The sequence below is a fragment of the Paenibacillus thermotolerans genome (assembly GCF_028745515.1).
Lineage (GTDB): Bacteria > Bacillota > Bacilli > Paenibacillales > YIM-B00363 > Paenibacillus_AE > Paenibacillus_AE thermotolerans.
The window spans coordinates 1-57,671 of sequence record NZ_JAQZSG010000002.1 but is presented as its reverse complement, the minus strand read 5'-3'; the positions used below and the strand labels follow the sequence as shown (position 1 = coordinate 57,671).

The following is a 57,671-nucleotide window of genomic DNA, read 5'->3' as shown; positions in this document are numbered from 1 at the left end:
GCGTCCGTTAGCGCCGCAGGGGTTCCACCTCAACGATTGCGCACGGACCGCCCGCCAAAAAATATGGCTGCCGGTTCGGCAGCCTCATAATATGTTTACCGTTTCGGAGCCTCTTTTAAACCAACCGTCCGTCCCCGTGTCAAAATCGTTGGCGACTACCGTAACCCCGACAGCGGCGGCTTGAGCGGTTGGAGCGACTCCGGCCTGCGGAATGAGCAACGCCGCCGTTAAAAGCAGGGATACGTAAACCTTGCACTTCTTCCCCATTCGATACTTTTCCCCCTTAAAGATTAGAGTAAAAAAGCATAAACCGCATGAAGCATAAGCAGTATTCAAGCAGGGATATGTAAACCCTTTCATGTCTATTCGCTGTCTTTTCATAACCGAATGAACTATAGATGTTATTTCAACAAATTAATGCCCGAACAATGAAATACGGCACGAACCGGTGAGGCCCGTGCCGCAGTTTGTCTATTTCGCTTTGTCCTTCGAATCGGATTTTTTCGGCGGCTTCGCTTTCTCCGCTTGTTTGAAGTAATAAGCCGCACCGGCTTTAAAGCCGTCTTTGAACGTTATGAAATTGCCTCCGACCGTTTTGCCCGTCTTCACGTCTTCGAAAATTTGAGCCCAGTTGTCGAAGTTGGCTTCCTTCAGCTTTAGTTTAAAAGCGCCTAACTCGACCTCTCCTTTACCGTACAAATCTTTATCGTTCATCATCCCGTCCAATACCATGCCCAGTCCGTAGGTGAACTTTTTCGCCGCCTCTATGATCTTATCGTAATCGCTAAGCATCAGCGAGAAAGAACTTACGCTCCAGACCGACGTGCTGACTCCGATAAAGGAACCCGCCATAAACGTCTGGTAATCTTCGCCGATCGGCGTCAGAGGCTCGAGTGCCATGAGATACTCCGCAAAACCGCCTCGTTCGCCCGTGTCCATGACGGCTATCGTCTCATAAGTCGCAGGATCGATCTCCAGCCATGCCCACCGCTCTTCCCCGCCCATCGTTGTCGGTTTCGTCGGGATAATAATTGCTTTGGAAGACCCTCGCACCCGCTCCGTCACGAACGCCGGAATCCCTTGCTCCTCCATATATTTGAGGTCGTCCTTTCGGCTGCTCGGAAGGGTTAAGAACACGTTCGTATTGTCCGGGCTCTCCATCCACAAATCCACGATATCCGCCTTATCTCCCGGAAGAACGGCCCCTTCCAGCCGGGAGGCGAACAGCCCGCTCATAATCCGGAAGGCATGCGTTGCCTCCTCCGCCCCCCGGTGCAGTTCATTGGCGGTTTGAGCCAGATCGATGCTCGTACGCAGCGGGGAATAGGCGTCTTTCTTGCGCACCGTAACCGCAATAACCCGTTCTTTATCGGTTCGTCCGGCGGTCACGCCAAGCTCATCCGCAAGCTGACTCTCATACAACGATTGATTCGCAATGAACCGGTACAGGATGCTGCGCGTGTACCAGACAAGCGCGGAGTGATCGTTCGGCTTCGAGATCGAACGATACTCCCGGTCTGCGGCCTTCTGCAGCGCCTCGGTCGCTTCGGGAGTCAGATCCGGAAGATTGATCGCGAGCGTATGGAACACATCGGCGATCTCCTCCCCTTCGTTCAGCGCGGTTTCGTGAACGGCCTTGCTTCCGGGCAGCTGAACCTCCACTCGGATCCCGACAATCTTGTACTTGCCGGAATCCACGCTGCTATTGCCGGGGATTTGTATCGTTTGGTTTTCCAGGACGGCAGTATATAACCCGCCTGCTCCGGCAGCGCGGACGTCAACCGCAGCCGTACCCAACTGATCCAGTGTAAGCTTTGTATCCAATACGCGGATATTTTCCGGAGCGGGCTCGCCGCCGCCGCCGCCGCCGCCCAAAGCATCCGTAATATCGCTGGTTACTTCGGTCACATTGCGATTAACAAGCGGCACCGCCTTGAAATAAACGCTGATCCGGCTTTCGACCGGGGTCATCGCTCGGCCTTCCTGCCCTGCAGGGAAATAAACGAGTCCGCTAAGCTCCGACAAATCTTTCATGAACGGCACAACGAACAGCTTGGCGTTCCCTTCCTCGTCGGTGTATGCCCAAGCGGGCAGCTGCTTCACTTCGGCTTTATCCAATCCGACCATTTCCCGTAATGACTCTCTGCCTCGATCCGTGACGTTCACCATGCGCAGCGAAGGACTGTATCCGAGCTTCGCCAGGAGCCCTCCCGCCAAGTAAGCCAAATCCCCCTCCGTTCCCCAGCCCTGAGTCAGTACGGCTTCGGGCGAGTTTCGGTATCGCCAATAAGGATCCGACGAGGGCAGCCACCCTAATCCGTTCATCGTGGAATGGAATTGATCCGTCGTCTTGACCGAGTCCAGCTGCAGCAAGCCTTGGATCGTCGGCATAGGAGCCGGTGCATATTCCCCGTTCCCGGCATCGAGCTTCACCTTCTGTACGGCATCGGCAAGCGCACTTACCTCCGTAACGGCTTTGTGGCGGCTGATCGCTTTACTGAGCGCAACGGCCAGCTCGGTGTTGAAGTCGTCATCAACCTGCGGAGATACCTCGTTCACGAGCAGCCCCTTTTCCTTATAGGCTTCACTAGAGACAGGCAGCTTCAAGGTGCCGAATTGGGACGATTGCAGCGTCCAAGTCCGATCCGCCAGCTTAGTCGGGATAGCAAATACGAGCAATCCCCTCCGGGAAGTGCCGTCGAATACGGCCCAATCATTGTCGATCCCGAGCAGCAAATCTTCGGTCGCAGGATCGGGCCCCAGCTCCTTCGGGCCCTCCTCGGGAGATACGTCCCCGTCCGGAACCAGCGTAAAGGAGTGCGCAAACCCGGATACGCCCGTTCCGTCCTTCGTATCGGCGATTGTCACGTCCGCAATTACAAAGCTGCCGCTTCTGCTTTCGAGCGACTGCACCTTGGCCAGCGCATTCACGGTCAGCGTCATGCCGTCGCCTTCGTAGACGAAGCCGTCTCCGCCTCCTCCGGCACTTGCTTCTCCTTCTTTCACCGGAAGAACCATCCCCCCGCCGAAAAGATCGGCGTACAGCTCCATCGGCGAATCCTTGAGCACATTCGGTATCTGGAATGCGAATCTGACTTTATTGGAGGAGCCCGGCCCCATCGTAACCGGACGCAAAAACCCGTAAGGAAGCAGCGCAGTCGTTGTATTGACCGGCACCATAAAGGGACCGGCTCCCGTCTTTATCCGCAAATAAAACCGTTCCTGCGGATTAACCTCCAGATGAGCTTGAACCTTGGAATTCAATTCCGCCTCTACCACTTTAAAGACGCTCGTTTTTGGCTTGAATTCTACCTTCTCGATTTGCGCCAAATCGCTGCTCGCCTTCAGCGTCATACTGAACGTATCGGACAGCTTGCCGGTCGCCGTTGTCGGCAGAGAAGCCAGCGGAACGTCCTCCCGCTTCGGCGTCCCGACGAGCGGAAGCGTAATATGCCCGTTAACGGTATCGTAGAAGTTGACGGAAACTTGTTTCGTATCCTCATCCGGCACCAGGAAAACCAGAACGCCTCCTCTTGTCTCGTCAGGCTTCGTGAATATGCTGTTCTCTCCCGGCGGAGATAAAGGCGTCTCGGCCAGCCAGGTCGCCGTCGACGCAGGATACGAGCCTGCATTGTTCATGGTGACGAAGAAATGGGCCGCGAAATCCGGAATCAGGTACGACGCGCCGTCGGCGTGAATATTTTTGATTTCCATATCCACAGCCATATAGCTCTTGCCGTAAGGAGCTTCGATCCCCTTCAGCCGCTTCAAGAAAAAGATCTCGTTCGCCGACCATTCCATCGCCTTGTTCTTTCCTGTGGCGTGAACCGGAAGTCTGCTGTAAATTTGAACGTCCTGACTTGGAATGTCGCTGCCGTATAGAAGCGCTGCCGTCTCCGATTCATATTGGGCGATTTTCGTTCCTGTCTCGTAGCTTAAGGTTTGCAGCGCAACCTTGTCGCCCGAATTTTTCAGCGCGGGAAAATCGACCAGTTCGTTAATCGAGTATTCCCTAACGTCCTCTCCCCCGGCGTCATTCTTTATGGCGAGCGACAGCGCCACCCTCTCGGCGGGCTTCTGCCGAACCGTATCCAACACATCCCGGAACGCTTTCGCGAGCACCTCAGGATCCTCCGAAATGACATATTTGCCGCCGGACTGCTCGGCAGCCCACTGAAAAGCGGCTTCGCTGTCTTCGGTGCCGAGGCCTACCCATAAAACCAGAATGCCTTCGTCCCTAATGCCGTTTAATAATTCAGCGAAGTACTCCTTATTCTCTTCCCTCACATCCAGCGCGGCATCGGTCAGATAGACGATCACCCTCTTATCCGAAGGGATCTTCTCCATCGACTGAAACGTCAGTTCCGCAGACCTGAGAATATTCGTTCCGCCGGCAGCCTTCAAAGAGCCCAAAGCCTGAAGCAGCTCCGGCTTCCGATTCGTCATCACTTGATCGACATTGATCTTGTCGGAGAAGCTCGTCAGCTGGACTAAGCTGTTATCCGGGATCTGTTTAATGAATTCGTGAAATAACCGCTTCACTTTGTCCAATCGGAAATCGCCATGACCGGTGGACGGGTCTACATCCATCGAGCCGCTGACGTCCATCGTCAGAGAGATGACCGGAACGTCCGACGGCGCCTGCTCCTTCGGCCGTTCGTAAGTAACCTCGAAACGATTGCCGAGCCGGTTATTGATGGCGGAGAACACATGGTTCAGCGCCTGCTCATCGTCGGCCGAATAATACGTCCCTTCCGACATGCCGGCGAGGTCCGTCAAGGTCGTGCTGTCGTGGCCCGCACCGAAGCCGATCGTATATACCGGAATTCCCGAATCCTTAACGGCCTTCATCACTTGCTGCTTGCCGGCTTTGCTGCCCGGCCCCGTATCGTTCGCGTTGCTGTCCGCCCCATCGCTGAACACCACTAAGGTAGGCCGCTGCGCATCTTTAAGAAGCTCAAGTCCTTGAACGATGGAATCGTAAAGAGCGGTTGCCCCGTTCGCCTTGATCCCGCCCATGTTTTTCAGAACATCCGATTTGCTCGTTCCTTCGATTAATTTCGGCTCCGTATCGAAATCGATGAGCCGGATGCTGGTGTGATCCGGCAGCCCTTGAATAAAGGCGCGTGCCGACGCGAGCGCGCTCCCCATGGATTTGCCCATGGAGCCTGAGGAGTCGAGCGCCAACACGACGCTTGGCGGCGTCTGCAGCCGTTCGATCTTCAATATTTTTGCAGGCTGTCCCCCTTCCGTAATCTCCGTATTGGATATGGTTGGGGTAAACTTCGGATTCCGCGAATCGAGCAGCATGAAGGAAAGCTTCGCCTGCTCCCCTTGCTCGGCGGCATTCAGCAGCTCCAACTGTGTTTCCGAGCCGCCGGAATCCCCAACCGCTCTCTTGATATAGGAGCTGTTCACGAGGGGCTTGATCTCGAGCTCCGTCATTTCCCCGGCGCTGACGGGAACTAACCTCGTTGTAAGATCGCTCGCTTCCGACTTGCCGTCCTCGGGCATAAATTTGACGTTCCAGTATCCGGAGGGCAGCCAGAACAACGTATCGCCCTCAGGCGTCATGTCTGCTTTCAAATTCAACTCCGGATGGTCCAATCTTACGTTTGGATCCATCTCGACCTTAATGCGCCCCAGTGTGCCGCCTTTTACTTTCAGGGCCCCTAGACGCTCTCCGTCCCGGACCGGAGCGATGGGATCCCCCTCGTCGAGCGAGAACGTGATCTCCTTCGGGTCGCTCCGGGTATTCCAAGTAATCCGCCACAGGATCGGCACGGTTGTATCCATCGGAATGTCGTTCAGCGCATAGTTTTTCGATTTGTACGCATACATCGTTCGGGTGTAGTTGATATACCGTTTGTAATGACCTTGAGTAAAGGCGTTCTGCCCGACCAGCTGCACTTCGCCTTCGGCCAGTGTCGCTTGAATGCTCTGATACTTGTGGCCCTCGTTGTTTGTCATGAAATATATCGATCGTTCTTTGAAGTCGCTCGTCTTGAACGTTACCGTTTTTCCGTGCTGCAGCCTGAATTCCTTGTAGACCGTCAAAATGTAGCCTTTGCCGTTCCTAGCGGTATAGCCCCACCAATCATTGCCTTCTTGGTCCTTGACGTGAACGACCCTCTCGTCTTGGCCGGCCAGGTACGTTTCGCCGCCGAGCTCGGACATATATAACGCAAGGTCGTCGTACGGATGAACCGTCTCTTCTTGCCAATCGACGTGCAGCTGCCATGCTTCGCCGCCGGTCGTTCGGGCCGTCTCGATGTTGTCTTTATTGACGTAAGTAAAATTTGTAGACACATTGAATTGGTAATCGACGGATTTATAAGTGGTTTGGGAACCGAACGGATTAATATACGGAATCGCGATGCTCCATTCGCCGATCGGGTAGGCTTTTCTTTGCGGTTTGGGCAGTTCGTCCGTTTGAGCGGTGTTGCCGGAGAGCCTGCCGGCGGAATCTTGGCCGATGTTTTCCCGGTTCGTTGCAAGAGCTGGCTGCTGCCGATTGTGATTGAACAATGCGATAGTTCCGCCCGCCATAACGCCGACAAACAGAACGATTAGTGCGATTTTTGCGTAAGGCTTTGCCGGCAGCCTTCGGATCATTGGCATCAACTTTTTCATTCTCGTTATCAGTCCTCGTCCGCGAACGTTGCTCCGCAGGACGGACAGAACATCGCGCTTGCCGGTGCCGATTTGCCGCAGACGCAGTCTTTTTCGTTGGAGAGGAGCTTGATTTGCTTTTTGTTTTCTGCGATTTCCCGCTCAAGATTCAGGATCGCATCGATATATGGCTGAACGTCCTTGCTCGCGATTTCCGAGGTTCGGTTTACCGAGGTAAAAAATACAACGCGGCCGATTTCCTGGTAATATCGCTCAATCTCGGCCTTTTTACCGCTGTTTTGCATTCTTAGCTTGTTTACTTCCACCATCACTTTCGCCTTATTGCTCGCCTCGGAAAACCCGGATTTCATTTTGTCCATAAAGCTCATTACAATTCCCCCAATACATACAGTAATGATAAAAATGGAGGGCGAGCATAATGTTTCCGAAGAAAGTCCCTCGCATCTGTCACCAATATATCGATAGGGATTTGTACGTGTAAACCGTTTCGCCGCATATTGAGAGTAAAATGAGAGTAAATCCGTACAATACAAAACCCAGCCGTCATACCGGCCGGGTTTATATGGCAGAGGTGTCTATTCTGTAGAAACGCCTTGTTTTTCGTTGTTTTTTTGTACCGCTTTTGAGTCGTAGCTCGAGTCCAACAGAACGGGAAGTTTTTTCATGCCGCTAATCATCGGAGATTTGCATTGCGGGCAAGTAGGAACCTCTTCAAATGAATATTTGTTCCTCATCCAACCGTTGCAGCCTTCTTTCGTACATGACCAGATGGCGGTCATTTCCGTCGGAAAATCTTCTAACGATCTTTTTCGTGAATAATACATGAACAGGTCCTCCCCTTCAATTGTGTTTCATAAAACCAAAGCAGCCAGAAAAAAAGTCGCCTATTGAAAAGGCAACAGCATCGCAACCCTTTCCAATATGCGACTTGACGTCTCATATACGATTCATTAACCATAACACAGCTTTGAGGTAATAGCAATGATGACAAAGACGCTAAAAATGAAGATAGGCGCATACGACCGAAACAACAGTCGCATACGCCCCAATGACGATTATTTGTTTTCCAGCAGCTCAACGGTTTCCCTCAGCGTCGTCTTCGCGCCGACATTCCCGGGGAAAATAACGTAAGCGATGCCCGGAAACTTGCTTTCCTCGCCTGTGATCCATACCGGGATGCCCGGCTTGATTTGGCCGGCTACGGTCGCTCTCTTCACTTGAAGGCCTTTCGTTCCGATATCGCTCGACGTAATGCCGCCTTTCGCCACAATATAGCTAGGGCGAACCCGCAGCCGCTGTACGATGCTCGTCACCGCATCCGAAATTTTCACGGAAAGCTTCAGCTCTTCCTCTTGTTTGCCTTCTCCGAGGTCGAGTCTTTCCCGTCTCGTATAGACCGTTACGGTTTTCCCGGAGGCGATGAACTTCTCTACCTCGGAAATGACCCGATCGACCTCAACCTGAAACTTGTCCCGCTCTGCGACCAGGTGGCTGTCGAGCCGGATAAACTCGATAAATGAGCATTGTTTCAGTTGTTCCAGCTGCTCCGTCGTTTTCTTGACGTGAGAGCCGACAACAATCAAGCCCCCGTGATTGCCGTCTTCCCGAATCAGTTCCTCTCTCGTAAGCAGCGGCTTGTCGCCGATGCCGCCGACGACCTTCGTGAACGCCGCAGCGCTGCGGAACGCGAAAGCTTTGCCGGCCTTCATCGCCCGAATGAGCGCGATCGTAAAAATTTCCACGTCCGCATAATCGACGGCGTTGACGATCACTTTGTTGAAGCCGCTCACTTGAAGCAGCTGATCGGTTATCCGGTCGACGTGAAATGCCCGAATATCTTCAAGCGAAATATAGGTTGCATTCTCCGCCTTGTACCGGCCGCCCGATTTTTCCTCCACCCACTCACCCAGATGAGATTTCGAATATCCGAAGGTCCGATCCTTTGCAAATTCCGTTTCCCCTGCAGGAACCAGCTCGTCCCCATACTGAACGTAGTGGATGTTGTCGACGGTAAAGCGTCCGCCTTCTTTGAAGAACGGGATGATCACCTCGCCGTCGAACTTCAAATCCGACCGCGCTTCGATCGTCTCCTTCAACGTCTCCGTCTCCAGGGGATAATGGCCCCGAAGCGTGGAGTCGCCCCGGCTGACGATCACGAACGGCTGGTTCAGCTTCTTCGATACGGCCGCCACGTTCTCCGCGATTTCCCGATGCGCCGCTTCACTTTCGCTCGCAATCATCCCCCGGGAATTCGTCAGTATAAAGAACATCGGCTGCTTCTCGCGAAACCCTTGTTCAATGCTGTTCATCGACCAATCGGTGTACACCGAGACGCCGTGCACCGTCTGAACGCCCGTCGGATCGTCATCCAGAACGACAATTTTTCTGTTAAACTCCTGCAGCTCTTTCTCTAATGTTTCATGTACGAGGCTGCTGTCGACATCAGTAAGGTTATCAAATATTTCTCTTGCCGCTCTCTTTCCGATTTGCACTGCTACCGCCTTCCTTTACACGTTTAGATTCCCGGCAAAATTCCGCTGAACAAGCTTAAGACAAATACCGTTGCGAGCGCTGTCAATCCGGCGATGAAGCCGCCTAAGGTCCAAGCCTTCAAGGTTTGTGTGACTGTAAGCTTGCCGAATCTGCTGACTACCCAGAAGCCCGAGTCGTTCGGAAGCGACAATCCGATGCCGCCGGCGCAGATCGCAAGACCGAGCAAAATCGGGGATACGCCCAACTCGCCGATCATCGGCCCCAGAATGCTCGAGGTGGTTACAAGCGCCACCGTCGCAGAGCCGAGAGACGCTCTCAAAATCTGCGAGAAAATGAACGCCAACAACAGAATCGGAATGCTTAGGTTCTGCATCGTGCCGATCAAATAATCCCCGATGCCGCTCTTGTTGATGACCGCGCCGAAGGCTCCGCCCGCGCCGGTAATCAAAATAATGATGCCTGCCGAATTGATCGCTTCCGCGTACAGGTTGGAATATTTCTCCGAAATATATGGCCGAAGCGCAATAATAGCGACGATGGTGCTGATCAATAATGCAATATTTTTATCGCCGATAAATCCGAATACGGACGAAATCGCCGTATCGGGAAACGCCAGTTTTGTAATCGTGTTTAACAAGATGAGCACGATCGGCAGGCAAAGCATCGCGAACGACAGTCCGGTGCCAATTTCTTTGCGCGGCTTCGCTTGTTCTGCGGATGCCTCTTCCACATGAATTTCGCCCGAATGCTTTAACCGCTTGCCGATGTACGTACCGTACAAATAGCCGCCTACTAAGGTGGCCGGGATGGAGCAAAGAATGCCGTACAAAATAAACAAGCCTAAATCGGACCCGGTGTTTTCGGCGACAACGAGCGGACCCGGCGTCGGCGCAACCATGTTGTGCGAAACGATCAAGCCTACTCCGAGTGCCGTAACGAAGGTCATTACAGCGATTCCCGTCTTGGTAGCCAAACTCTTGACCAGACCGCTCAAAATCACGAACGCCGCATCGAAAAATACCGGAATCGAGACGATCGTACCCGTCAATCCGAGCCCTGCAGGGGAGCCTTTGCGGCCGAACGCCTTCAGCACCGCTTGCGCGATTTTCTCCACCGCGCCAGACGCAGCGAGGAATTGGCCGAAGATGACGCCCAGACCGATGAGAATGCCGACCCCTGCCAACGTATTGCCGAAGCCGGTTGTCACGACTCCGGGGACGTCCTTAAGCGGCATGCCGATGACCAAAGCCGTGGCGAAAGCCACGAAGATCAAAGATAAGAAAGGCTCAAGCTTGATTTTCAGAATGAGGAAAAACAACGCCGCTAAAGCCAATAGAAAAATAACGATCAACATCGGACCTGTAACCATAGCTGCTGTATGCTCCTTTTATCGTTTATTTAATATGCGCTTACTTGCGCTTCTCAACCGTGATGCCCGCCAAGCTTTCATAGTATTGAACGATTCCGCTGTGATCCAGGGCTTGCTTGCCTTCCTCTTTCAAGGTGCGGAAGACGTTCATGACGTGGCTTGTTAACGGCAGCGGCACGTTCTCCTTCTCCGCCGTTTCCATCACGTTAGTCAAATCCTTCAAATTAATGTCGATCCGGCCGCCCGGCTGAAAATTCCGCTCCAAAACCATAGGCGCTTTCGCATCCAGAACGGTGCTCCCGGCCAATCCTCCGCGAATCGCTTGATACATCTTTTCAACATCGATCCCTGCTTTCGCGGCTAGGACGAACGCTTCGGACATTGCCGCGATATTGACGTTAACGATGATCTGGTTCGCAAGCTTCGCAATGGAACCGCACCCGCTGCCGCCGACGAGCGTAATATCCTGGCCCATCGCGGCCAAAACCGGTTCCGCTTTCTTAAAGACCTCCTCTTCCCCGCCTACCATAATCGCCAGCGTTCCGTCGACCGCTTTCGGTTCTCCCCCGCTGACCGGCGCATCCAGCAGATGCAAACCGCGCTCTTTCAATGCGGCGGCGATTTCTCTCGAGACGATCGGCGATACCGAGCTCATATCTACGACAATCGTACCCGGCTTGGCACCGTAGACGATGCCGTTCTCTCCGAGAATCACATTTCTTACAATGTCGTTGTTAGGCAGCATCGTGATGATGATATCGCTTTCGCGGGCTGCCTCCATCGGAGACGCGGCGCCCTTGGCGCCTTCCTGAACGAGCTCGCGGACCGCCGCTTCATTCACGTCGGCGACCGTCAATGCGAAGCCTCTTTTTAATAAATTACGGGACATCGGTTTTCCCATGATGCCGATTCCGATAAACCCTACGTTCATTGCATTTCCTCCTTATGAAGCGCTTTCATGATGTTTTCCAACGTTATTGTACACAATGATACACATTTTGTATACAAAAATTTTAAAATTGAATACAAATATGAAAGTTTTAAAACTTTCCTTTGTCCTTTCGCCGCTTTATACTTTAGTATGAGTAAAGAAATAACGAATTACTCTTTTGAGAAATGTGAATAAAGAAAGGAAATCCGCATGAGCAAGCAACCGTTTCAACGGGCCTATTTGACCTCTTATGAGTTTATTAGGGATAAAATATTGAACGGAGAGTATCCCCGGGGGACGAAGCTGGTGGAGGAACGGTTGGCGGAAGAGTTGGGCGTCAGCCGGACGCCGATTCGCGAATCGATTCGGAAGCTGGAGCAGGAAGGGCTAATCAAGCAAAAAAGAGTCGTCAATCCGACGGCCAGCGATCTGAGCAACATTTTTCAGGTTCGCATCTTATTGGAAGGCTTCTCGGCTCGCTGCGCGGCATCTTTCATGGATGGGGCCACGTTGGAAAAGCTCCAGGAGTGCATTACCCTAGCCCGCCGGGGTCCTGATGATGAAACGATGAAGGCGAACGAACAGTTCCACAATCTGATCGTGCAATCCAGCAAAAATCCGCAAATGATCGATATTATCGACCGGATGCAATCTATCATTTATTTGTTCCGGAAAACCGTCGTTATTTATCGGCGCCCGTTTCTGCTCGATGAGCACCAAGAAATATACGAAGCCATCCGCGCGCATGACGGCGATCAGGCGGAACGCCTGATGAAGGAACATTTGCAGGCCGATTTGGAATTTTGCTTGCATCTGCTTAAACAATAATAGCTGCAACAAAAAACCCGCTCTCCTCACGAAGCGGGTTTTTGATATGCAGACGAATTATGCCGCCTTTTCCTTTCTTTGCAAAAGCACCGCGCCGATCACGATAACGCCCTTGAATGCTTCCCTTAAGAACGGCGGCACTCCGAAAAGATTCAATAAATTGTTCATCACGGCGATAATCAGCATACCGTAAACGGTTCCCAGGATGAACCCTCTTCCGCCGCTCATGCTGGTTCCGCCTACCACGGCTGCGGCAATGGCGTCCATCTCGATGCCTCGTCCGGCATTGGAAAAATCCATCGAACCGATCCGGGAAACTTGAATGATCGCCGCGATCGAAACGAGCATTCCCATCAAGGAGTAGACGCGCAGCTTCACCTTCTCCACATTGACGCCGGAAAGCCTCGCGGCTCTTTCATTCGACCCTACAGCGATGATCTGCCTTCCGAAGGCGGTCCGCTTGGACACATAGTAAAGAATGTATGCAATGACCGCCCAATACAGGATCGGCATGATCATATAATTTCCGATTCGGAAGCTTGCAATCTGTAAAAAATCCATCGGCACGGTCGGATTGTATCCTTGCATAAAGTGCTGCGTTACGCTTCTGAAAATCATCATCGCACCCAATGTCGCAATGAAAGGCGGGACTTTGCCCTTTGTAACGGTGACGCCGATTAGCGATCCTAACAAATAACCGGCCAGCAGCACTAAAAGAACGGCAACGACAAAGGCCGGAAACCCGGTCATCCCCATCATGCCTAACAACCCTTTGGAGCCCGTATCGAGCAGCATCATGGCAAAAGCGCCCGCGACCACCAAAGTGGAGCCGACGGCTAAATCGATGCCCCCTGTCATGATTACAAAGGTCATACCTAAGGCGACAATGCCGGTCCCCGCATTGTTCCGCAAAATGTTGATCCAGTTGTTCGTCCAGGCTTGCAGCCAAGCGCCGAAAGAATCGTAATCAAAGCCCAATACCAATGTTTGCAATAGGATCATAATGATTAAGGCGATGGCGATGCTAAACAGCGGTTCGTTCGACCATTTATACTGAAACCATTCCAATACATTTCGATTGTTTTTTACGTCGGCAAATTCCGTAGCCGGTTTCGTCATTGGATTCCCTCTCTCTCGCTTAAGTCAGCTGCCCGCCCGTGGCTAGACTCATGATGCGGTGCTCATTCATCGTCTCTCCGGAAACTTCCCCTTGAATAGCCCCATGATACATCACATAAGCCCGGTCGCATACGCGTATGATTTCCTGCGCTTCGCTGGAAAGCACGATGACTGCAATGTTTTCATCCGCAAGCTTCAAGATGATATCGTAAATATCTTCCTTAGCGCCTACATCCACGCCTTGGGTCGGATTGTCCAAGATCAGCATTTTCGGATTTGCCGCGAGCCACTTGCCTAAGACAACCTTTTGCTGATTACCGCCCGAAAGACTCGTAATGCTGTCCGTCAGCTTCCCCATCTTAATATTTAATTTTCGGCGCTGCTCTTCAAAAATTTCCTCGTGCTTTTTTGTGTTGATAATCCCTTTTCTAGAAAATTTGGGCCACGTAACGATCGATGCATTTTCTATAATGTTCATGTCCTTAATGATTGCATTTTCTTTCCGGTTGCGCGGAAGGTACGCGATGCCTTCGCGAATGGCTTGGGTCGTGCTGTTGATTTTCACTTCTTTGCCATTCAAATACATTTTCCCAGACGTAACGGTTTCCGCTCCGAATATCGCTTGAAACAGCTCGCTTCGACCGTCGCCCAAAAGTCCGGTAAAACCGACGATTTCGCCGGCCTTGACGGAAAAGCCGATATCTCTGAAAGAATGGCCGGATGTAAGCCCTTCTGTGCGCAGCATCTCGGTTCCCGGTTTTTTCGGCCTCCGCAGCGGTTCCGTTCTCACATCATGACCTACCATAAAGCGGGCGAGGTCGTTCGTCGTTACGTCGCCGACGTTGCCGTCGGCCACCAGGTGTCCGTCCCGCAGCACAAGGTAACGATCGCAAACCTGCATGACCTCATTCAATTTGTGGGAAATAAAAATAATGCCGACGTGCTGCTCTTTCAACGTTCGCATCATCGCAAATACGCGTTCGATTTCCGGATCCGTCAACGAGGTGGTCGGCTCATCCATAATGAGGACCGATGCGTTCGTCATCATCGCCCGGCAAATTTCCACGATTTGTTTATAGGAAGCATCAAGGTCGCGAACCATCGTATTGGGGTCCAGCCGTACGTTCATTCGCCGAAACATCTCTTCCGTTTCCCGATGCATTCTTTTCAGGTCCAGGCTTCCGCTTTTCGTTTTCAATTCTCTGCCCAGAAACATATTTTCATAAATCGGCAAATCGTTGATTACATTCAATTCCTGATGGATGAATGCGATGCCGGTTGCCTGCGATTGCGCGGGAGTGCTAAACTCTACGAGCTTCCCGTCTACGGCGATCGTTCCGGAATCCATCCGGTGCACTCCGCCCAGTATGTTCATTAACGTTGATTTGCCTGCGCCGTTTTCGCCGAGCAGCGCGTAGATTTCGCCGCCTTTCAGCGTCAGCGATACGCCTTTAAGCACTTCGTTGCTTCCAAAAGACTTTCGTATATCCTTCATCTCTATGATCATATCATCACTTCCGCGCCTTTGATTAAAAGAGAGGCTATAGACATGCTATAACCTCTCTTTCTCTTATGCTATTCGGTTATATAAGGGTGCTGCAGCTTAATATGGCGAACCTTCGTCAAGAAAGTCCTTGTAATTGTCTCGGTCTACAATCGTTGTCGGAATAATTTTTTCCGTTTCAACGCTCTCGCCTTTCAAAATTTGAACCGCCATATCTACGGCGTCTTTAACCATGGCCGGGCTGTAAAGCGCGGACTGGATCCAAATATCTTCGTTTTCCGGCATCAGTTTGAAATATTCCTGCATGCCGCCGCCGCCGGTGACCACCTTAATGTCCGTTCTGCCCGCTTCGCGGATCGCTTGCAGCACGCCGATGGACGTTTCGTCGTCCATAGAGTATACGGCGTCGATTTTGGCATTTTTCGTAAGAATATCGGCGAAATCCTTCAAGCCGTCTTCCCGCGTGAATTTGGTAGCGTATGTCAGAAGATTCATATTCGGCGCGATTTTTTCGATCGTCTCCACAAAGCCCTTCTTTCGCAATTCAGAGACGGAACCCGCCGAAGGAACTTCCAGAATCGCAACCGTTCCTTCCTTGCCAATCTTGTCTACGATGTAATTGGCGCCTTGAACGCCCATATCCTCGTTATCTCCGGCAACGCGATAAACGCCTTCCGCGTTGATGACGATATCGAAGTTTACGACCTTGATTCCGGCATCGAGCACTCTCTTGATCGGCACCTCCATACCTTCCCACTGCGGGAATGCGACGATCGCCTGCGCGCCCCAAGTCATTAGATCATCCAGCTGCGAAGTCATTTCTTCGGCGTTGCTGCTCGTTTGAATTTGGTACTCGATTTCATTAGACAATTCTTTCGCGCGGTTTTCCGCATGATAGGCCACCGCGGCGACCCAACCGTGGGTAACGGCAGGCGCTAGAATACCGACCTTGTACTTGCCTTTCGCCGGCTCGCCGGCCGTTTCGCCGCCTGCTTCGTTTCCCGAATTGTTGCTGGTCGTCGCTGCGCCGCATGCACTCAGAAGCGGTACAATAATCAACAAGAGCAGCACAAATAAGCTTAAAACCTTTCTCATCAAAACAACCCCCTGCAATAATTTGGTATTTATGGCTCTATAGTAATGAAGTAAAGCCGCTTTAACAATGATTTATTTCACAGTTATTTCAAGTGCCGGGAACATCGCGGTTTATGTAAGCCGTTACAAAATATGCAAGCTACAAGTATATTATTAGAGAGCTTGGCGTTCTGTCAACCAATTCCAATTTACGCGCCATAAGAGCGCAACCAACCGCAAACAACAGGCTCAGAAATAACGCTCGTGCCGCGGTCAATTTTCCCGTGACTCCTTTAACAGACGCCTGGCTTCATTCCGATCCGCAACTTGCAGCTTATTCAAGATGTTGGATATATGGTTGGCTACGGTTTTGGCGCTGATAAAGAGACGGGATGCGATTTGGGCGTTCGTCTCGCCTTCGGCGATGCGTTCCAGGATTTCCATCTCCCGCTTGGACAGCTCGGCCAAAGCCGGATTGTCCGTCTTGCCGTAAGACTTGGGAGCCGCGAAATAGTGCATCATCCGCGCTGCGATATCCGAGCTGAACACCGCGCCGCCGCTTCCTACCATCCGAATGGACTGAAGCAGCTCGGTCTCGTCGGCATCCTTCAGCACGTAGCCTTTGGCCCCGGCCCGCATGGCCGTAAATACGGATTGATCGTCCTGGAACATCGTCAGAATCAGCACTTCGATTCGCGGGAACCGTTCTTTAATGAGCCGGGTCGCCTCGATCCCGTTTAATCCGGGCATGCGGATATCCATCAACATTACATCCGGATGCAGAGCACCCGCCAGCTCCAAGGCTTCATCTCCGGAAGAGGCTTCTCCCACGACTTCCAAATCGTCCGTAGTTTTCAACAAATTTCGAACACCGCTCCGAAACAACGGGTGATCGTCGGCGACGACAATCTTCATACGCAACCCCCCTCCTTTGCAAAAATGCGTTCCTAAAAAGGTAAAACAGCGAAAACTCGAGTTCCGCCATTCTCCCATCTCTCGATCGTGCATTGCCCGCCAAGCTCAGCGGCCCGTTCCCGGATCGATTGCTGGCCGATGCCCCCTTTACCGGCGGCGGAGGCTGCCGAGGCGACCTCGCCGCCAACCCCATCGTCAGTAATTTCCACAGTCAGCTGATGCTCGCGCAGAATTTCCAACCGTACCGTGCATGTCGTTGCCCGCGCATGCTTGATTACATTTACGACCGACTCGATGGCGATCCGGTACGCCGCAACCTCCACGGCCGCAGGCAAGGCCGGCAGCGGCAACGGCGCGTGCAGCCCGATTCGCAGCGGCTCGGCTCCCTGCTCCTCGGCAAGAAGCTGAGCAGGCTTGGAAAGCTCATGGATCCGCTCTTGGATTGCACCGATCAGCCCCAGCTCATCCAGGGCAGGCGGCCGTAAATCATGGACCATCGTCCGAATTTCACTCACGGTAGACCGAATGACCTTCCGCAGGTCGGTCAGCATATCAATGGCGATTGACGGTTCTTTCTCTACGTATTTCTGCGCGGTCGCCGCATTTAGAGCAAGCGCCGCCAGCTTCGGCGCAAGGTCGTCGTGAAGATTTTTGCGGATTTGCCGGCGTTCCTCCTCCCGAGCAAGTACCAGCTGCTCGCGGGATATTTGCAAATCGTTCGCCAGCAGCTTCATGCCGAGCGTCATGTTCACGTTCTCGACGATCGGCCCGGCTTGCCGAAGCAGCACGTCGAGAAACTTGCCGTCTTCGGGAGAGAAGGTCTCCCCGGCCGATCGGGCGGCAATATAGAGCGTGCCGAGCTCATTCCCCCTATGAATAATGGGAAACGCATGCAGCTCATTCACCGGCTCCTCGGCTGATGCTACCATCTGCTGCTGACCGCCGACGCCGATGGAAATTCCCGTATAAGGCAAGCGCAGCGCTTCTTTCACCGTTCTGACGACGGCATCCAGCATCGCCTCCGGCGCAAGCGGCCGGATGAGCTGATTGCCAAGCTCAAGCAGCACGGCATAAGGATCGTCGTGCCGGCCTTTCATCATCCGGTTAATTTGCCGCTGGAGCCAATCTTTGAGCGGTGCGAACGCTATCGCAACCATGGCGGTTGCCAGGAGCGAGACGATAAAGCGATTACTCGTTTGAAACACTTGGCTCAAATAGAAAATGGCAAACGTATATAGCAGGACGACGCAAACTGACAATGCCGCATAGACAAGCGTCCTGTTAACCAACGGGTCGATATTCCACAGCCTCTTGCGCAAAATCGCCATCATCAGCGTTATCGGTATAGCCGTTAGGGATAGGTGAAGGATCGCATTTAAGTATACATAGGTTAGCGCGGAGCCGTCGTTCAAGCTGGGGTCGAACAGGATGCTCATGCACACAAAGCCGATAAAACCGATCGAAACTCCGTACACGACCCATTTGGTTTGCTGCCGCTGCACGGGCTGGGAAACCTTGCGGAACCGGTAAACCTGCGAATAAATGAGGATCGTCGTTGAGCCGACGTACCAAAGCAATATAATGAACTCCGGCACTTCAAAAGTAACCCACAGCCTGCCGCGATACATCAATTGAAGCACATCCACGGCGACAATGAGAAGGAACACATAGCGGGTCCATCTGGGAACGAAAGCTCCGTCGGGAAAAAGAAAGAAAAACAGCGACATCGAAATCCAGCCCAGCATCGAGACCAGCATGAACCAATTTTGCGCGAGAAGGCTGCCCTCCGAGGCCACGATGGTTAGCGACGGAAAGGAAGTGCCGAACGATACCATCGCCGCGGCGGCCAGCAAGCCCATCGGCTCCCGATACCCTTTCCACAGCATTACGGTCGACGTCGCATAAAACACAAAGGTAAAGACGCAATCGATCAGCACGAACAGAACGGCGTAGTTCTCTAAGGTTAGCCCATGATCGGGGATCGGCATCGCAGGAACGGAGTTTCCGCAGCCTTGGACGATGCACACGGCGACCAAGGCCTTATAATAGCTCGGAATGCTGCTAATATACGATCCCATCGTAATGACGCAGAAGGTCAAGGCGAGCAGCTGCAGCATTACCAGCTTCCAATGATTGTTCTTTGGGACTTCCGGCACCATACCCTGCACGCCTTCCTGAACGGTTGATATAGGTAATTATAGCTTCCGCCTTCAGGCTTGAATATGGCTCGTAAACATTTCCCGCCGCTCTTCCCGGTTTTTTCCCGAAACGGTTCCCGCTGCATCGGGATCGGCTTACTCTGGTTTACGGGAATTCCCGCCCCTTATGATATGTACGTAACAACGCGAAAACAATTGGGAGGCTGAGGAAAATGACTGAAAAGAACATTATCAAATGGCTGGGCATGATTTGCATCCTTGCGGGAATTGCGCGAATCGGCATGACTCCGACTTCGATCATTTGGGGAACGGACAGTCCTCAAGAGCTGACATTCGGATTAATCGCCTGCGTTCTGATGTCGGTCGGCACAATCGTCACGTACATGGTGCAGTCCCGCGAGACGGGGGTAACGGGGTTCATTACGACGCTGGCCATCATCATCGGGAACATTATGACGACAGCGATGGTTTGGACCCAATTTGCCGCAGGAGCCGGAGCGCCGATGCCGGAGGGCGTATTGGTGAACATCTCCAGACTGATCATGATGATTGGCATGATGGGGGGATCGCTCGTGTTCGCAATCCTTACTTTCCGCGCCAAGGTTTTCCCTCGCTGGGTTCCGGCACTTTTGCTGCTGATGATTGTAAACCTCTTTCTTCCGATCGAAGACAACAAATTTTTCGCGGCATTCTGGGGCTTGGCCTATGTAGGCATGGGGTACTGCGTCTGGGCCGGGAAGCTTAACGCATCCGGCGCAAGAAGAGACGAGTACTTGAGCGTGTAACACGAATACGCAATATGAAATCCACAACCTTATGCGGTTGTGGATTTTTATGCTGCCATGCAACCCAGTTACGGCACAATCGAGGTTGTGAAAATATCCGTTCGGTTCGATATAACCCCGGAATTCGCCCTTGCAAAGAAGGGATGAAACGTGCGGCCGATCGCGACAAGCCCTTGATAATCGCCAAGAAAACGTCCTCCATTGGTTTGAGGCGCGGTAAGAATATCGAACGGTCCAGCGATGTGCTTCTCGACGCCGAAGCTTTCAGCACCGTTGGCCGAAAATCTGATCCAGTAGTCTGTGGGGGTCGTTCCAGTTTGAGTCGTGGCGCTTCGGAAGTCATAATAAGTGACCCCTACCACACCCCTTGAATTTACTGCCACATTCGGAGTGAAGGCGGCCTTTCCCGTTGGAGGGCTCACACGAATCGGCTTACTCCATGTAACCCCTCCATCGGAAGAATGCGAAATGGCAATTTGGACAAACCGCCCTCCGCTGAACCTGGAATCGGCCCATACCGCGTAAAGCATTCCGCGCGGTCCGACGGCAGCCTGAGGAAGTACGTTTCCCGCTCGAATCAGCGTTCCCGTATTGGGAGTCCTTAGAGGTACGGACATTTGCTTGGCAATGATCGTCGCCGTCGACCACGTCGCTCCGCCGTCGTTGGATCTCTGCACGGAAATATTCCGACCCCTGTTCACACCGCTCCGAACCTGCCAGTTGAAGAAATTGTACAGTTTGCCGTTACGAGGATCAACGATGATCTCGTTGCCGATCGTAGAGTTTCCGGACCCTGGCGCAAAAATAATTTTAGGTTTACTCCATGTCCTTCCGCCGTTTGTCGTTTTAGAAAACAATGTCGGTCCGGTAACCAACGAGCCGGATGAGCCGAACTGCAGGCGATCCCAAACAACGTAGGCCACTCCGGGTCTTGTGGGGTCTGCCGTTATGCTTGGCTTATTATTGATAAAAGTTTTACCCCGGTTGGAAATAATAATCTGAGCATTTTGCCACGTACGTCCGCCGTTGCTGGAGGTCGCCGCGAGTATTGCCGTAGAATTCGTGATTCTGTTGACGGAAAACGCGCAGGAATAAGCAGTCCCATCCGGACCGATGGAAACCCACCCGTCTACGGTACGTCCAAAGTTAAATCTTGAGGTGGTACATAAGCTGAAGGGCAGCGGGGTTTCGTTCCAGGTGGCTCCGCCGTCGAAAGAGAAGCCCGCTACAATTGCACGCGCAAATCCGTTCGACCACCGGTCTTGCTGCCATACGCCAATCAAGTGATTGGGATTTGATGGGTTTACAGCCAGCCACGGTTCACATTCAGCGTTTGTAAAAGCGGTCCCGCTCCCACCGAATCTGCACCCGGCCACAGGACTGGGTCGAGAAACTCTCACTAAAGCCGACATACGGCGGTTCCCCCTCAATAAACAAGTTAGTTCATTAAATGCCGGAGGGAGACTGGTTGGCTCCTTGCAGCTGCCTATTTTTCCGCTTCCCGCATAACGGACGAATTCTGGGTTTTTGTCACACATGCCACGTTCGATCATAATATTTTATAACGGTACTTTTCATTGATATTCGAACGGAAAATACCTCACGCAGACGCAGTATGAGCATGAAATCATAAGAATAGGACTTGCGAGGAGGACTAACTTTGTTCAAAAAAAAGCTGGTTATCATGGGAATCGATCATGGGAACGGATACTTCAAGGGATATAGCAGCAAGGGCAAAGAATTTGTACACCCAAGCGGATTCCTTACAAAAGAGAATTCATTAAGGGAAGATTCCACAGGAGCGGGTCAGGCGGTACAGTACAATGAATTCGAATCGACTCTTTATCCGGGAGAACGATATGTGTGGGGGAATGAGGTTAATATAGCAAAAAGCAAATTCCTTTCAACCTATACGACAGAAGACAGGTATGCGCAAAAATATTACAAGCTGCTGAGTCAATTCGGGCTGGCAAGCCTCATTAACGAAGAAGAAGGGTCCTTTGATGTTCTGCTTATCACCGGTTGTCCGTCAAGGGAAAAAGGAACGAGACGGGAGCTGGAGCTGATTCAAATATTTAAAGACAGACACGTTGTCTTAATGAATGGCAAAGAAAAAAACATTCATGTAAAGGAATGCAAAGTTTTGCCTCAGCCCCTCGGCAGTATCCTGGATTTATATATCGATGAGGCAGGGAACGTCATTCGGGATGAAATCGCATCTTCTTATATCGGCATCGTAGATATCGGCTCCGGCACGACAGATTGCGATGGCATTGATTCATTAAATGCCATTCCCGACGATCGCCACACCATTCAGGTAGGGGTCCACGAAATTTACCAGCGTCTCGCGGATTATATTAACTCTATAAATCCGGATGCTTACGCGACACCTGAAAAGGTGGAGGTCCAGTTCGAAAACGATGATTATCAAGCTTCCAAACGTCTTGTTATTCCGATCAAAGAGGTCAAAGAAAGAATTGTTCGAGAAACGGCGGAATATCTCATTAATCAACTGCAAAAACGGTGGAGAAACAGAAGCAAATTTGACATGATTATTTTAACAGGCGGGGGAGCAAAATTAATGGCGCCTTGGTTTAAGGAATTTATTAAAGACATTCATGTAACCGAGGATTACCAAATATCAAATGCGAGAGGTTTCTTCAAATTCGGGCTCTTAATCGCAAAAGAATATGAACTTGAGGACATTATGGAAACGAATTTGGTTCTGACCAAGGGGTGAACCTTGTGAAAAAAATCCAATCCGTTAGCTTCCAGCTGGACGCAACGGACCTTCAAAATAAAAGGCTTTTATCGCTTTATAAACGACTTCAACGGAATCGTGTGCTTACACGGTTCTGTCGGGAAGCTTTTATCGAGAAAGCTGATCGTCATCTGAGCGGGTTGGATCAATCGTATGCGCAGCTGAATCATTGTATCAAGTCGAAAGGTATCCAGTATGTTTTAGATGCCATCCGCGAGAAAGAAGCCGGAGTATCCCCAGCAGATGAAAGCATGATACAAAAAGCCGCCGACAAAATCATTTTAGCCCTTAAGGAGTATCAAAAAGAGTCTTCCCGTCCTGCCCTGAGGATTCCGAAGCGGACCAACAATAATAAAGTGCACGTTGCAGCCCCCCAAAAAACAACAATCCCGTCGTTGGATGGGCACAAAAAAGGATCCCAACATAAGCCCGACCTCGAAAAATTGAAAGCGTTACTGTCATGACGTGGAGTATAGTTTAAACCAAAGCCCAGATCTCTTGCGGTCTGGGCTTTGTTCAAGACATCCTGCCCCCTACATCTTTACTTTCCGAACACCGCAAACACCAAGTCGGAAATCTCAGCCCTTCATCCGTATAATGATCGGGATTCTCTTCATCAAATAAAAAAGGATAATCACAACGCTGACACGCCAGGAAAATCGGATCCTTCGATCGGAGGATCAACGTTTTTGGCGTGCTCCTTCGTTAAGCGTCCCTTATTCGTGTAAACCAAAAAGCGGACCTTTCATATAACTTTCTGTTGGGTACTGTTTCCGAAGGTCATGGTATTGTCTCCATATAATAGGCAATACGGATGAATCGCCTTTAAGGCCAAGAAGAAGGCAAAGCGTAGAGCGCACGTATGGATTTCGAGCTTTATCCGCCAATTCCAGAACATGATCTAATGGAAAAGCGATAACTTTATTGAAATAACGTACGCTTTGCTCGATCAACACATCATCTTCAGCTTCCCACAGCCCAGCAAGGCAGGGGTAACCTGATTTTCGTACTCCAAAAGCCTCTTCAGTAACAATAAATGATTCATGCTATCTGTTTCTTTATTTAAATACCTTAAAAGCCGAACCGGGTTTTGTTCCTTGCGAATTTGTACCGCCTCTTCTTGTCCTCTGGATATTAGCTGCTTGGATATACTCGTCGCGATCTCTTGAAGAACCGGCATTGTCAAATCAGCATGCAACAGCATAGCAGATGAAAGATCCGAGAACGGGTGATAATGGAAAAACCAATCGTTCACCTTTGGATGGTCTGCATTCCCAAAAAGAAGTCTACGTTCGTATTCTGTTTTATGGATACAGCATTTTTATACTTGTTTTCACTCCCGCATAAACACGGATCATTTCTTCCGATTGATAGCGCAGTCATCATTTTTCTCCTCAGTCGATTGTTTATACATTATAAATCAAGTCTTCGACACTTCAACTCTATTTGAATGATCGGTGTCTCGGAAGTGCCGCACGTAGTTTTTCCCGAACGTCGTAAATTGCGGGATGGGCTGCGTGAAGTCGTAGCCGAGAAACCATAGGCACCAACTCGTCCAGCGAATGAACGGAAATCTGAAAGCGGCCTTCGTAATTGTTTTTACCCGGCATTTCCCATACCCCAAACCCATGGTTTTCCTTATGTATTCAACAAAAAAGACTGTAGACCCTGTCCCAAATGGAACTTTGTCTACAGTCTGGGACTGGGGTAATCCAGCCCTTTGTGTTTACACAGGACGCATCGTAAATTGAAATAGGTAAGGGCGGTTGGCGGGAAGCGTGTATTGTTCATGTGTCTGGGCACCCCAGCTGTCATCACCGCCTACGCCCATCTGCTTATAGTTTACTCTTACAACGGTCTTCTTGCTGTCGGGCAGCTTGTAGACATGGTCATGCGCCTCTAATTCCTCCGGTCTCCAAGGCAGGGCGTTGATTTCGAACGGGTTCTTTGCCTCGAATCGCAGGCCAGGTCCGTTAACACCTTGGGAAATTGTGGCGAACCTGACGTCGGTTTTATTTCCGCATTCCTGCGGCCTTAGATAAGGAACGAATTGCTCACGTACAGTGCCGGAATAACGCCCGAGACGCGCCCCTGTTTTCCGGTCCCAATAGTTTTCATGAGGTCCTCGTCCGTACCAGGATACGGTATTGAGGCTTCCATCCAGCTCAAGGACAATGCCAAACTCAGGCAGCTCGGGCAAGCCGCTGCCGGGAACTAATGTCTCCAGAATTGTTATTGTTCCGTCGGATAAAATCCGGTACTCGAAGGACAGCGCCGAAGCAGGCTCCGTCTCCAACACGTAGTCGGCCGCGACGACACAAGCTTCGCCTTCTATTCGATGTTCTAGACGCATCAACCGACGTAAACCGCCTGCGGTTTTCCATACCTTGCACCGCTCTTGCAGCTTGTTGCCGAGATCGTTGTCGGTGACAGCCCGCCAGAAGCTCGGCATAAGAGGCTTGAGCAGACGCTCTTGGCCGGACACCCGGTAAGAAGTTAAATCGCCGGTATTCCTGCTGAAGCGGATCGATATGTCCCCGCAGGAGATCAATAGCTCCTCCCCTGTTTCTTCCGCAATAAGACGCATCCCTTGAAAGGGGGTCGGAATCGTTGCCAGATAAGGAGAGAGAACGAACTGCTCCCAAGCAATCTCATGTCCCGCGCCGGCCCATGTTTTCTCTTCTTGCGTTATGAAAGACACGGTCAGGACGGCTTCTTTAATGGGATCCAACAGGGCTCTATCATAGGGGATCTCGATGTCGGCTGCCTCGCCCGGCGGCACCGCAACGGTCATGCCGCCGCTTTGTACCGCTATGCCGTCTAGGCTAACCTCCCACTTCAATCCAAAGCTGCTTAAATCCGTAAACAGGTGTTTGTTGCGGATGCGAACAAGTCCATGACCATTGTGCAGGTCAACCGCTTCGATGCTTACATTCTGGTAACACTTCTTCACTTCGTGCAGCTTTGGCGTAACCGTCCGGTCAGCAAGAACGAGCCCGTTGCCGCAAAAATTCCCGTCGTGCGGCGATTCGCCGAAATCTCCTCCGTAGGCCAAGTACTCGATACCGTCTTCTGTCTTTGTCCGGATGGCTTGATCTATCCAGTCCCAAATAAAAGCCCCTTGCAAAATATCATACCGGTCGAACAGCTCCCAATATAGATGGAGACCGCCGCAGGAATTGCCCATGGCATGGCTGTATTCACAGATGATGTACGGTTTTCTCGGGTTGCTGCGCGCGTAATTTTCGACATCCTTGGGTCTGATATACATGGTGGATTCGATATCGCTCGCCGCATCTGTCTTTCGGTGATGGAAAATCCCCTCATAATGAACGAGCCGTGTCGGGTCGGCTTTCTTCAAAAAATCGTACATCGCAACGAAGTTTTCGCCGCCGTAAGACTCGTTGCCGAGCGACCAAATGACGATGGACGGATGGTTTTTATCCCGTTGGAACATCGAATTGCAGCGGTCAAGCACATTCTCGCGCCATTCCGGCTTGCTGCCCGGAAGAGTATAGTCGTTCAACTCCTGTTGTCCATAGTGCCATGTACCGTGCGTCTCGAGATTTGTCTCGTCAATGACATAGAGACCGTATTCGTCGCAAAGCTCGTACCAAAGAGATTGATTCGGGTAATGGGAGGTTCGGACTGCGTTAATATTAAAGGCCTTCATAAGCTTGATGTCCCTTATCATGTCCTCTTTGGTCAGTGCCCGGCCGGTGTCGGGAGAGAATTCGTGACGGTTCACGCCTTTAAACACGATTCTCTTGCCGTTGATTTTCATGAGACCGTCCTTCAGCTCGAACTTCCGAAAGCCGACACGGCAGCTAACGGCTTCGAGTATGCGGCCATCCTTGTCTTCCATGGTAAGGACGAGTGTATAAAGGTTGGGTTCTTCAGCACTCCACTTCAGCGGATTTGCGACGCGCGTCGAAAGCTCGAATGTGCGGGTATCCTCGCCTTGGAAGGATGCATCTGCCTTAAGAGGGCGCTCCAACACGGCTTGCCTCTTATGATCATAGAGTTGTGCCTGCACAGTGATTCCATCGTTCGTTTCGTTGTAATAGTTGGCGATCTTTAGATCCAGCTTTATTTCCGCATTGCGATAAGCGGCGTCCAGATCGGTCCGGACGAAGAAGTCGGAAATATGGATCGGAGGAGCCGAATATAAATACACGTCGCGAAAGATGCCGCTTAGCCGCCAAAAATCTTGATCCTCCAGCCAGCTGGCATCGCACCATCGGTACACTTCGACAGCCAATTTGTTCTCCCCGCCGTTCAAGTACGGGGTAATGTCGAACTCGGCCGGTGTAAATGTGTCTTCGCTGTACCCGACCAGTTCCCCGTTCACCCATACATAAAAGGCGGATTCAACGCCTTGGAAGCTAAGGAACACAGGCTGGCCCCCCCAGGCTTCAGGCACGTTGAAGGTTCGGATATAAGACCCGACTGGATTATAGACAGACGGTGCAAAGGGAGGCTTTAAATCCGGTTCGGATACCGACCAAGGGTAACGTACATTCGTATATTGGGGATAATCATAGCCTTGCAGTTGCCAATGAGATGGGACAGGCATATCCGCCCAGCCGCTGGAATCAAAGTCGGTCTGGTAAAAATGCTTGATTCGCCGCTCCGGCGTCTCCGCAAATTGAAATTTCCAAATGCCGTTTAATGGATAGTAAAAAGGAGAGGACGTACGGTCTCCATCCATAGCTTCCGATAAGGTAGGAAACGGCATCATTGATGCGTGAGCCTCCAACCTGCCAACTTGGAAGATGTCCGGATTATTGTTCCACTCGGGGTAACCGTTCGCCGGCGGCTGGTAGTCCAATTTTTTGCGCATAGCAGCAGCCTCCCTATCATTGATATAATATTGCTATTATAAAATTGGCTTGTCCTTAAGGAAATAAACAATATTGTCGAGTTCTATCAAAATTTGAAACGGAGCCATTGATGTGAAAAGTAAAATTATTTTTGGGAAAACCGACGTGGCGCCTCGACTCCCTGTCATTATGACGACGGTCGGCTATTGGGAGCATCAACCGGAAACGATTCGCCCCGCCGGGTTTCCCGATTTTCAGTTCCATCAAATCGTAAAGGGCCAGGGAAAGTTAGTCATAAGGGAGAATGAGTATATTGTCGGCCCCGGAGATGTTTTTTTTCTATTTCCAGATGTTCCGCACCGCTATGCGCCGATCAGCGAAAATTGGGAGCTTGCATGGGTATCCTTCCGGGGCAGGGAGGCAAGCCAATTGCTTACGTATGCAGGAGTGAGCGGATCGGGTGTAAGCAAACTCCGAATGGAGACACTCATGGACGAGCTGACTCGGATGCTGTCGATGGACGAAAATCAGGAGATGGATTCCGAAATCGAGTACTCGAAGATGGTCTATGCGCTTTTATTGGACTTAAAGCGGCTTCTGCCCGCCCCGAAGAATATCGATTACCAGATGGAACGGATCAGGCCGGTGCTTAGGCACATCTCGCAAAATTTGCATCGAGAAGTGCCGCTCGCCGAACTGGCGGAAATCGCTGCCGTATCGCCGCAATATTTGTGCAGGCTCTTTCAGAAGACGATGAATATCCGGCCTACAGTTTATATCAATCAAGAACGAATTGACCAAAGCAAAAAGCTGATGTTTAGCGAAGGGGGAAAAAAGCTTTCCGAAATTGCGCATTTGGTCGGTTATGAGAATCCCAGTTACTTTAGTGCAGTGTTTAAGCGGTATACGGGGATGAGCCCGGAGGAATTCAAAAAGCTGCACGGATTAAATTAGTTAGGCTCAGCGCTCTCGGAACTCTTGAGGGGTCAAGCCGAAATATTTTTTGAACACTTTGATGAAATACGGCGTGTTTTGATAGCCGAGCTTAGCCGCGATTTCATAAATGCGTTCGTCCGTGCTTTTCAGCAGATAGGAAGCTTTCTCCATTCGAATGCGACTGATTGTCTCGGTCAGGCTTTCTCCCTGCTCTTGCTTGAAAATTTTCGAGACGGATACCGGGTGCAGCCCGACGTGATCCGCAATCGCTTGCAGAGACACGTCGTGTTCCAAATGCTTCTCGACATAAACCAGTACCTGCCTTACGATCTGCGAACGATGACTGCGCACCTCGATGTCCATGTCGTCGCGCAGCCGCTTCAGCATATCGTGCGCAAACCTCTTCAACTGAGACACGGTGCGGATCGACTGAAGGTCGCCAAGCGTGCTCGCACCGCTTGATTCGGATAGCCATTTGCCGTTTTTGTGCGAGTAATGGGTGAAAGCCGACATCAAGAGGTGAATCGCTTCCGCCAAGTGCTCCGCGGAATCCGGGAACTGTTCGCCCAATTCGTCAAGGCCTGTTTCGATTTTCTCCGCCACAGCCCCCCATTGCCCCCCTTCCAGCAATGCGAGGATTCCGGGCGGTTCATACAACCGCCCTAATGCACGAATCGAAGCGCCTCCCGGTTGCTCCCCTGCTATTAGAAACGACTGCCGGTTGGGGCCGACTTGCCTGCGGAGCGTATTGATGCAGCTTTGGTACCGCTCCCGCACATCTTTAGGAAACGTGCCGGGCTCGCTGACGATGACCGATACCCAGCCCTTCAGGTAGGTTTCTACGTTCTCCTGCAGGTGAACCGCGCACCTTTCAAGCAAATTCCATCGTTTATCCGGATCGACAACAATGGCGACCAGGTTTTCATACGAATCGGTGGCGCACCAGAAGCCGAACGTTTCCTCAAATATTTCTTCGGCCATGTTGCCGATCGCATACGCGAACAGCCCGCGGTGTTCGGGCGTATGCTCCGCGAACTGCTCTTCGAGCCGAATGACCAGCACGGCGCATGGATCATCGATGCGAAACGGCACATCAAGCATGAGCAGCCGTTCAGCCAGCTTGTCCTTGGCAATCCGCTTGCCGGTGAGCAGGTCATTCAGCATAAGATTCCTAATTAGCGGACGGTGTTCTCGCAGAGCCTGTTCGGCTCGCCGCATAGATCCAGCGGATTCCCATTCCTCCCGAACGGCGGCGGCGGCACCGGAAACGGCCTGCAGCAGGTCTGCGTCCGGAACCGGCTTCAGCAGGTAAGCAAATGCACGGCTTGCCATCGCTTCGCGAGCATAATCGAATTCGGCGAATCCGCTTAGCACGATGCATTTCGTGCGCCTCCATCTGCGATATATTTCAGCGAGCAGTTCGAGTCCGGACACTTCGGGCATCCGAATGTCTGTCACGACGATGTCGATCGGGTGGGTTTCCAACAACCGCAATGCTTCGGCCGCTGAATAAGCAATATGGACACTCGTCATTCCGACCGTTTCCCAAGGCAGCGTCCACGCGAGCCCCTCCGCCACCATCTCTTCGTCATCCACAATCAAAAGCTGCATTCGAACTCCCCCTATTTTTTCTCCGGTTCCGGCCAGTGTAAACTCACTTTCAAGCCTCCGAGCTCCGATTGTTCAATTCGCAGCCCGGCTCTCTCTCCAAACAAAATCTTCAGCCGCTGGTGCACGTTCCAGACACCGTAGCCCATATCGCTGTCAAGCGGCAGATCGAGCCGGCTTTCCAAAGAGCGCTGTTCGGACTCGGACAGCCCTTTCCCGTTATCCTCCACAACAATACCGCATTCGCCGTCGCTCCATACACCGGTTATGCGAACAATTCCGGCGCCGGATACTTGCTCGACACCGTATTTCACCGCATTCTCGACGATTGGCTGCAGGATCAGGCGCGGCACTTCCAGCATATTCATCCGTTCGGGAATCGAAATTTCGAACTGCAGGCGGCGCATCCGCAGCTTTTGAATCGTCAAATAATGATGGATCAAACCCGATTCTTCGGCAATGGTGGCCGTCGCCTTTTCCAATCGGGTGGCATATCGGAAATATTCACCGAGACTGACTGCCATCTTTTCCACTGCTTCCTCGTCATTAAGTTTCGCTGCATTCTTGATAAAAAACAGGCAGTTGTACAAAAAATGCGGATTAATCTGCGATTGCAGCTGTTTTAGCGTCGCTTCCCGCGAACGCAGCTGTTCCGTGTAAACGTTTTGGATCAGACGCTGGATTTCCTCCGCCATTTTGTTGAACCGGTCAAATAAATATTGGAATTCGTCGTTTCTAATCGGCTTGATGCGGGCAGAGTAGTTGCCGAGCGTAACCATGCCGACGTTCCGGACCAATTCGCGGATCGGCACTTGGACCTGTTTGTAAAACAACATCGCTCCAGCTACGGATAGGCCAAGCAGGCATAGGATGGAAGCGTAGAACAGGTTGCGGCTCTTCTTAATCGGCGCGAGCGCATCTTCAAGAGACATATAATCGATCAGCTCCCAGCCAAGCGTGGAAGAAGAAAGCCGGTATACCTGATAGTTCCGCCCGTTCAAGCTGACAATCGACGCTTCGGTTTCCTGCTGGGGCTTCTCTGCGGCAAGCTTATCGACTAACATGCCGATGAGTTCTTCTTTAGCAGAGTGATTCGTAATCGGCCGGTGCTCCGGATGGAACAAGAACGGGTCGCCGGAGCCGTCCTGCTTGTATTTATCAAGCATGTTTGACAAGTTAGCCTCGGGAAAGTGCACTTGGACAATCAACCTGGCGTGGTCAGCTGTAACGGCTGAATAGGGCTCAACGGTGTTCCAGGAAAATGTGTAGCTTTCTCCTTCCTTCTGCAGCTGCCATCCGCGCTTTTGAATATTTGGCATTGTAAACGGCAGGAATACGTCGGTCGAGTCAGTCGATACAATCTCGTGTTTTTTCGGGGCATAAACGGCGAAATCTGTCTGCCAATTCGCGCCGGCGCTCCAGCTGCTGGTAACCACGTACATGTTGAGCTTGGCTGCCACCAGCTGCTTCTGCGCCAAACTGTCGTAATAATTTCCCGGATCGGTCAGCGCCATGATGCGGACCGATTCGTCCCGGCTGAGCGTGAATGTGCTCGAGGCGAGCAGCTCCGCCTGGTTGTCAATTTGCCCGAGGAAAGAACGCAAATGCTGCAGTTTAAGTTCCTCAGCTTGCTTTTTAAGCGTATCGACGCTAACTCGGTATGAAACGAAATAGAACGCGATGATAAATATAAAAAGCACGACCAAAAACGTAATTATCTTGCTGAATAATGTGACCCTGAATGCAAGCACGCCGCTCCCCCTCGACTATGAAAACATAATGACGGCTAAGAGATTGTTCTATAAAACCATTTCGGTTTGTGAGTAAAATAATCATACGTTCAAACGGATTGAACAAGCAAGCGACTAAAATTCAGTCATAAAAGGGAGGTCCTCAATGGTGAAGCATAGGAACAGTTTGCCTTTTCACCTGATGCTGCTGCCGGCCGTCGTTTTAACCCTTCTGTTCGCATACTGGCCGATGTTCGGCGTCGTTATGGCTTTTCAGGATTTCAAACCGTGGCTCGGTTTTTCCGGCTCCCCTTGGGTGGGGCTCAAACACTTCAACGACATGTTTGCACGTCCCGACAGCGTTCAGGTCATCTGGAACACGTTCGTCATTGCCGCGATGAAGATCATCGCCAATCTCGCAGCACCGTTTATATTCGCTCTGCTGCTGAATGAAGTCCGGCACATGGGCTTCAAACGTTCGATTCAAACGCTTGTTTATTTGCCGCATTTCTTATCCTGGGTAATTCTCGGAGGGATTTTACTGGACATGCTGTCGCCGGAAGGAGGGCTGGTAAACCGGATTCTGCAAACACTATTCGACATTAAACCGATCTTCTTCTTGGGTGATAACAACTGGTTCCGGTTTACCGTCGTCGTAAGCGACGTTTGGAAGGAATTTGGCTTCGGCACGATCGTATTCCTTGCAGCACTTGCCGGTGTAAACCCCTCGCTGTATGAAGCCGCTTCGATCGACGGAGCTAACCGCTTGCAGCAGACGTTGCACATCACGATTCCCTCTCTCATACCGATTACGATCGTCGTCGGCACGCTGTCGCTCGGCAACATATTAAATGCGGGGTTCGATCAGATCTTCAACCTCTATAACGCTCTCGTGTTTGAAAAAGGCGACATTATCGATACTTTCGTCTACCGGATGGCTATTCTGAGCAACAAGATGAGCTTTGCGACGGCGGTCGGATTGTTCAAATCCGTTATCAGCTTCGTGCTGATCGTCATCGCTTACCGGTTGGCTAACAAATTTGCCGGCTACCGGATTTTCTAGAAAGGAGAATGGGTCCATGTACGACCGCAGCGTTTCATATCGCGTATTTTCCATCGGCAACTATTTGCTGCTGACTATCATTGCCATCCTATGTATCGTGCCGATGATTCACATCCTCGCCGTTTCGTTCAGCGGCCGCGCGCCGGCTAGCGCCAACCTCGTCGGACTGTGGCCGGTTGACTTCACGGTGGATGCTTACATGAAGTCTATCGCGAACGAAAACTTCATCCGCGCGCTATGGATGGCTGTGAAGCGGACGGTACTCGGTACGGGGATCAGCATGGCGCTTGTCTTCCTTGCCGCCTACCCACTCTCCAAGGACGAATCGGTATTCCGCGGACGGACTGTATACGCTTGGTTTTTCGTTTTCACCATGCTGTTTAGCGGCGGCCTCGTTCCGTGGTATATCGTCATTCAGAAACTTCACCTGATGAACTCGATTTGGGCGCTCGTCCTCCCGGGTGCAGTCAGTGTGTGGAACATAATCTTGCTGTTAAACTTCTTCCGCAATGTGCCGAAAGAACTTGAGGAAGCGGCCTTGATCGATGGTGCGAATCATTTTCGCACGATGGTCAGCATCTATCTTCCTCTTTCGATGCCGGCCATTGCGACATTGTCTCTGTTTTCGATGGTCGGACATTGGAACTCTTGGTTCGACGGCATGCTGCTCATGCAAGATGTGAGAAATTATCCGCTCGCGACATTTTTGCAGACGATTATCGTGCAGCAGGATTTCAGCAAAGTCAATGTTCGTCCGGAAGACTTGGAGAATATCGCGCAGCGGACGGTCAAAGCGGCGCAAATATTTATTGGCGCGCTGCCGATTTTGCTAGTATACCCGTTTTTGCAACGTTTTTTTGTCAAGGGCATTGTGCTTGGAGCGATCAAGGAATAGAGAGGGCTAACAGAACGTTATGCCGGCTAAGGATTTGTTCTAGCATTGATATGAAATAAATTTAATAATCATTTTTGAATTGAGACGACGATTACCGTCACAAAATAGTACAAGGGGGAAGATGTATGAAAAGATGGTTAGCATTGTCGCTTGCTCTCGCACTCGTATTTATATCCTTGGCCGCATGCGGCGGGGGGAAGACGGAAGAGCCGTCAGGTACGTCAGGTACGTCAGGTACGGACAGCGGAGGCACACAAAATTCGGCTATGGTGGACGGCAAGTATGACCCGCCGGTGACAATTACAACCGTAGGCATCATTGGCGGCGATATCAAGTACAAAGATGGCGAATCGATCGAAGACAATGTCCACCTTCGCTGGGCGAAAGAAAAACTAGGGATTGACATCAAATATTTGTGGACGACGAACGGCTCATTAGAAACGAAGCTGCGGCTCGCACTTTCCGCCAATCAGGAGATGCCCGATATTCTCGCGCTTCGTAACAATGCAATACAAGATTTGATCGACTCGGGCAAGTTCCAGGAGGTCGGCGAACTGTTCGAGAAGTATGCTTCCCCGACTTGGAAAGCGGCAATGAACGAAGACCCGACGGTTTGGCATCCGTTCATGCGCGACGGCAAGAAATTTGCGATCCCGATTCTCGATTACTCCTATAATGGAGATCCCGTCCTCTGGATTCGCGAAGACTGGATGAACAAATTTAACCTGCAAGCTCCAAAAACGATTGCCGATCTGGAAAAAATTCTTGACACATTTGCGAATCAGGATCCGGACGGTAACGGGCAAAAAGATACGTACGGTTTGACAATCGGTTTTGGAAACAGCCTGAATACGTGGATGGCTGACGCCGGTTGGATCTTCGGAGCATACGGAGCGATGCCGAGTCAGTGGAACAAGGACGCTAACGGCGGATTGGAATATGGCTCGATCAATCCTGGGGTGAAGCAGGGGCTTGCCAAAATCAAAGAATGGATGGACAAGGGCTACTTACCTAAAGAAGCAGGGTTATGGGACGAAGGCAAAGCGACCGAACTGTTTACCGCCGGCAAAGCGGGCATCGTTGCAGGTCCGCACTGGATGCCTTGGTGGCCTCTCGAAGACGTCAAGAAGAACGTGCCTGGCGCAGAATACCGTGCTTATCCGATTCCTGCCGGACCCGACGGGAAAGCGGGCCGCCACGGGACGCCAAACTTCAACGGGGCCGTGCTGATTAACAAGAATATGAAGAACCCGGAAGCTTTCTTCACCTACCAAAACTACTTGTTTGAAAACTACGCGAATCCGCAGCCGGGCTCCGAATTCGAGTACGGCTTGGCCCAAGGCTACGACTGGGATATTGTCGACGGAAAACCGGTGACGCTGCCGGAAGGGCAGGGCGGCATTGCGGTCAAAAAGTATACGCTCACGTTCGACGGTGCGCGCATTCCTTCGCTCTCGATGAATATTTTGGCGAAGCTGGCCCGCGGAGAAGAGCCGGAAACCCCCGCCGAGCGCAAAGCACAAGACGAAACACCGACGACAGCGTTAGAGGCGGCGAAAATCGTGCTTGACCAGAAGGACATTGTCATGATGAACATGTTCACTGGCGCTCCGACCGAGACGATGAATGACAAGAACGAGCTGCTTGGCAAGATGGAAAAAGAAGCGTTCAGTAAAATCATCTACGGTAAAGTCGGTCTCGACGAGTTCGACAATTTCGTGGCCAACTGGAAAAAAGCTGGCGGCGATACGATTACGAATGAAGTCAATGAGTGGTATCAACAAGTCGGCGGGAAGTAATTTTCCGCTCTAAAACCAAAGCATTGGGACAGTCCGAAGTGGGCCAAGGAGATTAACTCCTAGGCCCACATTGTCATTTTGCTGATGCAAACCGCAGCGGTAGATTTGGATACACATGCTCGTCCGCTTCGCTCCCTGCGCGCGGCCGAACCCCTTCCCTGGGGCTTCGCCTCCCCTCTCTGCCTCCATATGAAGAAAGGCCCCGACCAATTAGGTCGGAGCCTTCTTCATGGTATGGAGGCGAACCGTGATTGTATACAGCCACAAGGCTTCGACCTATTCAACCGGGATGATGCTCCATTGCTGATTGGGCCGTCCATGCAGATCCCATTGAATGACTGGGGCCCCGTCATACTCAGCTTGACCTGTTACATCGAGGGCCTTGAGACTGTGGCGATTAACGATTAAGTAATACCCGGAGCCCGAATCCGAAATGTACCATTGCTGGTTATGTCCTCCGGTATTCCACCACTGAATCGCTTCTGCCCCCGGGTCTACGGATTGTCCCTTAACCTCCAACACTAACCCGCTTCGACGATTAATAATATGATACCAGCCCGCACCGGCATCCGCGATTTTCCATTGTTGGTGTGCCTTATTTCCATTACTCCACTGAATAATTTCGGCTCCTCCGTCAATCGACTCCCCAATTACTTCCAATGCTTTACCGCTTTGACGATTAATTATTTGATAACAGCCGTCTCCTCGCACCTCGAAAGGATTCGCTTGAAGATCGAGTTCCCGCAATCTCTGTGCGGTTTCAATTAAATTTCGCCCCTTAATCGGATGAATCCAATAATAATAAGGATGAAGTTTTGCCAACTCCACTTTATGCCAAGGAATCTCATCCATACCCCAACCTATGGCACCCAGTCCATCGTCGGGATAACCTCGAATGTTTGCACCGCAAGCTCTAGCCATAGTTACGAACAGCATTTCCTCCATAGCTGTAACCGTTGTACTAGACAGCAACTTCTCTAATACAGGCCGATTGATACGAGATAGGATCTTCTGAACGATACTCCTTCTATATACCTGTCCAGGATTAAAAACCCACAAGAAATGATTAAGCTCAAAGAAAGATTGCCAGCGACCCCACTCTTTCCACATTCTTGGAACCGCTTTTGAAGAAAAGACGCTAAACTCCGAAGGGTCATGACTAACAGTCAACGCCCATCCCATGCAATCGAAACCGGCCATAGTTTCATCAAGAAATGAACTAAATCCGCTCTTTACAAAAAGAATGTCATGATCCAGGTTAACCAAGTATTCATATTTAACATCGATTTCCTCCAACCATCTTGCTACATCAAATAAAAAATTCCCTAGAAACTCATATTTTAGCGGCCTGCTGTAGGGACATATCGGAATGCCCATATTTACCCCAAACCGCTTATTCTTTCCGCCGTTAAAAAGCACAATTTCCGCATCATTGTTAAAGTGTCGGATATTATGAATTTGACTTGCCAATACATCTTCATAATCATGTGCCAAAATGGCAAAAACGACTTTTCGATTTTGAGGTTTAATAGCGACCTCCCCCATATTCTGTTCTCCTCTCAAAACTTAGTTCATCAATTCCCGAATCCATTGACGAAGAGGATGATGAATATTCCTTTCTATTCTTTTCACTGCGTATACATGTTCGATGCAATAGGCCTCGGTTTGTAAACCTTTCTGCTCATGAACCCCAAGAATCGTATCCCGATCAATGGGATAACCGGTAGTCACCTCCGAAAGAACAAGAGGAGTCCTGGAAAAGCTATCGGTCAGCTTGGAAATCAATGTGGAATAATAGATTTCCTCTCTTGGCAACCGGTATCCCCTTCCATATTCAAAAAATCGCTCTATTATGCGAACCATTTCTCGAAAAACATCTTTCTCAAAAAAAATGCCTTCAGGCTGTGTACTGTATGCCGTCGTAATTCCCAAAAATTCCATTATATTTTGCAATTCCGAATCCCCGAGCGCAGCATGCGACCAAGGCCAGCTTGCTTCACGATGAATCTCGGTTTGCATGCATGCGTTCTTTACAGAAGCCATATGAATTTGTGCTCCTTTACGAACATACATATCGTTGCTTGCATGCAGCACAAAATAATCGAAATCGGTTTGCGCGGCGATATATCTGAAATTGGCGTTATGCACATGAACTAAGCCATTATGATATTGTGTCGGAAGAGATACGGGATTCACAAAAACCTGGTCTTTGTTGAAGATATTATAATCCTGATTCGCATAAATCCGGTCCGGAAACCGAAACTGCCGTGATCTATGCAGAACGATAATTACATTTTGACCATAAGCGGCCTTTATATTAGAAATTTGATCATTGATGACATCCGGACATTCGTGAACGGGAATAGAAACGCAAACCTTCATCCCTCCCCCCCCTTTTTTTCTTACAAATACCTTAACAGGAGCTCGCGCAGCTCTTGGGAATCCCGCTTCATATTCAGGGCAATACAACTTGGATAGGGGTTTGTGGCGGAGTAATCATTGATAATAATTCGCTTGGCATGGTTGAGCCCAAACAAAATATCATTGTATTTGATCCCTGCTTGCTTGAGTTGTTCTATCGTGGACCTTTTAAATTTTTTACTGCGGGAAGTAGTTATAATAATTTGGACTTTTCCCGTTTCATACAATCGATTTATAAACTCGACATTTGACTGGATTGCGGCGCTTTCTCCCCAAGAAGGTTTCATATATTGCGACGAGTTATATACCAACACGCCGTCTAAATCAATAAACAACGTAGCAAAACCTTGCTTATGGCGCTCCCAGTCCTTCAGAGTCCCCCAGTCATGATACAGGCTGGCGGGAACCTCATGGAAACGAATGTCGTCCAGCATCATTGCATAGATTAAATGGGAAATATAAAGGTCATTAGAGTTTTCCATCTGTTTAAAGTAGGATACGAATTGTTCCGCACTTTCAAATCCGTACCCGCCGACACAAAATGCGGAGCTTATCATTTGCTTTTCGGCAATGTTATCCAGGTATCCGTCATCATTAACGGTTACGTAGCTTTTATTTCCAGGATTTATGCAAGTCGTTTGCTCCAAACGATAAGTGCATACAAAATTATCCGTCCTTAGCGTTGTCTCAAAGTAATTATCCGTATCTTTAATGAAAATTGGGCCTGTTAACCCCATCCTCTCAATCGCTTGAGCCACCGTCTCCGGCTGGGATTGAGTGGCTTCGTCCAATTGTAAGATCCGCAGCTTCAATTTTGGAAACTCATTGTGAAACGCCGCACGAATACCATCTAAACAACCATACTGTTCCATTTGTTTTTTTAGCGTTACGAGCGTGACAGACTCGAATTCCTCTAAAGGCAAACCCTTGATTGCTTCGGTAACCATCAATTGTCCGTTAGGGTGAGTTAGCATCCATTTCGGACGCATATTCGGAAATCTTGAGGACTTACCGGCTGCCGGTATGATCAAATGCATCCGTCAATTCCTCCTCATAATGTCGTAATTGTTTTGATAACTTCATTCATTAGCTGTTGGCTTTTAACATAAGGAACAATTCTTGCAAAATTTAAAATTTGAAAATAGCGGTAACCAATGTTATAAAAATCGTATTGTGAAAAATGCCGATCGATCATCCGATCAATAAATCGCAAAGCTGTCTTAGTCTTAACTTTATCGTAGCTCCTGTCCGGAATGAGCATTAACGACCACAGGTAACGGGTGTCCTGTCGTATTATTACCAAATCTTGCAGCGGAGTCTCTATAAAGGTATCTAAGAAATCAATCAGAACGATCTGCCCGCCTGATTTTCTAAATAAAATATTGGAGAACGTTAAATCTCCATGGCAAACCCCCACCGGGAGTTCCCAATTGGGCATCGTATCGCAATACTGCATCAGAAACTTAACCAGTTCACTTTTGCTGGGGGTTGAAATCAAGGGCTGTTCCTCTACGGCTTTACAAATGGAAACGACCTTCCGTTCCACAGCCTCTTTGTCTAGAGGTAAGTTCATGGAGTTCTTTATATTGTCCTCAACGAAACAGATTAATCGACCACAAAAGCTTTCAAGATTCGCTACATTTGCAACACTAAGGAATTCGATAAAATCCATTGATTTGCAATATTCCATTAAGATATATGCTTTATTCTCATTAACTCCGGCGGAGACAATCTTTGGCGTTGTCAGGAAAGGAAGCTTGTTTCGATTCATAAAATCCTGCTGCTTTCGGCTTTGCCGAAGCAACCGTTCAAAATAACGCGGATCCTTGGTACTTTTTATTATGAAAGAAGGTACGGATTGAGAAGGCTCCATGATTAACTCTAATTCGCATCCGGAGTGGCCGGGAATTTTAATTCGATTCGTTCCGGTTCCATGCATGAATCGCCACCCCTCCCTGAAATATGTGCAAGGGTCGCTTCTTCCCGCTTACCCAATCCTTGCAGCCAGTCGATATATACAGATATGTTTCGGTCGATAGCATTGCAAGACAGCGCCCGGCTTCTTGCATTTTGCTGAATTTGGCTTCTTTTTTGTTTCACTGCCATAAGTTTTTTGACAATTTCTACAGCCTCTTTCGGATTATCTAATGAATACGTAAAGCCGGTATCCCCATTCTTTACGAGTTCCATGCTGCCGGGAATATTTGTGCAGACAACCGGGCATTCGCAAGCTTGCGCCTCTAATAAATGATACGGGTATCCTTCGGAACGTGAAGTGGAGATCAGAAGCCCGCCTGATTTTGCAATCAATGAGTAGTACATTGGCATTGAATGATATGGAATATTCGGCAAAGTCCGCAAATATTTTACCAATTTGTATTTGGCGGCTTTTCTATAAAACCGATCCAGATCCCGGCTTGTCGTAAGATCGCCCGCTAGGAGAAGCCTCATTTGCGGAATTTCCAATCTTAATAATCGAAATATATCAAGAAGCAAGCTCCAATTTTTATTTGAGTCGATGCGGCCAACCCAGCCAAGCAGAGGCGATGTCAACCAACTTCCACGAAGCCTGGACTCTTTAACAAACCTGTCAACATTGCTTGTATAGCGAAACTTCTCCATATCAAGGGTATTGGTAGCCACAAACACACGAATATCCGGCCGCTTGGACAACTGCTGCTTAGCCCATTTTTCCACGTTAACACTCGGTACGACTACACCGCGAATCATACCTTGATCCTCAAAGTTATTTATTTTTTGTAATTCGTGCTCAATCGGACTGCCATACCCATGCAATTCGTAAATCACCTTCACCCTGTAATCCAATTCCTTCAGAAGCTCCATATTATATAGCGTATTGATGAAAGTAATGTATTTAAATCTATGCTGCTTCACATAAGCAATAAAGTCTTCCTTTACATTGGAGATATGATGGGGTATCCCAATGAAGTTCGAAATTCCCATCCCCGGATAATGGAAATAGCAGTGCGACTCAATACCGGCGTCGTTCATGTATCTCAGGCGAAAACTTAACGCCGTTTCCACTCCGCCTTGATAACAGCCCCAGACAACCGTGAGATTTTTGGGCTTGGATACCAACTCCATCATTCCTTTCCGTGCCGCTGTTTACCATTTACTTTATGTCGTTAGACAACTGTGGACACGGCAAGTGTCTTTATGCAATTAACTGAATTATGGAGGTGAGCGAATGATTTGCTTTGCAATTTTGGCGCATGACAAACCGGAGGTATTACAAAGCCAGATAAGAAATATAAAAAAATACAATCCTAATGCTCAGATCGTTCTCTATAACGGCGGGAAAGATAAAAAATTTGCGGATAATCTGGGGATTCCAGTTTGCCCTTATAGCCGTCCGCTACAATACGGAAGACTGGAACGTTACCTTCTGGATACGGCGATATGGCTTGAAGAAACCATAATGGATTACGATTATTTAGTCAGTGTCGATTCCGATGTATTATTCCTGCGCCATGGTTATGAAGCATTCTTGCAAGAAGCGCTCAAAGAGTATGATTTAATGGGAGTAAATATGGTCTTTCAAAGCAATCCGTCCGAATTGCCCCATTGGGTACCGGGTCAGATGATGTGGAAGGAATGGGAATTATGGCAGCCTTTTTTTGGTACGGATGGCTTTTGCGGAACCTTGAATCCCATGCAGGTGTATACCCATGAGGTCATGGCGAAAATCATCGCAGACTTAGATCACAGTAGAATGAAGGAGCTGGAAAAGTGTCTTGCCGCTAGCTCCATATTCGCTTTAGAAGAAATGTTACTGCCTACTTTAGCCATTCGGGCCGGGGGACGTGCTATGCCATATCCTTTAGAAATAGCAAGCTTTACTCGGTGCGGAGACAATATCAGTTTGACTGAACTACAGGTGGCTTCGAACAAAGAAAAAGTGTATTTTGTGCATCCGGTACGACGAGGTCTCGAAGATCCCGTTTGGCAGGCAATCATTTGCGAAAATTTTGAGAGAGGGTAGCAGATCCTTTATGAAGAAAGGCCCCCACCATCGAGGCGGAGGCCTTCTTCTTTGTATGGAGGCGAGGGGAGTCGAACCCCTGTCCGAAAATAACGGCACATAAGCTTCTACGGGTGTAGTTACGGTATTGAGGTCATCCAGCCGACGCCACATCTCTACCTTTCGTTCAATAAATATGGAAGAATTGTGGTTAATAGCGTAAAATTAGGATAACAAAAAAACTACCTGGACAGGTAGTTGACATGTTTCGGAAAGATTTCGCGCACTTCTAGAAATGAGCTACTCTCTTGCCTGACATACTCACCGCACTCCTAGGAATGAGATGATACTGTTGACTCCATGATACAGGATTTTAAACCAAAAGTAAATAAAAACCGACTCTAGCCTAAAGCTCTTTTGTTTTGGAGGACATATGCAAAGGCCTAAAACCGAAATTTTAGATGTATTTTTTGATGAAAGCGGAAAACGAAAAGATAAACCCAACCTAATGGGCGCCTTATCCATGCCGCGACAGTTATATATGTCGACTCCATTTCAACTCTTGTCTCAAAAGTTAAGAGATGGCGAGTTAAAATTACACTGGACTGAATATACAGGATATGAAAAACTAAAAACAGACATATCTGAAACAATCGCCATCCTTGCTACATACCATCACCTTATTAAGTTTTTTGTTATCAACTACGACTATTCCGTAATTAGCAATAAGAACGGGTTCTCAAGATACATTACTGAGGAAATGATTTATACAAAATTCCCCGAAAGAATAATATATGGTCTGTTAAGAAGGTATGGAAGAAACGTGTTCATTGAGGCAAACTTGAAAATCGAGGACTCGAGCGAATATCAGACCTTCAAACTCCATGAACGACTAAAGGATCAGTTGAATGTACAATCTTTATATCGTGGAGAGCGTTTCATTGTTAATGACAGCCTTTTGATACCGAAGGGCCAAGAAATTGGTGTTGAGTTAGTAGATATTCTGCTTGGTATGATACGTACAATTATTGTCAATCAAAATAATGATTCAAAAGGAATTAGCAGTAAAAACAGTCTCGTTATAGAGCTTCTCAAGAACCCCTCATTTTTTTCGTTATTAAAGAATATACGTTGCTTCGAATGGGAAGATGCCCAAGACCTGACAGAAGTGAGTTTTGGCGATTATCTTCAATTATTCTTGGCCAATCATTACACTCAATTTTATCAGTAGGTTCCCCTATCTTGTCTCCTTGAAATGACAAAGGACCCTAGCCAATAGGTTAGGGCCCTTTGTCGTGTATGGAGGCGAGGGGGAGAATCCAAATCATGATTTAACTAGCTTTCGAAGCCAATTCGATAATGCAAACCGCAGCGGTAGATTTGGATACACGTGCTCGTCCGCTTCGCTCCCTGCGCGCGGCCGAACCCCTTCCCTGGGGCTTCGCCTCCCCTCTCTGCCTCCATATGAAGAAAGGCCCCGACCAATTAGGTCGGAGCCTTCTTCATGGTATGGAGGCGAGGGGAGTCGAACCCCTGTCCGAAAATAACGGCACATAAGCTTCTACGGGTGTAGTTACGGTATTAAGGTCATCCAGCCGACGCCCCGGAACCGGCTTCGGGCTGGATCAGCCTGATTGTCTTCTTCCGATCGACCCCAGGCGGAGACCGATCGGCGTATCCCACTAAGAGTTAGCCCCTATCCCGGCACATGGGCGATGCAGGGTAGAAGCACGAGAGCAGGTTATTAAGCTGCTACTGCGTAAGAAGTTGTACGGTTGCCATTTATTATGGCTTTAGCGTTATTAAAGTGGCCGCGTCCCCACTACCCGCTACCTATGCTCGAACTATTCCCGTCGAATCCAAAAACGCCCCCGAATTAAAAATGGATACATAAATATTATATCACGAACCGCTCACCGAAACGATGGAGACTCGTGGTACTTACGGTTTAACGCGCCACCTTCTGCTTTTCCTTGAGCGCCCGCTGGATATCGCGCTGCGCATCCTTCTTAGCGGCGGATTCGCGCTTATCGTAGTTTTTCTTACCCTTGGCGAGGCCGATCAGCATCTTGGCAAAGCCGTTCTTGATGTACACCTTCAGCGGAACGAGCGTATACCCTTCTTGCTTGGACAGCCCCAGCAGCTTGCTGATCTCCTTCTTATGAAGAAGCAGCTTCCGCGCCCGCGTCGGGTCCGTCGGATTGAACCGGTTGCCCTGCTCGAACGGAGATATATGCATGTTATGGATGAACATCTCTCCATTTCGGATCGTCGCGAAAGCGTCGGAAATGTTCGCTTTTCCTGCCCGCAGTGCCTTGATCTCGGTGCCCATCAGCACGATGCCCGCTTCATAGGTGTCCTCAATGAAGTAGTCATGCGAAACTTTTCGGTTTTGGGCAAGCTGTTTGCCTTCTGCTTTCTTCGCCATGACATTCACACCCTCCACGCCAAAATGGTTCGAACTATAATGATACCAACAGCATGGCGCAAAATCAAGTGGAAGGCGGTACCACGCTAAGCAGATCGGAAAACGAAACTGTAAGCGCAAAAACCGAGCTTATTGCTGAAGTTAGACTCAAAAAACGATCTTACTAGAGCGGGAAGAATGGTGGATGTGCGGTAAGTGCAGCGGATAAGCTCAAAAAGTGACACAACATGTGCGGACCGACCGCCTCCGTGCTGAAATAAGTTTACAATTTGAACTTATCCCTTTGAATAAAGTCAGTTTTTTGAACTTATACATAGCGCATCCCCAACCACACTATATTCCCGTCAATAACTAACATATACGTCATTCAACCTCAATTAAGTACTTGCAAATCCGTTATCGCACACCACAGCAAACAACAGCAACGGGTTAAGTGCTTCAAACGCACTTAACCCGCCGCTAAAACCGACTAATCCTTGCGCTTTTTCTTCTTGCGGCGCTTCCCGGCCCCGCCGACAACGCCGTCGGCTCTCGGGAACAACGGCGCCGCCAGCTCCGCGGACGCCTCTACGGCGAGAATGGTCGGGCCGTCGCCGCGGCGCTTTTTGCCGCGCCGCTTGTCGTCCTTCGCCGGGGCTCCGCCCGCTTTGCCGGCACCGCTGCCGGCGAAGCCGCCCTTGCCGAAGCCGCCGGGCCCGCCCTTCTTGCCCTTGCGGGACCCGCCGCCGCCGCCAACCTCACGCGAGCCCGATCCGTTCAACTCGGGATCGCTCCCGTTGGCGCCGAGGCCTCCCCCGGTCGCAGCAAAGCCCCAAAAATCTTTCTTGCCTCCGCCGGCACGACCGGCACCTGTACCCGCGCCTGTACCGGCACCCGCACCGCGCCCGCCAGCAGCACCGCCGCCTCCGCCGCCTCCGGCGGCACCGCGGCGTCCGTTCGAGCGCCGCTCCGGCGCGCCTTCGGCGGCGAACACCTTCGGCCGGCTGCTGCGCTGCTTGCCGCGCTTCCCGGCGGCGCCCTTGCCGCCGCCGAGTTTGCCGCGCGCGATCGCCTCCGGCGTGCGAATAAAGCTCGCCTTGCCGCCGGCGCGCGACTTCATATCGACCATCTCGAAGTCGATCGTCCGCTCATCCACGTTGACGCGCGCAACGCGCACCTTCACCTCGTCGCCGATGCGGAAAATTTTCGACGTCCGCTCTCCGATCAGCGCAAGCTGCAGCTCGTGGAAGTGGTAATAGTCGTCGGTCATATCGCTGAGCCGTACTAAGCCCTCCACCGTGTTCTCCAGCTCGACGAACATGCCGAAAGCCGTCACGGACGAGATAATGCCCTCGAACTCCTCGCCGATCTTATCGAGCATGAACTCGGCCTTCTTCAGCGCATCCGTCTCCCGCTCCGCATCTACCGCCAGCCGCTCGCGCTCGGACGAATGCTGTGCAATTTCCGGCATGCGCCCGGCCAAATAATCCGACCGCGCGTCGGACAGAATGCCGCCGCCAAGCAGAACCTCCCGCATGATCCGGTGGATGACAAGGTCAGGGTAGCGCCGAATCGGCGACGTAAAATGCGAGTAAAACTCGGCCGCCAAGCCGAAGTGTCCGAGCGATTCCGCGTCGTACTTCGCCTGCTTCATCGACCGGAGCATGACGGTGGAAATGACGGTTTCCTCCTTCGTGCCCTTAATCTCTTCAAGCAGAGACTGCAGTGCGCGCGGATGTACCGTATTCCCCTTCCCTTTCACCACATAGCCGAAATTCGTAATGAACTGCATGAAATGCGACAGCTTCTCCTGGTCCGGATCCTCGTGAATCCGGTAAAGGAACGGCACTTTCAAATAATGAAAATGCTCCGCCACCGTCTCGTTCGCCGCCAGCATGAACTCCTCGATGATCATTTCGGCGATGGAGCGCGGCCTTTTGACGATATTGACCGGCTTTCCCGACTCATCCACAAGCACCTTGGACTCTGTAAAGTCGAAATCGATCGCTCCGCGGCGCATCCGTTTCGACCGCAAAATCATCGCCAGCTCCTTCATCGTTCGGAACATAGGGAGCAATCCGGAGTACCGGGCGGACAGCTCGGCATATTCCTCCCCTTCCTCCGCCCCTTCGTCAACCAGCTTTCTCACGTTCGAATACGTCATCCGCTCCACCGTCTTAATGACGGACGGGTAAATTTCGTGCCGCACGATGCGCCCGTTCGGGTCGATCTCCATATCGCAGGACATCGTCAAGCGGTCCACGCGCGGGTTCAACGAACAAATCCCGTTTGACAGCCGATGCGGCAGCATCGGTATAACCCGGTCGACCAAATAAACGGACGTACCGCGATTGTAGGCTTCCCGATCCAGCGCCGAGCCCTCGCGCACATAATAGCCTACGTCCGCAATGTGTACGCCCAGCAAATAGTTTCCGTTCTCGAGCCGCTCCACATTCACCGCATCGTCCAAATCCTTCGCGTCCTCGCCGTCGATCGTTACGATCACGCGATCGCGCAAATCGCGGCGTCCGGCCAGCTCCTCTTCACGAATCGTATCCGGCGCGGCCTCCGCCTCGGCCATCACCTCTTCAGGGAACGCCTCCGGCAAACCGAACTTCCGGATAATGGACAAAATATCGACGCCGGGATCGTCCTTATGACCTAAAATTTCGATAACTTCGCCTTCCGCCGCAGCTCGTCCATCCGGATAATTGATCAGCTTTACGACGACCTTTTGACCGGTGACTGCGCCCATGAAATGCTCCCGAGGCACAAAAATATCTTTCTGAATCCTCTTATCGTCCGGCAGCACGAACGCATACGTCTCATGGCTCTCGAACGTTCCGACGATCTCGGTGTTCGACCGCTTCACGACCCGCACGACTTCGCCCTCGAGCCTGCTGCCGTTAGGCCCGCTGTGTCCGGTTACCCGGCCGAGCACGATGTCGTTCTGCATCGCGCCCTTCATATCGTTCGCATGAATGTAAATATCCTGGAGCTCCCGGTCGTCCGGAATTAAAAACCCGAAGCCCTTCGGATGCGCTTGAAGCCGCCCCCGGATCAAATTCATTCGCTCCGGCACGCCGTAACGGTCCGTGCGCGTGCGCAATATGTCCCCGTCGTTCTCCATTTCGTTCAGAAGCTTCACAAGCTCTTTAAACGATTCCGCGCCCTCGGCGTCAAATTGCACCGTCAGCTCCTGCACCGTCATCGGCTTATAGGCGCCCTCGCGCATAAAATCAAGCAATTCCTGCCTTGTTACCATGTAAAAAACCTCACCTCGATCTCTTCCTCGACCCGCGGTCGATCCTTCATTTCTTAATCTGCTCTTTATACAGTGTACCCCGGGGAGAAAAACAAAAAACAGCAGGCATAGTTTCACCTGCTGTATGATCGTCTCATTCGTGTATAAATGTTCCTATCCGACAACATATGCGACTACAATCGTCAAAATAAAGAAGCCCGCCGCGAACGCCATCGTCAGACGCTGAAGCAGCAAGTCCAATCCGCGCGCCTTCTGCTTGCCGAACAGATGCTCCGCACCGCCGGTAATCGCGCCGGACAGCCCTGCGCTCTTCCCTTTCTGCAGCAGAACAATCGCAATCAACCCTATAGAAAAGATAATAAGAAGCATTTTAAAAAACGGTTCCCAAAATGCCACAACTTCCACCTCCAGCGCCAAATGCTCACGTAAATCTCATACTAGCACACTTTAGCTGGAAAGACAACCATATGTCCACGGGTCCCGGCGTATGTAAAGACCGAAAGGGCCGCCAATATTGCGGAGTCGGCCCCCTTCGGCACTGCCCGCTATGCATCAATACCCCCAATAGAACGTGCGGGAAATGATGACAAGAAGGATGAACAGAACGAGGATGACACCCGTGCTGGTATACAAGCCGCCTTTAACTGCCGACATGCTGCTGCACCTCCATTGGAATTATTGAGTCTTAGCGACTCTTTCCAATGTTAGGGTATGCGCCCTCCGCTCCTGTCGATTGGACGTATGTCCCGCCCGGCCGAAAAATTCAAAGTCAACTACATAGGAAACGCTCGGTCTTGCTTTCGTTTTTTCGAGGAGGGGACGAAAAATCCGATCGCCTTCTTGGCGCTCCACATGGCGATCAGGAAAAACAGCACGCCCCAAACGATCGCAGGAACTCCGGTCGCACCGGCCAAATTCGCCGCGTCTCCGGCCGCTTTCGCATCGTTCCAGGACAGCAGCATCACGGTGAGTGCGCTTAATACGGACTCCACAAGCGTAAGGAACGCTATGAGCAAGTAATAAGCCGTGCGAACAGGCCCGATCGGGAGCAAAAATGCAACGGCGTTCAACCCGAGAAACCCGAGCAGCCACTGTGCGCCATAATCGTTGCGGACAAAGAGGAGCAGGCTCGCCGCGGCCACAGCCGTAACGATGAAGAGCCCGGTCCGATAACGCGACTTATGATGCAAATAAAACAGCAGCACCGTAAAAAACGACGCCGCAATATACCCCGACAACGCCACCGGAATGACCTGCCAGCCTTCCTGCACCGCCGATTGCGTGACGCCGCTGTGATCCTCGTACAGGTGAATGTACATGACATCCCCCGAAAGCACAAGCGTGGCCGCCGCATGGCCGAACTCGTGAATCATCGTGTCGACGTTTTTGAAATAAGACGAGAAAGGGAGCCACTGCGTAAGAGCGAAGGATCCCACCAAAAATGCCAGCGTAACGATCCATCTTCCCACGAGCGACTCCCCTTTGAATTAAATCGTGCTTTTATTCAATTGTACGCCAAAAGCTTTAAGCTTAAAACCGGCCCTTCAGGTTGAAGAACGCATTTTTGCCTGCGTATTGCGCGGTACCGCCCAAGTTGTCCTCGATGCGAAGCAATTGGTTGTACTTCGCTACGCGGTCCGTACGGGACGGCGCACCGGTTTTGATTTGTCCGGCGTTCGTCGCAACGGCGATGTCGGCGATCGTGCTGTCCTCGGACTCGCCGGAACGATGGGAAATGACAGCCGTGTAGCCTGCGCGGTTCGCCATCTGGATCGCGTCGAACGTTTCCGTCAGCGTGCCGATTTGGTTTACTTTGACGAGGATCGAGTTGCCGATGCCCTTCTCGATGCCTTGCGCCAAACGGTTCGTGTTCGTTACGAACAAGTCGTCGCCTACGAGCTGAACCTTGCCGCCGAGACGATCGGTTAGAAGCTTCCAGCCTTCCCAGTCGTCTTCGGAGCAGCCGTCCTCGATCGTAATGATCGGGTACTTGTCGACCCAGGAAGCAAGCAGGTCAACGAATTCCGCGGAGGTGAAAGACTTGCCTTCGCCTTCCAGCGTATATTTGCCGTCTTTGAAAAACTCGGTGGAAGCGACGTCCATGCCGAGGAACATATCGACGCCCGGCTTGTAGCCTGCGCGCTCGATCGCCGCGATGATCGTTTGGATCGCTTCTTCGTTGGAGCCGAGGTTCGGAGCGAAGCCGCCTTCGTCGCCGACTGCCGTGTTAAGGCCCTTTTCCTTGAGAACGGACTTCAGGCTGTGGAACACTTCCGCGCCTGCGCGAAGCGCTTCTTGGAACGATTCCGCGCCTACCGGAAGCACCATGAACTCTTGCACGTCGACGTTGTTGTCCGCATGCGCGCCGCCGTTGATGATGTTCATCATCGGAACCGGAAGCTGCTTCGCGTTAAAGCCGCCGAGGTAGTTGTACAGCGGAACGTCAAGCGCTTCAGCTGCCGCGCGAGCTACTGCCATGGATACGGCGAGAATCGCGTTTGCGCCGAGCTTGCCTTTGTTCGGCGTGCCGTCGAGCTCGATCATCGTGCGGTCGATCAGCACTTGCTCAAGGGCGTCAAGGCCGATAATTTCCGGTGCGATAATGTCGTTTACGTTGGCTACGGCATTCAGAACGCCCTTGCCGAGGTAACGGGATTTGTCGCCGTCGCGAAGCTCAACGGCTTCGTGCGCGCCTGTGGAGGCGCCGGACGGAACGATGGCGCGGCCTCTTGCGCCGGACTCCAAATATACCTCAACCTCAACCGTCGGGTTGCCGCGGGAGTCGAGTACTTCGCGTGCGTAAACGTCTGTAATGATCGTCATTGAGATGCACTCTCCTTAATAAAAAATAGTTTCATTGCTTACTATTTCATAAGCATAATCATTAATCCCGTTGATGGATTACTTGATCAAGCTTTTGCCCGTCATCTCCGGCGGCTGCTTCAGCTGAAGCAATTGGAGCAGCGTCGGGGCGATATCCGCCAAGATGCCGTCGTCCCGTAAAGATACGCCTTCTTGCGTCAAGATGAGCGGCACCGGGTTGATCGTGTGAGCCGTGTTGCGCGTGCCGTCGGGATTCGTGACGACGTCCGCGTTGCCGTGGTCTGCGGTAATGATCGCGACTCCGCCTTTGGCAAGGATCGCTTCGACCACCTTGCCGAGGCATTCGTCCGTCGCTTCCACCGCGCGGATCGTCGGCTCGAGCAAGCCGGAATGGCCGACCATGTCGGGATTCGCGAAGTTGAGGACGATGGCGTCGTGCTCGTCGGACTCGATTTCGTTGACGCACGCTTCGGCTACCTCATAGGCGCTCATCTCCGGCTTCAGGTCGTACGTGGCGACCTTCGGCGAGTTGATGAGCACGCGCTTCTCGCCCGGCAGCTTAACGTCGCGGCCGCCGCTGAAGAAGAACGTGACGTGCGGGTATTTCTCGGTTTCGGCGATGCGCAGCTGCTTCAAGCCGTTCTGCACAAGCACTTCACCGTATGTGTTGTCGAGCTCCTTCGGCTTGTAAGCGACGAAACCGTCAACGGACTCGTCGAACAGCGTCAAGCAGACGAAGTACAAGTTTTTCGGCGCCTTATCGCCCCGGTCGAAGCCGCGGAAATCCGCGTTCGTAAACACTTGGGACAACTGTATGGCGCGGTCCGGACGGAAGTTGAAGAATACGACCGAGTCGCCGGATTCGACGAGACCGACCGGCTGGCCGTCCTCTTTCACGATGACCGTCGGCATGACGAATTCGTCGAACACCGATTTCTCGTGCGACTCGATAATCGCCTTCATCGGATCCGTGTACTTCGGGCCTTCGCCGTACACCATGGCGCGGTACGATTTCTCGGTCCGCTCCCATCGCTTGTCGCGGTCCATGGCATAGTAGCGGCCTTGAACGGTAGCGATTTTACCTACGCCGACCTGCGCGATTTTCTCTTGGAGAGCGCTCATATATTTCTGCGCGCTGTCCGGCGCTACGTCGCGGCCGTCCAAGAACGCGTGGATATATACTTCGTCCAGCTGCTCCTTCTTCGCAACGTCCAGCAGCGCGAAGAGATGCTCGATATGGCTGTGCACCCCTCCGTCGGATAGCAAGCCGTACAGGTGAAGCTTTTTGCCGTTGTTTTTGGCATGGCGAATCGCGCCGAGAATCGTTTCGTTATCGAAAAATTCCCCTTCGCGGATCGATTTCGAAATCCGGGTCAAATCCTGATACACGATCCGTCCCGCTCCGATGTTCAAGTGACCTACCTCGGAGTTGCCCATCTGCCCTTCCGGCAAACCGACAGCCTCGCCGTGGGCGGTCAATGTCGTATGCGGGTACGTATTCCAATAGCGGTCGTAATTCGGTTTCTTCGCTTGGGCGACGGCGTTGCCTTCCGTCTCGCCGCGCAGCCCGAAACCGTCGAGAATGATCAAAGCTACCGGTTTGGGCCGGCGTCCGTTTGCTTCGCTCATGCCCGCGCCCCCTCGACGAGCGCCGCGTACGAAGCCGTCTCCAGCGATGCGCCGCCGACCAGGGCTCCGTCGATGTCCGACGCGCCGAGGTACTCGCGCACGTTCGCCGGCTTTACGCTGCCGCCGTATTGGATGCGGATGTTCGCAGCCGTATCCGCGCCGAACTGCTCGGCGACGACGCTGCGGATGTAGCCGATGACTTCATTCGCGTCTTCCGCCGTCGACGATTTGCCCGTGCCGATCGCCCAGATCGGCTCGTAAGCGATCACGACGCTCGCCGCTTGCTCGGCGGTTAAACCTTGCAGCGCGCCGACCGTCTGCACGCGGCAAACGTCTTTTGTGCTGCCCGCTTCGCGCTCTTCCAGCTTTTCGCCAACGCATACGATCGGCGTTAAGCCGTACTTGAACGCAGCATGTGTCTTCTTGTTGACCGTTTCGTCCGTCTCCGCGAAGTATTGGCGGCGCTCGGAATGGCCCAAGATGACATACTGGACGCCTAAATCCTTCAGCATAAGACCGGAAACTTCGCCTGTGTATGCGCCGGATTCTTCCCAGTGCATGTTTTGCGCGCCGACTCCGACGGCTGTGCCCTTCGCCGCCTCCACCAATGCCGGAAGCGCCGTGAACGGTGCGCAAACGACCGCTTCCACGCCGTCGACCTTTGCAACCGCATCCTTCACTTCGTTCACAAACGCTACGGCTTCGGAGCCTGTTTTAAACATTTTCCAATTGCCTGCGATAATCGGTTTTCTGCTCAAAATGCCCGCCTCCTGCCTCTTACAGATCATAATACATCACTTTTGCGATGGTTACTTATCGTTCAAAGCCACAACGCCCGGGAGCGCCTTGCCTTCCATAAACTCAAGCGACGCGCCGCCGCCCGTGGAAATATGGTCCATCTTGTCGCCAAGATTGAACTTCTCCACCGCCGCCGCCGAGTCGCCGCCGCCGATGACCGTGTAGCCGGACGTTTCGGCGCATGCTTGCGCTACGGCGCGAGTGCCGTGCGAGAAAGGCTCGATTTCGAATACGCCCATCGGTCCGTTCCATACGACGAGCTTGGACGACTTGATGACGTCTGCGTACTTCTCGCGGGTTTTCGGTCCGATGTCGATGCCTTCCCAGTCAGCCGGAATCGCGGTAACGTCAACGATTTGCGTGTTGGCGTCGGCGCCGAACTTGTCGGCTACAACGATGTCGACCGGCAGCAGGAAGTTAACGCCCTTCGTCTTCGCCTTCTCGATAAAGCCGAGCGCTACGTCAAGCTTCTCGTTGTCGACCAGCGATTTGCCGATTTCGTTGCCTTGCGCCTTGAGGAACGTGTAGGAAAGGCCGCCGCCGATAATGACGTTGTCGGCGATTTCGAGCAAATTGTTGATGACGTCGATTTTGTCTTTCACTTTCGCGCCGCCGACAATCGCCGTGAACGGGCGGTCCGGATTGGAGAGCGCCTTGCCGAGTACGGCCAGCTCCTTCTCCATCAGCAAGCCGGAAACGGCCGGCAAATAATGCGCGATGCCTTCGGTGGACGCATGGGCGCGGTGTGCGGCGCCGAACGCGTCGTTGACGTACAGGTCCGCAAGCTCGGCGAATTGCTTCGCAAGCTCCGGATCGTTCTTCTCTTCGCCGGCATAGAAGCGGACGTTCTCGAGCAGAAGCACGTCTCCGTCGTTAAGCGCGTTAACCTTCGCTTTGACTGCATCGCCTACCGCTTCGTCAGCCTTCGCAACCGGACGGCCGAGCAGCTCCGAAAGACGTTCGGCTGCCGGAGTCAAACGCATTTCCTCGTTTACTTGACCCTTCGGACGGCCCAAATGGCTTGCAAGGATTACCTTTGCGCCTTTGTCGATTAAGTATTGGATCGTCGGCACCGTTTCGCGGATCCGGGTATCGTCCGTAATTCGGCCGTTTTCCAGCGGAACGTTGAAGTCTACGCGCACGAACACTTTTTTACCGGAAACATCTACGTCTTTGACGCTCTTTTTGTTATATGCCATGTGTTTGTCCCTCCCGCGGATAAGCTCTTAACGTTCGCAAACCCGCCGAAAGGCGCCCCCGTTCCGTTAAGAACCGGTGCGCCTTCCGTGCCGCGGATCTGAGAGAGCTTTGTCTCTTACAGGCCTTTCTTCGCGATATATGCAGCCAAGTCAACAACGCGGTTGGAGTAGCCCCACTCGTTGTCGTACCAGGAAACGACTTTCACCATGTTGCCTTCAACGACCATCGTCGAAAGCGCGTCGATCGTGGAGGAAGCCGGATCGCTGTTGTAGTCGCTCGATACGAGCGGCTCGTCGGAATAGTTCATGATGCCCTTCAGCTTGCCTTCAGCCGCAGCTTTAAGAACGGAGTTTACTTCGTCAACCGTTACGTTGCGGGATACTTCCGCAACAATGTCGGTTACGGATACGTTCGGCGTCGGAACGCGGAACGACATGCCGTTCAGCTTGCCTTTGAGCTCGGGCAACACGAGGGAAACGGCTTTTGCCGCGCCTGTCGTGGACGGAATGATGTTCTCTGCAGCGGCGCGCGCGCGGCGGAGGTCCTTATGCGGCAGGTCGAGCACTTGCTGGTCGTTCGTGTAGGAGTGAATCGTCGTCATCATGCCTTTTACGATGCCGAACTCTTCATGAAGCACCTTTGCGAAAGGAGCCAAGCAGTTCGTCGTACAAGATGCGTTGGAGATGACCGTGTGAGCGGCCGGATCGTACTTGTCTTCGTTAACGCCCATAACGATCGTGATATCTTCGTTCGTAGCCGGAGCGGAGATAATAACCTTCTTCGCGCCGCCTTTGAGGTGAGCTTCAGCTTTTTCTTTCGCGGTGAAAATACCTGTGGATTCGATAACGATTTCGGCGCCTACGCTGGACCAAGGAAGGTTGCCCGGGTCGCGCTCGGAAAATACTTTGATGGACTTGCCGTTTACGATCAATGCGCCTTCTCCGGCTTCAACCGAAGCGTCGAGTCTGCCGTGAGTCGTATCATATTTCAGAAGGTGTGCGAGCGTTTTTACGTCTGTAAGATCGTTGATTGCAACGATTTCTACTTCCGGATTGTTCAGCGATGCGCGGAACACGTTGCGGCCGATGCGGCCAAAACCGTTAATACCTACTTTTACCATGTGGGGTTTCCTCCTATTTTATAAAAAATGTTTATTTCAAGACGGCGTCTCGAGCGTTGTGCGACAGTTGCAGTGTTCGAGGCAATCCGTCATGAGAACTGAAGCATGTGCTGCGCCGCCGCTTCGTCGATGACGAGCACGTCCTCGTGCCCGTTGCGGAGCACGGCGGCAATCGCCTGCGCCTTGCTCGCGCCTCCGGCGACGGCGATGACCGTCTCGGTGCGCTCGATGTCCTCCAGGCGGAGGCCGACGGTAGGCATCCGGTGTACGACGCTGCCGTCTTGGTTGAAGTAGTAGCCGAACGCTTCGGCAACCGCCCCGCCTTCTTGAAGCATGCGGATCGTCTCTTGGTCGACGCGGCGGCGCTTCGCCATGACGATCGCTTCGCCGATGCCGTGCACGACGATGCGCGCCTCACGCACGATGTCGGCCACTTCGCGGATATGCGGCTCGCTCATGAGCGATTGGATCGCTTCCTCGCTCACGTCGTCCGGCACGTGCATGAGCCGGTAGCCGCCGCCGGTTTTTTTCGCCATGGCGGATGCGATCGTGCCGGCTTGTAGCTCGACGCTCTCGCCGAGCCCGCCGCGCGCCGGTACGTACAGCGCCCCCCTTAGGTGCGGGGATGCGTTAAGATGCGCGGCTACCTCGACGATGGTGGAGCCGCCGGTTACGGCGATTACGAGCGGGTGGCCGGTGTCTTGTTCCGGCGCCTGTGCGGCAGCGGCTCCCGCCGCTTTCGTCAGCGCCGCGGCGCCGGCTTTGCCCAGCTCGCGCTTGGCGAGCGGGTCCTTGTCGGAGTCGCCGGGCACGACGACGACTTGACGCAGCCCGAAGGCGGCTGCGATTTTGTCCTCGAGCACCGTGAGGCCGAACCATTCCTTCATCATCGGCTCCATCTCGTCGAGCAGCTCCGCCCCGGTTTCGTTCACGCGCATGCCTGCGGCGTCGATGTCCAGCAGCCCTTGCGCCTTCAGAAACTCGGTTTCCGCCCGCAGCATCCGCTCCGTCATGTTCAGCGCGGATGCCAGCGTTCTTCTACCGACCAAGCCGGAGTACCGGATTTGCCGAAGAATGGAATATCGCTTCTTTAAAGTGTCTACGATGTCCGGTGCAAGCACCTTCTGTAATTCAAGAACGGTTCGCACGGCGAACCTCCTACCGCGGCTGCCTTGTCGCTTGGGAAAGCGCCAGCAGCCCTTGATGTAAAAAACCATCACTTCCAAGTGTGTCCTGAATACCTTAATAACACACTGTTGGACGTAAAATGTCCCACCACTGCAATTTAAGTCCCACTTGCTGCAAAAAAATTTCTTCGCTTCGTCTTATATTTTACATTACGGTTTTAAGGGTTGCAACCATTTTTGCAGCAGGCGAGTATCGATTTTTGCCTTCCATGAATTGGCCGAATATTATGCTTGATTTTTGGCTCCGGTTATCATATACTTTAATTCGCTGTCACTGATTCATATGCGCTCGTGGTCCAATGGATATGACGCAGGCCTCCGGAGCCTGAGATCGGGGTTCAATTCCCTGCGAGCGCGCCATTACATAATGCATAATATGAGAGCAATTGCCTTTAGCGGCGGTTGCTCTTTTTTGATTGTTTTCCTGCCGTAAGCTCAAATCTGCGGCTTATATGTCGCGTTAGGCTCTAAAATTGAGCTTATTAGGCCGCCTGATCGGTATCTATACCGAAGCCGCAAGATTTAAGCTCAAAAAGTGACATTAAAGGTGTGAAAACTCTGCTATCTCGTTGGAATACGCTCAAAAACTGAACTTATCAAAATGTATAAACTCAATTTATGACGTTTCGCTGCTATTCCCCGATAGTGAGGTCCGACATCCTTATTCCGCCGCACTCCCACCCAAAAGTCTATGGCAACCTAGATAGTGAAGTTTCACCGCGCTATTTCGGCGAACCCGCTACATTCTCAGCAAATAGTGAGGTCCGACATCCTTATTCCGCCGCACTCCCACCCAAAAGTCTATGGCAACCTCGATAGTGAAGTTTCACCGCGCTATTTCGGCGAACCCGCTCCATTCTCAGCAAATAGTGAGGTCCGACATCCTTATTCCGCCGCACTCCCACCAAAAGTGTATGGATCAACCGAGATCGTGAAGTTTCATTGCGCTATTTCGGCGAATCCGCTACATACTGAGCAAATAGTGAGGTCAGACCTCCTTATTCCGCCGCACTCCCACCCAAAAGTCTATGGATCAACCTAGATAGTGAAGTTTCACCTCGCTATTTCGACGAACCCGCTACATTCGGAGCCGATAGTGAGATCGGACATTCTTATTCCGCCGCACTCTCACCAAAAGTCGACGGATCAACCGAGATAGTGAAGTTTCACCGCGCTATTTCGGCGAATCCGCTACATTCTTAGCAAATAGTGAGGTCCGACATCCTTATTACGCCGCACTGTCACCAAAAGTCTATGGATCAACCGAGATAGTGAAGTTTCACCGCGCTATTTCGGCGAATCCGCTACATTCTTAGCAAATAGTGAGGTCCGACATCCTTATTACGCCGCACTTTCACCAAAAGTCTATGGATCAACCGAGATAGTGAAGTTTCACCGCGCTATTTCGGCGAAT

At 51.5% G+C, this 57,671-nt stretch carries 44 protein-coding genes, 1 tRNA gene and 1 other RNA gene; 11 read left to right on the top strand and 35 right to left on the bottom strand.

The features are described from left to right. Positions 1 to 84 precede the first annotated feature (84 nt). The 7 genes from PT964_RS02165 to garR all read right to left on the bottom strand — a co-directional run bounded on the left by PT964_RS02165 (position 85) and on the right by garR (position 11,426). On the bottom strand, positions 85 to 267 hold the full coding sequence (locus PT964_RS02165; RefSeq protein WP_274361677.1) for a hypothetical protein: 183 nt from the start codon (positions 265 to 267) through the stop codon (positions 85 to 87). A gap of 204 nt (positions 268 to 471) precedes the next feature. Continuing rightward, complete coding sequence (locus tag PT964_RS02160) at positions 472 to 6,633, bottom strand: vWA domain-containing protein (protein ID WP_274361676.1); 6,162 nt, start codon at positions 6,631 to 6,633, stop codon at positions 472 to 474. 8 nt (positions 6,634 to 6,641) lie between these two features. Beyond that, a complete protein-coding gene (locus tag PT964_RS02155) occupies positions 6,642 to 7,001 on the bottom strand; it encodes a zinc ribbon domain-containing protein (RefSeq protein ID WP_274361675.1) in 360 nt (119 codons plus the stop codon). 207 nt (positions 7,002 to 7,208) lie between these two features. Beyond that, positions 7,209 to 7,457: a cold-shock protein gene (locus PT964_RS02150; RefSeq protein WP_274361674.1), complete on the bottom strand. Its 249-nt coding sequence runs from the start codon at positions 7,455 to 7,457 to the stop codon at positions 7,209 to 7,211. Between the two features lie 231 nt (positions 7,458 to 7,688). Beyond that, positions 7,689 to 9,125, bottom strand: a complete 1,437-nt coding sequence (locus PT964_RS02145) for a four-carbon acid sugar kinase family protein (protein WP_274361673.1) — start codon at positions 9,123 to 9,125, stop codon at positions 7,689 to 7,691. 23 nt (positions 9,126 to 9,148) lie between these two features. Next, a complete protein-coding gene (locus PT964_RS02140; RefSeq protein WP_274361672.1) occupies positions 9,149 to 10,495 on the bottom strand; it encodes a GntP family permease in 1,347 nt (448 codons plus the stop codon). Between the two features lie 40 nt (positions 10,496 to 10,535). Then, positions 10,536 to 11,426, bottom strand: a complete 891-nt coding sequence (garR, locus tag PT964_RS02135; RefSeq protein ID WP_274361671.1) for a 2-hydroxy-3-oxopropionate reductase — start codon at positions 11,424 to 11,426, stop codon at positions 10,536 to 10,538. Between the two features lie 210 nt (positions 11,427 to 11,636). Here garR and PT964_RS02130 point away from each other — a divergent pair, with 210 nt between their 5' ends. Then, entirely contained in the window at positions 11,637 to 12,254 is a 618-nt protein-coding gene (locus PT964_RS02130; RefSeq protein ID WP_274361670.1) for a GntR family transcriptional regulator, read from the top strand. A 57-nt stretch (positions 12,255 to 12,311) separates the two neighbouring features. Here PT964_RS02130 and PT964_RS02125 read toward each other — a convergent pair whose 3' ends face one another. The 5 genes from PT964_RS02125 to PT964_RS02105 all read right to left on the bottom strand — a co-directional run bounded on the left by PT964_RS02125 (position 12,312) and on the right by PT964_RS02105 (position 19,025). Then, positions 12,312 to 13,373 carry an ABC transporter permease gene (locus PT964_RS02125; protein WP_274361669.1) on the bottom strand — a complete coding sequence of 354 codons (1,062 nt, stop codon included), beginning with the start codon at positions 13,371 to 13,373 and terminating at the stop codon, positions 12,312 to 12,314. 19 nt (positions 13,374 to 13,392) lie between these two features. Further along, entirely contained in the window at positions 13,393 to 14,880 is a 1,488-nt protein-coding gene (locus PT964_RS02120; protein ID WP_274361668.1) for a sugar ABC transporter ATP-binding protein, read from the bottom strand. A gap of 96 nt (positions 14,881 to 14,976) precedes the next feature. Beyond that, positions 14,977 to 15,972, bottom strand: coding sequence for an ABC transporter substrate-binding protein (locus PT964_RS02115; protein WP_274361667.1), 996 nt, complete (start codon positions 15,970 to 15,972; stop codon positions 14,977 to 14,979). A 252-nt stretch (positions 15,973 to 16,224) separates the two neighbouring features. Beyond that, on the bottom strand, positions 16,225 to 16,866 hold the full coding sequence (locus PT964_RS02110; RefSeq protein ID WP_274361666.1) for a response regulator transcription factor: 642 nt from the start codon (positions 16,864 to 16,866) through the stop codon (positions 16,225 to 16,227). A 32-nt stretch (positions 16,867 to 16,898) separates the two neighbouring features. Beyond that, a complete protein-coding gene (locus tag PT964_RS02105) occupies positions 16,899 to 19,025 on the bottom strand; it encodes a GAF domain-containing sensor histidine kinase (protein ID WP_274361665.1) in 2,127 nt (708 codons plus the stop codon). Between the two features lie 212 nt (positions 19,026 to 19,237). Here PT964_RS02105 and PT964_RS02100 point away from each other — a divergent pair, with 212 nt between their 5' ends. Then, entirely contained in the window at positions 19,238 to 19,810 is a 573-nt protein-coding gene (locus PT964_RS02100; protein WP_274361664.1) for a hypothetical protein, read from the top strand. Between the two features lie 68 nt (positions 19,811 to 19,878). On the opposite strand, the gene PT964_RS02095 is transcribed toward PT964_RS02100, so the two are convergent. Next, positions 19,879 to 21,222, bottom strand: a complete 1,344-nt coding sequence (locus tag PT964_RS02095) for a sialidase family protein (protein WP_274361663.1) — start codon at positions 21,220 to 21,222, stop codon at positions 19,879 to 19,881. A gap of 248 nt (positions 21,223 to 21,470) precedes the next feature. On the opposite strand from PT964_RS02095, the gene PT964_RS02090 reads away from it, so the two are divergent. Together PT964_RS02090 and PT964_RS02085 are read left to right on the top strand one after the other, a co-directional pair. Beyond that, positions 21,471 to 22,550, top strand: a complete 1,080-nt coding sequence (locus PT964_RS02090) for a ParM/StbA family protein (RefSeq protein WP_274361662.1) — start codon at positions 21,471 to 21,473, stop codon at positions 22,548 to 22,550. Between the two features lie 5 nt (positions 22,551 to 22,555). Then, a complete protein-coding gene (locus PT964_RS02085) occupies positions 22,556 to 23,035 on the top strand; it encodes a hypothetical protein (protein WP_274361661.1) in 480 nt (159 codons plus the stop codon). A 485-nt stretch (positions 23,036 to 23,520) separates the two neighbouring features. On the opposite strand, the gene PT964_RS02080 is transcribed toward PT964_RS02085, so the two are convergent. The 3 genes from PT964_RS02080 to lacZ form a co-directional block, all read right to left on the bottom strand. After that, positions 23,521 to 23,826, bottom strand: a complete 306-nt coding sequence (locus PT964_RS02080; RefSeq protein WP_274361660.1) for a hypothetical protein — start codon at positions 23,824 to 23,826, stop codon at positions 23,521 to 23,523. Further along, positions 23,823 to 23,954: an SEC-C metal-binding domain-containing protein gene (locus PT964_RS26475; protein WP_425262657.1), complete on the bottom strand. Its 132-nt coding sequence runs from the start codon at positions 23,952 to 23,954 to the stop codon at positions 23,823 to 23,825. The genes PT964_RS02080 and PT964_RS26475 overlap by 4 nt, the downstream gene beginning before the upstream one ends. A 343-nt stretch (positions 23,955 to 24,297) precedes the next feature. Further along, positions 24,298 to 27,414, bottom strand: coding sequence for a beta-galactosidase, LacZ type (lacZ, locus tag PT964_RS02075; RefSeq protein WP_274361659.1), 3,117 nt, complete (start codon positions 27,412 to 27,414; stop codon positions 24,298 to 24,300). Between the two features lie 112 nt (positions 27,415 to 27,526). On the opposite strand from lacZ, the gene PT964_RS02070 reads away from it, so the two are divergent. Next, positions 27,527 to 28,348, top strand: a complete 822-nt coding sequence (locus tag PT964_RS02070) for an AraC family transcriptional regulator (protein ID WP_274361658.1) — start codon at positions 27,527 to 27,529, stop codon at positions 28,346 to 28,348. 6 nt (positions 28,349 to 28,354) lie between these two features. Here the strand turns inward: PT964_RS02070 and PT964_RS02065 are convergent, their stop codons facing one another. Further along, entirely contained in the window at positions 28,355 to 29,941 is a 1,587-nt protein-coding gene (locus PT964_RS02065) for a response regulator (protein ID WP_274361657.1), read from the bottom strand. Between the two features lie 11 nt (positions 29,942 to 29,952). Continuing rightward, positions 29,953 to 31,689, bottom strand: a complete 1,737-nt coding sequence (locus PT964_RS02060; RefSeq protein ID WP_274361656.1) for a sensor histidine kinase — start codon at positions 31,687 to 31,689, stop codon at positions 29,953 to 29,955. A gap of 145 nt (positions 31,690 to 31,834) precedes the next feature. Here PT964_RS02060 and PT964_RS02055 point away from each other — a divergent pair, with 145 nt between their 5' ends. The 3 genes from PT964_RS02055 (at position 31,835) to PT964_RS02045 (ending at position 35,425) form a co-directional block, all read left to right on the top strand. Continuing rightward, complete coding sequence (locus PT964_RS02055) at positions 31,835 to 32,731, top strand: ABC transporter permease (protein ID WP_274361655.1); 897 nt, start codon at positions 31,835 to 31,837, stop codon at positions 32,729 to 32,731. 16 nt (positions 32,732 to 32,747) lie between these two features. Further along, positions 32,748 to 33,626, top strand: a complete 879-nt coding sequence (locus tag PT964_RS02050; RefSeq protein WP_274361654.1) for a carbohydrate ABC transporter permease — start codon at positions 32,748 to 32,750, stop codon at positions 33,624 to 33,626. A 125-nt stretch (positions 33,627 to 33,751) separates the two neighbouring features. Further along, a complete protein-coding gene (locus tag PT964_RS02045) occupies positions 33,752 to 35,425 on the top strand; it encodes an extracellular solute-binding protein (protein ID WP_274361653.1) in 1,674 nt (557 codons plus the stop codon). Positions 35,426 to 35,701: 276 nt separating this feature from the next. On the opposite strand, the gene PT964_RS02040 is transcribed toward PT964_RS02045, so the two are convergent. Genes PT964_RS02040 through PT964_RS02020 form a run of 5 tightly spaced genes read right to left on the bottom strand, consistent with a single transcriptional unit; the run spans position 35,702 to position 40,954 of the window. After that, positions 35,702 to 36,970, bottom strand: coding sequence for an RICIN domain-containing protein (locus PT964_RS02040; protein WP_274361652.1), 1,269 nt, complete (start codon positions 36,968 to 36,970; stop codon positions 35,702 to 35,704). 21 nt (positions 36,971 to 36,991) lie between these two features. Beyond that, entirely contained in the window at positions 36,992 to 37,807 is an 816-nt protein-coding gene (locus tag PT964_RS02035; RefSeq protein ID WP_274361651.1) for a hypothetical protein, read from the bottom strand. Positions 37,808 to 37,827: 20 nt separating this feature from the next. Then, positions 37,828 to 38,883 carry a hypothetical protein gene (locus PT964_RS02030; protein ID WP_274361650.1) on the bottom strand — a complete coding sequence of 352 codons (1,056 nt, stop codon included), beginning with the start codon at positions 38,881 to 38,883 and terminating at the stop codon, positions 37,828 to 37,830. A gap of 14 nt (positions 38,884 to 38,897) precedes the next feature. Further along, entirely contained in the window at positions 38,898 to 39,785 is an 888-nt protein-coding gene (locus PT964_RS02025; RefSeq protein ID WP_274361649.1) for a phosphotransferase, read from the bottom strand. Further along, positions 39,728 to 40,954, bottom strand: a complete 1,227-nt coding sequence (locus PT964_RS02020) for a glycosyltransferase family 4 protein (RefSeq protein ID WP_274361648.1) — start codon at positions 40,952 to 40,954, stop codon at positions 39,728 to 39,730. The genes PT964_RS02025 and PT964_RS02020 overlap by 58 nt, the downstream gene beginning before the upstream one ends. 100 nt (positions 40,955 to 41,054) lie before the next feature. Between PT964_RS02020 and PT964_RS02015 the strand changes: the two genes are divergently transcribed. Both PT964_RS02015 and PT964_RS02010 read left to right on the top strand, forming a co-directional pair. Continuing rightward, positions 41,055 to 41,849, top strand: a complete 795-nt coding sequence (locus PT964_RS02015) for a hypothetical protein (RefSeq protein WP_274361647.1) — start codon at positions 41,055 to 41,057, stop codon at positions 41,847 to 41,849. A 412-nt stretch (positions 41,850 to 42,261) separates the two neighbouring features. Next, positions 42,262 to 43,059, top strand: a complete 798-nt coding sequence (locus PT964_RS02010; protein WP_274361646.1) for a hypothetical protein — start codon at positions 42,262 to 42,264, stop codon at positions 43,057 to 43,059. A gap of 276 nt (positions 43,060 to 43,335) precedes the next feature. Here the strand turns inward: PT964_RS02010 and ssrA are convergent. The 12 genes from ssrA to PT964_RS01950 form a co-directional block, all read right to left on the bottom strand. Next, positions 43,336 to 43,701: a transfer-messenger RNA gene (gene ssrA / locus PT964_RS02005) on the bottom strand. A 75-nt stretch (positions 43,702 to 43,776) separates the two neighbouring features. Continuing rightward, positions 43,777 to 44,256 carry an SsrA-binding protein SmpB gene (smpB, locus tag PT964_RS02000; protein WP_274361645.1) on the bottom strand — a complete coding sequence of 160 codons (480 nt, stop codon included), beginning with the start codon at positions 44,254 to 44,256 and terminating at the stop codon, positions 43,777 to 43,779. 469 nt (positions 44,257 to 44,725) lie between these two features. After that, positions 44,726 to 47,500 (bottom strand): ribonuclease R, encoded by a 2,775-nt coding sequence (rnr, locus tag PT964_RS01995; RefSeq protein ID WP_274361644.1) that lies wholly within the window; start codon positions 47,498 to 47,500, stop codon positions 44,726 to 44,728. Positions 47,501 to 47,653: 153 nt separating this feature from the next. Beyond that, on the bottom strand, positions 47,654 to 47,869 hold the full coding sequence (gene secG, locus PT964_RS01990) for a preprotein translocase subunit SecG (protein ID WP_274361938.1): 216 nt from the start codon (positions 47,867 to 47,869) through the stop codon (positions 47,654 to 47,656). A gap of 183 nt (positions 47,870 to 48,052) precedes the next feature. Then, a complete protein-coding gene (locus PT964_RS01985) occupies positions 48,053 to 48,154 on the bottom strand; it encodes a YjcZ family sporulation protein (protein ID WP_274361643.1) in 102 nt (33 codons plus the stop codon). Positions 48,155 to 48,273: 119 nt separating this feature from the next. Next, on the bottom strand, positions 48,274 to 48,969 hold the full coding sequence (locus PT964_RS01980; protein ID WP_274361642.1) for a M50 family metallopeptidase: 696 nt from the start codon (positions 48,967 to 48,969) through the stop codon (positions 48,274 to 48,276). Positions 48,970 to 49,030: 61 nt separating this feature from the next. Next, on the bottom strand, positions 49,031 to 50,323 hold the full coding sequence (eno, locus tag PT964_RS01975; protein WP_274361641.1) for a phosphopyruvate hydratase: 1,293 nt from the start codon (positions 50,321 to 50,323) through the stop codon (positions 49,031 to 49,033). A gap of 78 nt (positions 50,324 to 50,401) precedes the next feature. Continuing rightward, positions 50,402 to 51,952 (bottom strand): 2,3-bisphosphoglycerate-independent phosphoglycerate mutase, encoded by a 1,551-nt coding sequence (gene gpmI / locus PT964_RS01970; RefSeq protein ID WP_274361640.1) that lies wholly within the window; start codon positions 51,950 to 51,952, stop codon positions 50,402 to 50,404. Next, on the bottom strand, positions 51,949 to 52,710 hold the full coding sequence (gene tpiA / locus PT964_RS01965; protein WP_274361639.1) for a triose-phosphate isomerase: 762 nt from the start codon (positions 52,708 to 52,710) through the stop codon (positions 51,949 to 51,951). The genes gpmI and tpiA overlap by 4 nt, the downstream gene beginning before the upstream one ends. Before the next feature lie 51 nt (positions 52,711 to 52,761). Then, the gene (locus PT964_RS01960; RefSeq protein WP_274361638.1) at positions 52,762 to 53,949 is read right to left on the bottom strand and encodes a phosphoglycerate kinase; all 1,188 of its coding nucleotides are present in this window, start codon (positions 53,947 to 53,949) and stop codon (positions 52,762 to 52,764) included. Between the two features lie 116 nt (positions 53,950 to 54,065). After that, a complete protein-coding gene (gap, locus tag PT964_RS01955; RefSeq protein ID WP_274361637.1) occupies positions 54,066 to 55,070 on the bottom strand; it encodes a type I glyceraldehyde-3-phosphate dehydrogenase in 1,005 nt (334 codons plus the stop codon). Between the two features lie 89 nt (positions 55,071 to 55,159). After that, on the bottom strand, positions 55,160 to 56,218 hold the full coding sequence (locus PT964_RS01950) for a sugar-binding transcriptional regulator (protein ID WP_274361636.1): 1,059 nt from the start codon (positions 56,216 to 56,218) through the stop codon (positions 55,160 to 55,162). Between the two features lie 324 nt (positions 56,219 to 56,542). On the opposite strand from PT964_RS01950, the gene PT964_RS01945 reads away from it, so the two are divergent. Further along, positions 56,543 to 56,617 (top strand) — tRNA-Arg (locus PT964_RS01945). The last annotated feature ends 1,054 nt before the right edge of the window (positions 56,618 to 57,671 follow it).

Bases quoted from the DNA above. Each gene is read 5' to 3' on its own strand.
- PT964_RS02165 (WP_274361677.1), bottom strand. From the start codon at position 267: ATGGGGAAGAAGTGCAAGGTTTACGTATCCCTGCTTTTAACGGCGGCG.
- PT964_RS02160 (WP_274361676.1), bottom strand. From the start codon at position 6,633: ATGAAAAAGTTGATGCCAATGATCCGAAGGCTGCCGGCAAAGCCTTAC.
- PT964_RS02155 (WP_274361675.1), bottom strand. From the start codon at position 7,001: ATGAGCTTTATGGACAAAATGAAATCCGGGTTTTCCGAGGCGAGCAAT.
- PT964_RS02150 (WP_274361674.1), bottom strand. From the start codon at position 7,457: ATGTATTATTCACGAAAAAGATCGTTAGAAGATTTTCCGACGGAAATG.
- PT964_RS02140 (WP_274361672.1), bottom strand. From the start codon at position 10,495: ATGGTTACAGGTCCGATGTTGATCGTTATTTTTCTATTGGCTTTAGCG.
- garR (WP_274361671.1), bottom strand. From the start codon at position 11,426: ATGAACGTAGGGTTTATCGGAATCGGCATCATGGGAAAACCGATGTCC.
- PT964_RS02130 (WP_274361670.1), top strand. From the start codon at position 11,637: ATGAGCAAGCAACCGTTTCAACGGGCCTATTTGACCTCTTATGAGTTT.
- PT964_RS02125 (WP_274361669.1), bottom strand. From the start codon at position 13,373: ATGACGAAACCGGCTACGGAATTTGCCGACGTAAAAAACAATCGAAAT.
- PT964_RS02120 (WP_274361668.1), bottom strand. From the start codon at position 14,880: ATGATCATAGAGATGAAGGATATACGAAAGTCTTTTGGAAGCAACGAA.
- PT964_RS02115 (WP_274361667.1), bottom strand. From the start codon at position 15,972: ATGAGAAAGGTTTTAAGCTTATTTGTGCTGCTCTTGTTGATTATTGTA.
- PT964_RS02110 (WP_274361666.1), bottom strand. From the start codon at position 16,866: ATGAAGATTGTCGTCGCCGACGATCACCCGTTGTTTCGGAGCGGTGTT.
- PT964_RS02105 (WP_274361665.1), bottom strand. From the start codon at position 19,025: ATGGTGCCGGAAGTCCCAAAGAACAATCATTGGAAGCTGGTAATGCTG.
- PT964_RS02100 (WP_274361664.1), top strand. From the start codon at position 19,238: ATGACTGAAAAGAACATTATCAAATGGCTGGGCATGATTTGCATCCTT.
- PT964_RS02095 (WP_274361663.1), bottom strand. From the start codon at position 21,222: ATGTCGGCTTTAGTGAGAGTTTCTCGACCCAGTCCTGTGGCCGGGTGC.
- PT964_RS26475 (WP_425262657.1), bottom strand. From the start codon at position 23,954: ATGACTGCGCTATCAATCGGAAGAAATGATCCGTGTTTATGCGGGAGT.
- lacZ (WP_274361659.1), bottom strand. From the start codon at position 27,414: ATGCGCAAAAAATTGGACTACCAGCCGCCGGCGAACGGTTACCCCGAG.
- PT964_RS02065 (WP_274361657.1), bottom strand. From the start codon at position 29,941: ATGCAGCTTTTGATTGTGGATGACGAAGAGATGGTGGCGGAGGGGCTC.
- PT964_RS02055 (WP_274361655.1), top strand. From the start codon at position 31,835: ATGGTGAAGCATAGGAACAGTTTGCCTTTTCACCTGATGCTGCTGCCG.
- PT964_RS02050 (WP_274361654.1), top strand. From the start codon at position 32,748: ATGTACGACCGCAGCGTTTCATATCGCGTATTTTCCATCGGCAACTAT.
- PT964_RS02045 (WP_274361653.1), top strand. From the start codon at position 33,752: ATGAAAAGATGGTTAGCATTGTCGCTTGCTCTCGCACTCGTATTTATA.
- PT964_RS02040 (WP_274361652.1), bottom strand. From the start codon at position 36,970: ATGGGGGAGGTCGCTATTAAACCTCAAAATCGAAAAGTCGTTTTTGCC.
- PT964_RS02035 (WP_274361651.1), bottom strand. From the start codon at position 37,807: ATGAAGGTTTGCGTTTCTATTCCCGTTCACGAATGTCCGGATGTCATC.
- PT964_RS02030 (WP_274361650.1), bottom strand. From the start codon at position 38,883: ATGCATTTGATCATACCGGCAGCCGGTAAGTCCTCAAGATTTCCGAAT.
- PT964_RS02025 (WP_274361649.1), bottom strand. From the start codon at position 39,785: ATGCATGGAACCGGAACGAATCGAATTAAAATTCCCGGCCACTCCGGA.
- PT964_RS02020 (WP_274361648.1), bottom strand. From the start codon at position 40,954: ATGATGGAGTTGGTATCCAAGCCCAAAAATCTCACGGTTGTCTGGGGC.
- PT964_RS02015 (WP_274361647.1), top strand. From the start codon at position 41,055: ATGATTTGCTTTGCAATTTTGGCGCATGACAAACCGGAGGTATTACAA.
- PT964_RS02010 (WP_274361646.1), top strand. From the start codon at position 42,262: ATGCAAAGGCCTAAAACCGAAATTTTAGATGTATTTTTTGATGAAAGC.
- smpB (WP_274361645.1), bottom strand. From the start codon at position 44,256: ATGGCGAAGAAAGCAGAAGGCAAACAGCTTGCCCAAAACCGAAAAGTT.
- rnr (WP_274361644.1), bottom strand. From the start codon at position 47,500: ATGGTAACAAGGCAGGAATTGCTTGATTTTATGCGCGAGGGCGCCTAT.
- secG (WP_274361938.1), bottom strand. From the start codon at position 47,869: ATGCTTCTTATTATCTTTTCTATAGGGTTGATTGCGATTGTTCTGCTG.
- PT964_RS01985 (WP_274361643.1), bottom strand. From the start codon at position 48,154: ATGTCGGCAGTTAAAGGCGGCTTGTATACCAGCACGGGTGTCATCCTC.
- eno (WP_274361641.1), bottom strand. From the start codon at position 50,323: ATGACGATCATTACAGACGTTTACGCACGCGAAGTACTCGACTCCCGC.
- gpmI (WP_274361640.1), bottom strand. From the start codon at position 51,952: ATGAGCGAAGCAAACGGACGCCGGCCCAAACCGGTAGCTTTGATCATT.
- PT964_RS01960 (WP_274361638.1), bottom strand. From the start codon at position 53,949: ATGGCATATAACAAAAAGAGCGTCAAAGACGTAGATGTTTCCGGTAAA.
- gap (WP_274361637.1), bottom strand. From the start codon at position 55,070: ATGGTAAAAGTAGGTATTAACGGTTTTGGCCGCATCGGCCGCAACGTG.